The 55,783-nt window shown below is 74.0% G+C and carries 55 protein-coding genes, 1 pseudogene and 1 riboswitch (2 of these 57 cut by a window edge); of the genes and pseudogenes, 16 read left to right on the top strand and 40 right to left on the bottom strand.

What is annotated here, in order from left to right; all coding sequences use genetic code 11:
* Nucleotides 1-238: the 5' end (the start) of a tyrosine--tRNA ligase gene (gene tyrS, locus ML5_RS12515; protein WP_041784507.1), read on the bottom strand. 1,046 nt of this gene lie to the left of the window's left edge; the window shows 238 of its 1,284 coding nt (coding positions 1-238); the start codon lies at nt 236-238; its stop codon lies beyond the left edge, outside the window.
* A gap of 107 nt (nt 239-345) precedes the next feature.
* Between tyrS and ML5_RS12510 the strand changes: the two genes are divergently transcribed.
* From ML5_RS12510 to ML5_RS12495, 4 genes are all read left to right on the top strand, one after another.
* Nucleotides 346-729, top strand: coding sequence for a PaaI family thioesterase (locus ML5_RS12510; RefSeq protein WP_201766739.1), 384 nt, complete (start codon nt 346-348; stop codon nt 727-729).
* A gap of 86 nt (nt 730-815) precedes the next feature.
* Complete coding sequence (locus ML5_RS12505; protein WP_013474932.1) at nt 816-2,042, top strand: NRAMP family divalent metal transporter; 1,227 nt, start codon at nt 816-818, stop codon at nt 2,040-2,042.
* Nucleotides 2,039-2,419 carry a hypothetical protein gene (locus ML5_RS12500; protein ID WP_013285570.1) on the top strand — a complete coding sequence of 127 codons (381 nt, stop codon included), beginning with the start codon at nt 2,039-2,041 and terminating at the stop codon, nt 2,417-2,419. The genes ML5_RS12505 and ML5_RS12500 overlap by 4 nt, the downstream gene beginning before the upstream one ends.
* Nucleotides 2,406-2,723: a hypothetical protein gene (locus ML5_RS12495; protein ID WP_013285569.1), complete on the top strand. Its 318-nt coding sequence runs from the start codon at nt 2,406-2,408 to the stop codon at nt 2,721-2,723. Before ML5_RS12500 ends, ML5_RS12495 begins: the two co-directional genes overlap by 14 nt.
* A gap of 30 nt (nt 2,724-2,753) precedes the next feature.
* Here the strand turns inward: ML5_RS12495 and ML5_RS12490 are convergent, their stop codons facing one another.
* The 3 genes from ML5_RS12490 to ML5_RS12480 all read right to left on the bottom strand — a co-directional run bounded on the left by ML5_RS12490 (nt 2,754) and on the right by ML5_RS12480 (nt 5,404).
* On the bottom strand, nt 2,754-4,109 hold the full coding sequence (locus ML5_RS12490) for a hemolysin family protein (protein ID WP_013474931.1): 1,356 nt from the start codon (nt 4,107-4,109) through the stop codon (nt 2,754-2,756).
* Nucleotides 4,110-4,255: 146 nt separating this feature from the next.
* Complete coding sequence (locus tag ML5_RS12485; RefSeq protein WP_013474930.1) at nt 4,256-4,891, bottom strand: hypothetical protein; 636 nt, start codon at nt 4,889-4,891, stop codon at nt 4,256-4,258.
* Between the two features lie 9 nt (nt 4,892-4,900).
* Nucleotides 4,901-5,404, bottom strand: a complete 504-nt coding sequence (locus ML5_RS12480) for a GNAT family N-acetyltransferase (protein ID WP_041784177.1) — start codon at nt 5,402-5,404, stop codon at nt 4,901-4,903.
* 133 nt (nt 5,405-5,537) lie between these two features.
* Between ML5_RS12480 and ppdK the strand changes: the two genes are divergently transcribed.
* The 5 genes from ppdK to pflA all read left to right on the top strand — a co-directional run bounded on the left by ppdK (nt 5,538) and on the right by pflA (nt 12,924).
* Nucleotides 5,538-8,198, top strand: a complete 2,661-nt coding sequence (gene ppdK / locus ML5_RS12475; protein WP_013474928.1) for a pyruvate, phosphate dikinase — start codon at nt 5,538-5,540, stop codon at nt 8,196-8,198.
* A gap of 12 nt (nt 8,199-8,210) precedes the next feature.
* Nucleotides 8,211-8,654: a hypothetical protein gene (locus ML5_RS12470; protein ID WP_013474927.1), complete on the top strand. Its 444-nt coding sequence runs from the start codon at nt 8,211-8,213 to the stop codon at nt 8,652-8,654.
* A gap of 167 nt (nt 8,655-8,821) precedes the next feature.
* The gene (adhP, locus tag ML5_RS12465; RefSeq protein WP_013474926.1) at nt 8,822-9,832 is read left to right on the top strand and encodes an alcohol dehydrogenase AdhP; all 1,011 of its coding nucleotides are present in this window, start codon (nt 8,822-8,824) and stop codon (nt 9,830-9,832) included.
* A 66-nt stretch (nt 9,833-9,898) separates the two neighbouring features.
* A complete protein-coding gene (gene pflB, locus ML5_RS12460) occupies nt 9,899-12,142 on the top strand; it encodes a formate C-acetyltransferase (protein WP_013474925.1) in 2,244 nt (747 codons plus the stop codon).
* Nucleotides 12,139-12,924 carry a pyruvate formate-lyase-activating protein gene (gene pflA / locus ML5_RS12455; protein ID WP_013474924.1) on the top strand — a complete coding sequence of 262 codons (786 nt, stop codon included), beginning with the start codon at nt 12,139-12,141 and terminating at the stop codon, nt 12,922-12,924. Before pflB ends, pflA begins: the two co-directional genes overlap by 4 nt.
* 12 nt (nt 12,925-12,936) lie before the next feature.
* Here pflA and ML5_RS12450 read toward each other — a convergent pair whose 3' ends face one another.
* Complete coding sequence (locus ML5_RS12450; protein ID WP_013474923.1) at nt 12,937-13,407, bottom strand: cyclic nucleotide-binding domain-containing protein; 471 nt, start codon at nt 13,405-13,407, stop codon at nt 12,937-12,939.
* Nucleotides 13,408-13,565: 158 nt separating this feature from the next.
* Between ML5_RS12450 and ML5_RS12445 the strand changes: the two genes are divergently transcribed.
* Both ML5_RS12445 and ML5_RS12440 read left to right on the top strand, forming a co-directional pair.
* A complete protein-coding gene (locus tag ML5_RS12445) occupies nt 13,566-14,474 on the top strand; it encodes a universal stress protein (protein WP_013285559.1) in 909 nt (302 codons plus the stop codon).
* Between the two features lie 70 nt (nt 14,475-14,544).
* A complete protein-coding gene (locus ML5_RS12440) occupies nt 14,545-15,429 on the top strand; it encodes a universal stress protein (RefSeq protein ID WP_013474922.1) in 885 nt (294 codons plus the stop codon).
* A 169-nt stretch (nt 15,430-15,598) separates the two neighbouring features.
* Here ML5_RS12440 and ML5_RS12435 read toward each other — a convergent pair whose 3' ends face one another.
* Nucleotides 15,599-16,225 carry a CE1759 family FMN reductase gene (locus ML5_RS12435; RefSeq protein WP_013474921.1) on the bottom strand — a complete coding sequence of 209 codons (627 nt, stop codon included), beginning with the start codon at nt 16,223-16,225 and terminating at the stop codon, nt 15,599-15,601.
* Entirely contained in the window at nt 16,222-17,319 is a 1,098-nt protein-coding gene (locus tag ML5_RS12430; RefSeq protein ID WP_013474920.1) for an LLM class flavin-dependent oxidoreductase, read from the bottom strand. The genes ML5_RS12435 and ML5_RS12430 overlap by 4 nt, the downstream gene beginning before the upstream one ends.
* A gap of 139 nt (nt 17,320-17,458) precedes the next feature.
* Between ML5_RS12430 and ML5_RS12425 the strand changes: the two genes are divergently transcribed.
* The 3 genes from ML5_RS12425 to ML5_RS12415 all read left to right on the top strand — a co-directional run bounded on the left by ML5_RS12425 (nt 17,459) and on the right by ML5_RS12415 (nt 19,103).
* The gene (locus ML5_RS12425; protein ID WP_013474919.1) at nt 17,459-18,097 is read left to right on the top strand and encodes a DNA-3-methyladenine glycosylase; all 639 of its coding nucleotides are present in this window, start codon (nt 17,459-17,461) and stop codon (nt 18,095-18,097) included.
* Between the two features lie 154 nt (nt 18,098-18,251).
* On the top strand, nt 18,252-18,677 hold the full coding sequence (locus tag ML5_RS12420) for a hypothetical protein (protein ID WP_013285554.1): 426 nt from the start codon (nt 18,252-18,254) through the stop codon (nt 18,675-18,677).
* A 72-nt stretch (nt 18,678-18,749) separates the two neighbouring features.
* Entirely contained in the window at nt 18,750-19,103 is a 354-nt protein-coding gene (locus ML5_RS12415) for an MmcQ/YjbR family DNA-binding protein (protein ID WP_013285553.1), read from the top strand.
* A 294-nt stretch (nt 19,104-19,397) separates the two neighbouring features.
* On the opposite strand, the gene argH is transcribed toward ML5_RS12415, so the two are convergent.
* The 25 genes and pseudogenes from argH to rpe all read right to left on the bottom strand — a co-directional run bounded on the left by argH (nt 19,398) and on the right by rpe (nt 43,079).
* A complete protein-coding gene (argH, locus tag ML5_RS12410; RefSeq protein WP_030271078.1) occupies nt 19,398-20,861 on the bottom strand; it encodes an argininosuccinate lyase in 1,464 nt (487 codons plus the stop codon).
* 14 nt (nt 20,862-20,875) lie between these two features.
* Nucleotides 20,876-22,081 carry an argininosuccinate synthase gene (locus ML5_RS12405; protein WP_013474918.1) on the bottom strand — a complete coding sequence of 402 codons (1,206 nt, stop codon included), beginning with the start codon at nt 22,079-22,081 and terminating at the stop codon, nt 20,876-20,878.
* Nucleotides 22,078-22,590: an arginine repressor gene (locus ML5_RS12400; RefSeq protein ID WP_013474917.1), complete on the bottom strand. Its 513-nt coding sequence runs from the start codon at nt 22,588-22,590 to the stop codon at nt 22,078-22,080. The genes ML5_RS12405 and ML5_RS12400 overlap by 4 nt, the downstream gene beginning before the upstream one ends.
* A complete protein-coding gene (gene argF / locus ML5_RS12395) occupies nt 22,587-23,513 on the bottom strand; it encodes an ornithine carbamoyltransferase (RefSeq protein WP_013474916.1) in 927 nt (308 codons plus the stop codon). Before argF ends, ML5_RS12400 begins: the two co-directional genes overlap by 4 nt.
* Entirely contained in the window at nt 23,510-24,709 is a 1,200-nt protein-coding gene (locus ML5_RS12390; RefSeq protein ID WP_013285548.1) for an acetylornithine transaminase, read from the bottom strand. The genes argF and ML5_RS12390 overlap by 4 nt, the downstream gene beginning before the upstream one ends.
* A complete protein-coding gene (gene argB, locus ML5_RS12385; RefSeq protein ID WP_013285547.1) occupies nt 24,706-25,593 on the bottom strand; it encodes an acetylglutamate kinase in 888 nt (295 codons plus the stop codon). Before argB ends, ML5_RS12390 begins: the two co-directional genes overlap by 4 nt.
* On the bottom strand, nt 25,590-26,762 hold the full coding sequence (gene argJ, locus ML5_RS12380) for a bifunctional glutamate N-acetyltransferase/amino-acid acetyltransferase ArgJ (RefSeq protein ID WP_013285546.1): 1,173 nt from the start codon (nt 26,760-26,762) through the stop codon (nt 25,590-25,592). The genes argB and argJ overlap by 4 nt, the downstream gene beginning before the upstream one ends.
* Complete coding sequence (gene argC, locus ML5_RS12375) at nt 26,759-27,760, bottom strand: N-acetyl-gamma-glutamyl-phosphate reductase (protein WP_013474915.1); 1,002 nt, start codon at nt 27,758-27,760, stop codon at nt 26,759-26,761. The genes argJ and argC overlap by 4 nt, the downstream gene beginning before the upstream one ends.
* A 172-nt stretch (nt 27,761-27,932) precedes the next feature.
* Nucleotides 27,933-30,479 (bottom strand): phenylalanine--tRNA ligase subunit beta, encoded by a 2,547-nt coding sequence (gene pheT / locus ML5_RS12370; protein WP_013474914.1) that lies wholly within the window; start codon nt 30,477-30,479, stop codon nt 27,933-27,935.
* A 26-nt stretch (nt 30,480-30,505) separates the two neighbouring features.
* On the bottom strand, nt 30,506-31,567 hold the full coding sequence (gene pheS / locus ML5_RS12365) for a phenylalanine--tRNA ligase subunit alpha (RefSeq protein WP_013474913.1): 1,062 nt from the start codon (nt 31,565-31,567) through the stop codon (nt 30,506-30,508).
* A gap of 168 nt (nt 31,568-31,735) precedes the next feature.
* Entirely contained in the window at nt 31,736-32,620 is an 885-nt protein-coding gene (locus tag ML5_RS12360) for an RNA methyltransferase (RefSeq protein ID WP_013474912.1), read from the bottom strand.
* A gap of 32 nt (nt 32,621-32,652) precedes the next feature.
* The gene (rplT, locus tag ML5_RS12355) at nt 32,653-33,045 is read right to left on the bottom strand and encodes a 50S ribosomal protein L20 (RefSeq protein WP_013285541.1); all 393 of its coding nucleotides are present in this window, start codon (nt 33,043-33,045) and stop codon (nt 32,653-32,655) included.
* Nucleotides 33,046-33,077: 32 nt separating this feature from the next.
* Complete coding sequence (gene rpmI / locus ML5_RS12350) at nt 33,078-33,272, bottom strand: 50S ribosomal protein L35 (protein WP_007075851.1); 195 nt, start codon at nt 33,270-33,272, stop codon at nt 33,078-33,080.
* Nucleotides 33,273-33,291: 19 nt separating this feature from the next.
* Complete coding sequence (gene infC, locus ML5_RS12345) at nt 33,292-33,939, bottom strand: translation initiation factor IF-3 (protein ID WP_013285540.1); 648 nt, start codon at nt 33,937-33,939, stop codon at nt 33,292-33,294.
* Between the two features lie 325 nt (nt 33,940-34,264).
* Nucleotides 34,265-34,738 (bottom strand): PH domain-containing protein, encoded by a 474-nt coding sequence (locus ML5_RS12340; RefSeq protein ID WP_030271068.1) that lies wholly within the window; start codon nt 34,736-34,738, stop codon nt 34,265-34,267.
* Complete coding sequence (locus ML5_RS12335; RefSeq protein WP_013474911.1) at nt 34,735-35,697, bottom strand: DMT family transporter; 963 nt, start codon at nt 35,695-35,697, stop codon at nt 34,735-34,737. Before ML5_RS12335 ends, ML5_RS12340 begins: the two co-directional genes overlap by 4 nt.
* On the bottom strand, nt 35,694-36,539 hold the full coding sequence (hisG, locus tag ML5_RS12330; RefSeq protein WP_013285537.1) for an ATP phosphoribosyltransferase: 846 nt from the start codon (nt 36,537-36,539) through the stop codon (nt 35,694-35,696). The genes ML5_RS12335 and hisG overlap by 4 nt, the downstream gene beginning before the upstream one ends.
* 43 nt (nt 36,540-36,582) lie before the next feature.
* Nucleotides 36,583-36,864 (bottom strand): phosphoribosyl-ATP diphosphatase, encoded by a 282-nt coding sequence (locus ML5_RS12325; protein ID WP_198039659.1) that lies wholly within the window; start codon nt 36,862-36,864, stop codon nt 36,583-36,585.
* 26 nt (nt 36,865-36,890) lie between these two features.
* Entirely contained in the window at nt 36,891-37,388 is a 498-nt protein-coding gene (gene ribH, locus ML5_RS12320) for a 6,7-dimethyl-8-ribityllumazine synthase (RefSeq protein ID WP_013474910.1), read from the bottom strand.
* 4 nt (nt 37,389-37,392) lie between these two features.
* Entirely contained in the window at nt 37,393-38,658 is a 1,266-nt protein-coding gene (locus ML5_RS12315) for a bifunctional 3,4-dihydroxy-2-butanone-4-phosphate synthase/GTP cyclohydrolase II (RefSeq protein WP_013285534.1), read from the bottom strand.
* Nucleotides 38,655-39,350, bottom strand: coding sequence for a nicotinamide riboside transporter PnuC (gene pnuC, locus ML5_RS12310; RefSeq protein WP_013474909.1), 696 nt, complete (start codon nt 39,348-39,350; stop codon nt 38,655-38,657). The genes ML5_RS12315 and pnuC overlap by 4 nt, the downstream gene beginning before the upstream one ends.
* Nucleotides 39,340-39,961: pseudogene (locus tag ML5_RS12305) on the bottom strand (riboflavin synthase); the annotation flags it as partial. The pseudogene ML5_RS12305 and the gene pnuC, both read right to left, overlap by 11 nt.
* Before the next feature lies 1 nt (nt 39,962).
* Nucleotides 39,963-41,024 (bottom strand): bifunctional diaminohydroxyphosphoribosylaminopyrimidine deaminase/5-amino-6-(5-phosphoribosylamino)uracil reductase RibD, encoded by a 1,062-nt coding sequence (gene ribD / locus ML5_RS12300; RefSeq protein ID WP_013474908.1) that lies wholly within the window; start codon nt 41,022-41,024, stop codon nt 39,963-39,965.
* A gap of 170 nt (nt 41,025-41,194) precedes the next feature.
* A riboswitch (FMN riboswitch) is annotated at nt 41,195-41,367 on the bottom strand.
* Nucleotides 41,368-41,440: 73 nt separating this feature from the next.
* A complete protein-coding gene (locus ML5_RS12295) occupies nt 41,441-42,397 on the bottom strand; it encodes a response regulator (RefSeq protein WP_013285530.1) in 957 nt (318 codons plus the stop codon).
* 1 nt (nt 42,398) lies between these two features.
* Entirely contained in the window at nt 42,399-43,079 is a 681-nt protein-coding gene (gene rpe / locus ML5_RS12290; protein WP_013285529.1) for a ribulose-phosphate 3-epimerase, read from the bottom strand.
* 261 nt (nt 43,080-43,340) lie between these two features.
* Here rpe and ML5_RS12285 point away from each other — a divergent pair, with 261 nt between their 5' ends.
* Nucleotides 43,341-44,228: a septum formation family protein gene (locus ML5_RS12285; RefSeq protein ID WP_013285528.1), complete on the top strand. Its 888-nt coding sequence runs from the start codon at nt 43,341-43,343 to the stop codon at nt 44,226-44,228.
* A 77-nt stretch (nt 44,229-44,305) separates the two neighbouring features.
* Complete coding sequence (locus ML5_RS12280) at nt 44,306-45,196, top strand: septum formation family protein (RefSeq protein ID WP_013474907.1); 891 nt, start codon at nt 44,306-44,308, stop codon at nt 45,194-45,196.
* 43 nt (nt 45,197-45,239) lie between these two features.
* On the opposite strand, the gene ML5_RS12275 is transcribed toward ML5_RS12280, so the two are convergent.
* The 8 genes from ML5_RS12275 to metK form a co-directional block, all read right to left on the bottom strand.
* Entirely contained in the window at nt 45,240-46,988 is a 1,749-nt protein-coding gene (locus ML5_RS12275) for a M28 family peptidase (RefSeq protein WP_013474906.1), read from the bottom strand.
* A gap of 236 nt (nt 46,989-47,224) precedes the next feature.
* Nucleotides 47,225-48,850 carry an RsmB/NOP family class I SAM-dependent RNA methyltransferase gene (locus ML5_RS12270; protein WP_013474905.1) on the bottom strand — a complete coding sequence of 542 codons (1,626 nt, stop codon included), beginning with the start codon at nt 48,848-48,850 and terminating at the stop codon, nt 47,225-47,227.
* Nucleotides 48,847-49,773, bottom strand: coding sequence for a methionyl-tRNA formyltransferase (gene fmt, locus ML5_RS12265; protein WP_013285524.1), 927 nt, complete (start codon nt 49,771-49,773; stop codon nt 48,847-48,849). Before fmt ends, ML5_RS12270 begins: the two co-directional genes overlap by 4 nt.
* Nucleotides 49,774-49,778: 5 nt before the next feature.
* Complete coding sequence (gene def / locus ML5_RS12260; RefSeq protein ID WP_013285523.1) at nt 49,779-50,339, bottom strand: peptide deformylase; 561 nt, start codon at nt 50,337-50,339, stop codon at nt 49,779-49,781.
* Between the two features lie 42 nt (nt 50,340-50,381).
* Nucleotides 50,382-51,644: a cytochrome P450 gene (locus ML5_RS12255; RefSeq protein WP_041784176.1), complete on the bottom strand. Its 1,263-nt coding sequence runs from the start codon at nt 51,642-51,644 to the stop codon at nt 50,382-50,384.
* 94 nt (nt 51,645-51,738) lie between these two features.
* A complete protein-coding gene (locus tag ML5_RS12250) occupies nt 51,739-52,719 on the bottom strand; it encodes an AAA family ATPase (RefSeq protein ID WP_013285521.1) in 981 nt (326 codons plus the stop codon).
* Between the two features lie 229 nt (nt 52,720-52,948).
* Nucleotides 52,949-54,988: a primosomal protein N' gene (locus tag ML5_RS12245; RefSeq protein WP_013474903.1), complete on the bottom strand. Its 2,040-nt coding sequence runs from the start codon at nt 54,986-54,988 to the stop codon at nt 52,949-52,951.
* A 59-nt stretch (nt 54,989-55,047) separates the two neighbouring features.
* A protein-coding gene (metK, locus tag ML5_RS12240) for a methionine adenosyltransferase (protein ID WP_030271053.1) crosses the window boundary here: on the bottom strand, nt 55,048-55,783 show its 3' portion. 470 nt of this gene lie beyond the right edge of the window; only the last 736 of its 1,206 coding nucleotides appear in the window; its start codon lies off the right edge, out of view — the gene reads right to left on this strand; it ends in the stop codon at nt 55,048-55,050.

Below are 55,783 nucleotides of genomic sequence, written 5' to 3'. Positions count from 1 at the left end.
CGACGAGCAGCAGCGGACGGTGCCCGCCCTGCTGGAGCCGGCGGGCCATGACGACCTGCATCAGGTTGCCGATGTGCAGGCTCGGCGCGGTGGGGTCGAAGCCCACGTAGAAGGTGGTGCTCCCGCCGTCGAGCAGCTCGCGCAGTTCGTCGAGGCCGGTCGAGTCCTGGATCAGGCCCCGCCACAGCAGGTCGTCGGTCAGGGAGTCCCGCCCCTGCGGGAGGTTGCTGTCGGTCACGGTCACCGATTCTCCCCCATCACCGGGCCCGGCCCGTACCGGGTTTGCCGAGGTGCGGCCGACTAGGCTGGCGGCGCCGTCGAACGCGAGGAGGAACCGCGGTGGACATGCCGAACATGACCGGTGGCTTCGTGGCCCTGCTGGGCCTGACGTTCGACGAGGTCAGCGGGGACCGGGTGGTGATCCGCTGGAAGGTGCGCCCGGAGCTGCACCAGCCGTACGGGATCCAGCACGGCGGCGTCTACTGCTCGGTGGTGGAGACGGCGGCGAGCATCGGCGGCGCACTCTGGCTGGGCGACAAGGGCAACGTGGTCGGGGTGTCGAACCAGACCGACTTCCTGCGCGCGGTGCGCGACGGCGAGCTGACGGCTGTCGGCACGCCGGTGCACCGGGGCCGCAGCCAGCAGCTCTGGCTCGTGGAGATCACCGACGCCGACGGCCGGCTGGTGGCGCGCGGTCAGGTACGGCTGCAGAACCTCACCGCCGCCTGACATCCGCGGGCTCGCCGATTCAGCCCGAAAAGGGGCACTGACGCCGATATCGTCGCCTCGGTGAGGACATCCGCTCCCGATCCGACGTGAGGAAGCTGTTCGCCGCCACGCTCGGCGTGCTGTCGGCGGTCGGCGGCTTCGTCGACATCGGTGACCTGGTGGCGGCCAGTCAGGCCGGCGCGCTGTTCGGCATGGCCCACACCTGGGTGCTGCTGGTCGGGGTGGTCGGCATCTGCGCGTACGCGGAGATGGCCGGCCGGATCGCGGCGGTGAGCGGACGGGCGGTGTTCGACCTGGTCCGGGAGCGTCTCGGGCCGCGCGTGGCGCTGCTCAACCTGGTCGCGTCGTGGCTGGTCACTGTGGTCACGCTCGCCGCGGAGCTGGGCGGGGTGGCGCTGGCGCTGCAACTGGCGACCCGGCTGAGCCACCTGTTCTGGGTGCCGCTCGCGGCGCTGGCCGTCTGGCTGGTGCTGTGGCGGCTGCGGTTCGAGCTGATGGAGCGGATCTTCGGCCTGGCCGGGCTGACCCTGCTGGTGTTCGCTGTCGCGCTGGTGGCGCTGCCGACCGACTGGCCGGCACTCGGGCAAGGCGTGTGGCAGGTCAGCGCGTCCGGGCACGGCTGGCCGCTGTACTGGTTCGTGGCTGTGGCGTTGTTCGCCTCGACTGTGAGCCCGTACGAGGTGTTCTTCTTCTCCTCCGGCGGCGTCGAGGAGCGGTGGGGCACGGCGGACCTGGCGCGGGCCCGCTCGAACGTGCTGATCGGTTTCCCGGTGGGCGGGTTCCTGGCGTTGTCGCTGGTCGCCGTGGCGACGGTGGCCTACCACCCGTCCGAGGCGTCGTTGGGCACGCTCGACGAGGTGGCGCGGCCGGTGGCGACGGCGCTCGGCGGCGCCGGCCTGGCCGCCGCGGTGCTGGCGTTCTTCGCGGTGACGTTCGGCGCGGCGCTGGAGACCGGGCTGTCGGCGGCGTACGCGGCGGCGCAGTACTTCGGGTGGCAGTGGGGCAAGCGGGTCCGCCCCCGGGAGGCGGCCCGGTTCCACAGCGTGCTGCTCGTCGGTCTGCTGCTCGGTGTGGTGATCCTGATGACGACTGTGGACCCGGTGCGGCTGACCGAGTACATGCTGGTGCTGAGCGCGGTGGTGCTGCCGCTGACGTACCTGCCGATCCTGGTCGTGGCCAACGACCGCGGGTATCTCGGCGACCGGGTCAACGGGCGGTGGCTGAACCTGCTCGGCGCGGTGTTCCTGCTGCTCATCGTCGCGGCCTCGGTGGCGGCGATCCCACTGGCGATCATGACGGGGATGGGGCCATGAGGGTTCAGCTCGCCAGGCGGCTGCTCGACCGGCAGATCGTCGACGTGGACGGGTTGCTGGTCGGGCGCGTCGACGACATCGCGTTCGCTGTCGACGACGAGGGCTACCCGTACGTGGACAGCCTGCTCACCGGGCAGGGCGCGCTCGGCGAGCGGATCGGCGGGCGGGTCGGGCGGCTGCTGGTGGCGGTGGCGGACCGGTTCACCGACGACCCGCCGGTGCCGCCGTTGCGCGTACCGCTGTCCCAGGTCGCCCGGGTGGACAGTGCGGTGCGGCTGCGCTGCCCGGCGACGGACCTGCCGCCGTCACCAGTGGAGGCGTGGCTGCGCCGGCACCTGATCGAGCGCATTCCGGGGTCCGGTCGTGCGAGCGGGTGAGCTGCTCGGCCGCACCGCGTACGACCTGCACGGGCGGCGGCTGGGCCGGGTGGTGGACGTGGTGGTGCGCGGCGGGTGGCCGCCGGACCGGCTGCGGATCACCGACGTGATCGTCGCCGGGCACTGGTGGACCCGGGTGATCAGCCGGCTGATCGGCCCCGAGCTGCACCCGTCCGGGCCGTGGCTGCTGCGGGTGATCGCCCGGTTGGTCGGGCGGAGCACCCGCCAGCTGCCCGCCGACGCGGTGCAGCTGCTTCCGCCGGTGCCCGGCTTCCCGTTCGGCCCGCCGGCCGGGCACCGCTGAGCCGGGCGCCGGGGGACCGGCCGGGGCCGGTCAGCGGCGTGCCTCGTCGAGTTCGGGGGCGTCGGCCGGGCCGGCGGCGCCGTCGGTGGTGTCGCCGTCCGGGGAGCCGTCGTGGCGGCCGCGGCGGCGGACGTGCACCTCGGTGATGGCCCGCTGGTCGACGTCGGCCACCGACAGCTCCCAGCCGTCCACGGTCACCTGCTCCCCCGCCACCGTCGGGATGTGCCCGAGGCAGATCAGCACCAGCCCGGCGACAGTGGTGTAGTCGCCCGCCGGCCGGTTCGGCAGCTCCACGCCGAGGTCGGTCAGGTCGTGCACCGGGAACGTGCCGGGCAGCACCAGCGTGCCGTCGGCCTCGGTGCGCACGGCGCGCAGGTCCCGGTCGGTCTCGTCGTAGATCTCGCCGACGATCTCCTCCAGGATGTCCTCCAGCGTCACGATCCCGTCGACCGCGCCGCGCTCGTCGACCACGAGCGCGATGTGCTGGCGCTCGGCCTTGAACTGGCGCAGCGCGTCGACCACGGGCAGCGAGTCGGGCAGCAGCATCGGCGGTCGGGCGATCTCGTCGACCGGCCGGTCGTCGGAGACGCCGACCAGGTCCCGCAGGTGGATCACGCCCACCGCCTCGTCCAGGCCGCCGTGGCGGACCACCGGCGCCCGGGAGTGGCCGGTCGCCGCCAGGACGAGCCGCGCGGCCTCCGCGGTGGTGCCGCTGTCGAGCGTGAAGACCTGCAACCGGGGTACGAGCACCGCCCGCAACTGCCGGTCGGCGATCTCCACCGCGCCGGCGATGATCGTGCGCTGTTCCTTGGTGAAGCCGTGGTTGCCGGCCACGATGTCGCGCAGCTCGTCCGGGCCGATCTCGTCCGGCTCGGCCTTCGGGTCCAGGCCGAACAGGCGTACCACCAGGTCGGTGGTCGCGCCCAGCAGCCAGACGGCGGGCCGGGTGATGCTGGACAGCACGTCCAGCGGACGGGCCACCAGCAGCGCCCACCGCTCGGCCGACTGCATGGCGATCCGCTTCGGGGCCAGCTCACCGAAGACGAGAGTGACGAACGTGAGCACCAGCGTGACCGCGACGATGGCGACGGTCTCGGCGGCGTTGCCGAAGACGCCCAACAGCGGGACGAGCGGCCGGGCCAGGGACACCGCGGCGGCGGCGGAGGCCAGGAACCCGGCGAGTGTGATGCCGATCTGGATCGTGGCCAGGAACCGGTTCGGGTCCTTCGCGAGACGGGCGAGGGTCCGTCCGCCGCGGCTGCTGCGCTCCAGCCGCTGCACCTGGCTGTCGCGCAGGGAGACCAGGGCCATCTCGCTGCCGGCGAACACCGCGTTGAGGATCACCAGCACACCGACCAGGGCAAGCTGGCTCCAGTAGCTCTGCACGACCGGTTATCTCCCTCGGCCCGATCCGGGTCGGCCGATGGCCGACTCGCCGGCCGGTAGATCCGGTCGGCGTGGCCCTCTGTTGCCCCGCGGGCCCGCGCCTGAATCCTGTGTGATCACTGAGCGTCGGGCGGCGGGTGCCGAGTTCACCCGCTCGTGGCGGGGGCCGGCAGGTCGAGCACGTACGCGCCGCCCTCGGGGCGGAACCCGAGCCGGTGGTAGTAGGGGGCGATCATGCCGGGCGGGCTGACCACCCGGCGGAAGCCCCGGTCGGTGAACAGCCGGCTGCGCCGGTAGACGAACTCCCCCGGCGTGAAGTCGCGGAACGGCGGTGTCACGTAGTCCAGGTCGATCTGGGCCACGCCGCCCGGTTCGGCGTGCGAGAGCATCACGCCGACCACCTCGTCGGCGCGTACCACGAGGAACGCCGAGCGGTCGGCGGCGGCCGGATCCCAGTGGAAGCCCGGGTTGAACCGGGCGATGTCGGCGGCGTGCACCCGCAGCGTGTGCGCCAGGAACGCGTCGCCGGTGCCCACCTCGACCACCTGGTAGGTCTGCTCGTCGTGCCGGGTGGCCAGCAGCTTGCGCAGGTACCAGACGTTGATCACGGCGAGCACCACGTTCAGCCCGACCATCGGCCAGACCTGCACGGCGGTGTTGTAGCCGATCAGGATGAGGCAGCCGACCAGGTTGAGCGCGCGCAGCCGCAGGATCCGGGTCTGCAGCAGGGACCAGACCAGCAGCGCGGAGCCGGCCCAGCCGACGAGTTCCAGCCAGTTCACTCGGGGAGACTAGCGGTTTGCCTGGTCAGACCCCTCGGCGGGCAGCTCCAGGACGTACTCCTCGACCTCGGTGCCGCGGCCCGCGGCGTACCCGGAGTCCTCGCCGATCACGACGAAGCCGCACTTGCGCAGCACCGCGAGCGAGGCGGCGTTGTCCTTCGCGGCGCGAGCGTGCAGCGGCCGGTGCGGCACCTCGCGCAGCAGCGCGCGCAGCGCGGCGGTGGCGTGGCCCCGCCCCCAGTGCGCCGCGTCGATCCAGTAGCTGACCTCGGTCTGCTCGCCGACCGGGAACGCGGCCACCCGCCCGACCAGCCGGCCGCCGACGACGACGGCGCGGTTCACGATCCGCTCGTCGGCGCGGATGCGCGCCCAGTGCGCGTCGAACGCGGCCCGGTCGGACGGGTCCTTCGGGCCGAACGCGGCCATCCAGTTCGCCTGCGGGTCCTGCTCGTGGGCGAAGAAGGCGGGCAGGTCGTCGTCGCGCACCGGGCGGAGCAGCACCTCGTTGGTCACGGCCGGAACGATACGGGCACCCCCCGACACTCTCGGGACCTCCGGCCCGGTGTGTGTCCCGTCCGGCCCTGCCGCGCCGCCGCCCGGCCCGGCTACCAAGGAGGTGGAACGACTCAGCCGAGGAGGCCGGACCATGTCGAAGTACGTCTACGACTTCATCGAGGGTGACCGCAGCCGGGCCGACCTGCTCGGCGGCAAGGGCGCGAACCTCGCCGAGATGACCCGGCTCGGGTTGCCGGTGCCGCCCGGGTTCACAGTCACCACCGACGCGTGCCGGGCGTACCTGGCCACCGGTGCGCCGCCGGACGGCCTGTACGAGGAGATCAACGCGCATCTGCGGGAGGTCGAGGCGCGGCTGGACCGGTGGCTGGGCGACCCACGTGACCCGCTGCTGCTGGCGGTGCGCTCCGGCGGGCGGTACTCGATGCCGGGGATGATGGAGACGATCCTCGACATCGGGCTCAACGACACCACCGTGGCCGGGCTGGCCGCCCGCACCGGCGACGAGCGGTTCGCCTGGGACTCGTACCGGCGGCTGATCCAGATGTTCGGCCGGACCGTGCACGGCATCCCGGCCGAGGAGTTCGAGCACGAGCTGGCCGCGCTGCGGGCCACCGCCGGGCCGGGCGGGCCGGGCGCCGACCAGTTGCGCGACCTGGTCGAGACGTACAAGAAGATCTTCACCCGGCACGTCGGGCACGACTTCCCGCAGGCCCCGCACGAGCAGCTGTTCCTGGCCGTGCGCGCGGTGTTCGAGTCCTGGCACTCGGAGCGGGCCCGGATCTACCGGCGGCAGGAACGTATCCCGGACGACCTGGGCACCGCCGTCAACGTGATGGCGATGGTGTTCGGCAACCTCGGCCCGGACTCCGGCACCGGTGTGGCGTTCACCCGCGACCCGGCCACCGGCGCCCCCGGCGTGTACGGCGACTACCTGACCGACGCGCAGGGCGAGGACGTGGTGGCGGGCATCCGCAACACGGTGCCGCTGACCGAGCTGGAGCGGCTGGACCCGGCGAGCTTCCACCGGCTGCGGGAGATCATGGCGACGCTGGAGCGGCACTACCGCGACCTGTGCGACGTCGAGTTCACCATCGAGCGCGGCCGGCTGTGGATGCTCCAGACCCGGGTCGGCAAGCGCACCGCGGCGGCGGCGTTCGTGATCGCCGCGCAACTGGCCGAGGAGGGCCTGATCACGGCCGACGAGGCGCTGACCCGGGTCAGCGGGGCGCAGCTCGCCCAGCTGATGTTCCCGGCCTTCGACGCCGCCGGCGCGCCCGAGCCGCTCGCGGTCGGCGTCGGCGCCTCGCCCGGCGCCGCGGTCGGGCGGGTGGTGTTCGACTCCGCCGCCGCGGCGGCGGCCGACGGACCGGTGATCCTGGTCCGGCCGGAGACCAACCCGGACGACCTGCCCGGCATGATCGCCGCGGCCGGGGTGCTCACCTCGCGCGGTGGGAAGACCTCGCACGCCGCGGTGGTGGCGCGGGGCATGGGCCGGACCTGCGTGTGCGGCGCGGAGGCGCTGCGCATCGACGTCGAGCGCGGCGAGTTCGCCGTGGGCGAGCAGGTGGTGCGCGCCGGCGACCTGATCTCGATCGACGGGACCAGCGGGCGGATCTGGCTCGGCGAGGTGCCGGTGCAGCCGTCCCCGGTGGCCCGGTACCTGACCGGTGAGCTGCGGCCGGAGGCCGACCCGCTGGTCGCCGCCGTGCACCGGCTGCTCGGGCACGCCGACGCGGTCCGCACGCTCGGCGTCCGCGCCAACGCGGACACCCCGGACGACGCCCGCCGGGCCCGCGAGCTGGGCGCCGCCGGGATCGGGCTGTGCCGCACCGAGCACATGTTCCTCGGCGAGCGCCGGGAACTGGTCGAGCGGTTGATCCTGGCCGACGGCCCGGCCGAGGTCGGCGCCGCGCTGGACGAGCTGCTGCCGTTGCAGCGGGCCGACTTCCTCGGACTGCTCACCGCGATGGACGGGCTGCCGGTGACCGTACGGCTGCTCGACCCGCCGCTGCACGAGTTCCTGCCTCCGCTCGCCGAGCTGACCGCCCGGGTGGCGGGCGCGCAGGCGCGCGGCGAGGAACCGGGCCACGACGGCGTGCTGCTGGCGGCGGTGCGGCGCATGCACGAGACGAACCCGATGCTGGGGCTCCGGGGCGTACGGCTCGGACTGGTGGTGCCGGGCCTGTTCGCGATGCAGGTGCGGGCGCTGGCCGAGGCGGCCGCGCAGCGGGTCCGGGCCGGCGGTGACCCGCGCCCGGAGATCATGGTGCCGCTTGTCGGTGACGTGCGGGAACTCGCCGCGGTGGCGGACGAGGCACGGCGGGTGCTGGCCGAGGTGCCTGACGCACCGGACATCCCGGTCGGCACCATGATCGAGACGCCCCGGGCGGCGCTGACCGCCGGGGACATCGCCGCCGAGGCGCACTTCTTCTCCTTCGGCACCAACGACCTGACGCAGATGACCTGGGCGTTCTCCCGGGACGACGTGGAGGGCGCGTTCTTCTCCACGTACCTGGAACGGGGGATCTTCCCGGTGTCGCCGTTCGAGAGCATCGACGCCACCGGCGTGGGCCGGCTGGTCCGCCTCGCCGTCGCCGAGGGGCGGGCGGCCCGGGCGGACCTGACCGTCGGCGTCTGCGGTGAGCACGGCGGCGATCCGGACTCGATCGGGTTCTTCGCCGACGCCGGGCTCGACTACGTCTCCTGCTCGCCGTACCGGGTGCCGGTGGCGCGGCTGGCCGCCGGCCGGGCCGCCGTCGAGGCCCGCACCGAGAAGTCCGACTCCCGCTAGGAGGGCAGCACCATGACCGCCATCTTCAACCCGACCGGACCGGCTGTCACGCCGCTCCCCCGGCCCGCGCCGCCGCAGGCCGCGACTCCCGCGCCCGCCCCGGCCGGGCCGGTCGGCCCGGTGCTGGAGCTGCCCGGGGACGCCGCGCTGGTGCCGGTGAACCGCGACGGCCGCCCGGTCGGCGTCTTCGTCGCGGCCGGCGGCCGGGTCCGCTACCGGCGCGTGGTCGAACCCGACCAGTTGGTCGCCGCCGCCACCGGCGCGTTCGCGGTGGCCGCGCTCACCGCCGCCGTGGCGGTGTGGTCGCGGCGCCGCCCGCCGTCGGTCGGCACCGTCACCATGGGTCCGGGCGGATGGGTCAGCCTGCGCGGCGTGCCGGCGCCGCGGCTGCGCCCGGACCACAGGCCCTGGTGGGCGCGCCTGCTGCGGGCCCGCCGCCTGGTCGTCGACCGCTGAACACCCCAGGGATACGGCCGCCGGTACGTCACCGGCGGCCGTACCGCCGTTCCCCCGCGCGCCCGCGAGGAGGGCCGTTGGTCCCGGGTCACCGCGGTCCTGCGCCCCTGCCCGGACGCTCCCGGGTGGACGACGCTGAGGGGGAGAACGAGAGAGGGAGGCCCCCGATGCGCGCCAGTGTCGTCACCGCGTTCGACCGTCCGATGGAGATCACCGAGCGTCCCGTGCCGGAGGTCGGCCCGGGCGAGATCCTGGTCCGCATCGAAGCCAGCGGACTCTGCCACACCGACATCCACGCCGCCCGCGGCGAGTGGCCGGTGAAGCCCACTCCGCCGTTCGTCCCCGGACACGAGGGCGTCGGCCTGGTCGAGCAGGTCGGCCCCGGCGTCACCGAGCACGCCGTCGGCGACCGCGTCGCGCTGCCCTGGCTCGGCTGGGCCTGCGGCACCTGCAAGTACTGCGTGACCGGCTGGGAGACGCTGTGCGAGTCGCAGCGCAACACCGGCTACAGCATCGACGGCGCGCACGCCGAGTACGCGGTCGCCGCCGCCCGGTACGCGGTGCGCGTGCCCGACGGCGTGGACCCGTTCGAGGCCGCGCCGCTGACCTGCGCGGGCGTCACCACGTACAAGGCCGTCAAGGTCGCCGGGGTGCGGCCGGGCGAGCGGGTCGCGATCTTCGGCATCGGCGGCCTGGGGCACCTCGCCCAGCAGTACGCCCAGATCTTCGGCGCCGAGACGATCGCGGTGGACGTGACCACCGAGAAGCTGGAACTGGCCACCTCGCTCGGCGCCGCGCACACGGTCGACGCCGCCACCACCGACCCGGTCGAGCGGATCACCGCGCTGGGCGGCGTGGACGTGGCGATCGTGCTCGCCGCGAGCCCTCGGGTCATCGAGCAGGCGCACCGCTCGCTGCGCCGCGGCGGCCGGCTGGTGCTGGTGTCGCTGCCCGCCGACAACGCGATCACCCTGCCCGTCTTCGAGACGGTACTCAAGGGCATCACGGTGCTCGGCTCGATCGTCGGCACCCGCGCCGACCTGGCCGAGGTCTTCGCGCTGCACGCCGCCGGCCGCACCCGGGTCGTCTACGAGACCCGCAAGCTGGACGACATCAACGACGCGGTGGACGACGTCCTCGCCGGCCGGGTCGCCGCCCGGCTCGTGCTCCAGCCCTGACCCCCGTCCCCGGTCCCCGCACCCGGCGGGGACCGGGCCACCGCCGACGCCCGGAGAGGGACCGACATGACCGCCACCGAACCCCTGGCCCCCTGGCGCGGATTCCACGCCGGAGCATGGCAGGAGACAGTCGACGTGGCCGACTTCGTCCGCCGCAACCACGAGCCGTACACCGGGGACGCGTCGTTCCTCACCGGGCCGACGCCGCGCACGCTCGCGGTGTGGGACCGGCTGCGGGAGATGTTCGGCGAGGAGCGGCGGCGCGGCGTGTACGACGTCGACGCGGCCACCCCGTCGACCATCACCTCGCACGCACCGGGCTACATCGACCGGGAGCGGGAGCTGATCGTCGGGTTGCAGACCGACGCGCCGCTGCGGCGGGCGATCATGCCGGCCGGCGGGCTGCGGATGGTGGAGACGGCGCTGCGGGCGTACGGACGCGAACCGGACCCGCGGGTGCACGAGATCTTCACCCGGTACCGCCGCACGCACAACGACGCGGTCTTCGACGCGTACCCGGCGAACGTGCTGGCCGCGCGGCGCTCGCACGTGATCACCGGGCTGCCCGACGCGTACGGGCGCGGGCGGATCATCGGCGACTACCGCCGGGTGGCGCTGTACGGCGTGGACCGGCTGGTCGAGGAGCGCCGCGCGCTCAAGGCGGCGCTGGACGACCGGCGCAGCACCGACGACGTGATCCGCGACCGGGAGGAACTGGCCGAGCAGATCCGCGCGCTCGGTGAGCTGAAGGAGATGGCCGCCTCGTACGGCTTCGACATCTCCCGCCCGGCCGCCACCGGCGCGCAGGCGATCCAGTGGCTCTACTTCGCCTACCTGGCCGCCACGAAGGAGCAGAACGGCGCCGCGATGTCGCTCGGCCGCACCGCCGGGTTCGTCGACGCGTACCTGCGGCGGGACATCGCCGAGGGGCGGCTCGACGAGAGCGGCGCGCAGGAGCTGATCGATGACTTCGTGATCAAGCTGCGGATCATCCGCTTCCTGCGCACCCCCGAGTACGACCAGCTGTTCTCCGGCGACCCGACCTGGGTCACCGAGTCGCTCGGCGGGATGGGCGCGGACGGCCGGCCGCTGGTCACCCGCACCGCGTTCCGCTATCTCCAGACGCTCTACAACCTCGGCCCGGCGCCCGAGCCGAACCTGACTGTGCTCTGGTCGCCGCGGCTGCCCGAGGGGTTCAAGCGGTTCTGCGCCCAGGTGTCGCTGGACACCAGCGCCATCCAGTACGAGAACGACGAGCTGATCCGCCCGGCGTACGACGACGACACCGCGATCGCCTGCTGCGTGTCGGCCATGCGGGTCGGCCGGGACATGCAGTTCTTCGGCGCCCGGGCGAACCTGGCGAAGGCGCTGCTGTACGCGATCAACGGCGGCCGGGACGAGCTGACCGGCACGCAGGTGGCCCCGCCGGCCGCGCCGGTCGGCGGCGAGACGCTCGACTACGACGAGGTGCTGGCCGCGTACGACCGGACACTGGACTGGCTGGCGCAGACGTACGTGGACGCGCTGAACGTGATCCACCACCAGCACGACAGGTACGCGTACGAGCGGCTGGAGATGGCGCTGCACGACCACCCGGTGCGCCGGTTCATGGCCACCGGCATCGCCGGCCTGTCGGTCGCCGTGGACAGCCTGTCGGCCATCCGGTACGGCCGGGTGAAGGTGCTGCGCGACGCCACCGGCCTGGCCGTCGACTTCGCCGTCGAGGGCGAGTTCCCGACGTACGGCAACGACGACGACCGGGCCGACGAGATCGCGGTGTGGCTGGTCGAGACGTTCGCGGAGAAGCTGCGCCGGCAGCGCACGTACCGCGACGCGGAGCTGACCATGTCGGTGCTCACCATCACCTCGAACGTGGTGTACGGCAAGCACACCGGCAACACGCCGGACGGCCGGCGCGCCGGTGAGCCGTTCGCGCCGGGGGCGAACCCGATGAACGGGCGGGACACGCACGGTCTGGTCGCCTCGGCGCTGTCGGTGGCGAAGCTGCCGTACGACGCGGCCCGCGACGGCATCTCGCTGACCGGCACCGTGACGCCGGACGGCCTGGGTCACACCCGCGACGAGCGGATCGCGAACCTGGCCGGTGTGCTCGACGGCTACGCCGACGCCGGCGGGTTCCACCTCAACGTCAACGTGCTGGACCGGGCCACGCTGCTGGACGCGATGGCGCACCCGGAGCGGTACCCGCAGCTCACCGTCCGGGTGTCCGGGTACGCGGTGAACTTCGTCCGGCTCACGCCGGAGCAGCAGCGCGACGTGGTGTCGCGGACCTTCCACGGGTCGCTGTGAACGGCCGCCCGCCCGCGCCGCCGGAGGTGACTCCGGCGGCACCGGGTGCCGTCACCGGCGCGGTGCACTCGTGGGACACCTCGGTCGGGGTGGACGGGCCGGGCACCCGGTTCGTGGTCTTCCTGGCCGGCTGCCCGCTGCGCTGCCGCTACTGCCACAGCCCGGACACCTGGTACGGCCGCAGCGGTCGCCGCCGCACGGTGGACGAGATGGTCACGCTCGCCACCCGGTACCGCCGCTTCATCCAGGTGGCGGGTGGTGGCGTCACGGTCAGCGGCGGGGAGCCGCTGCTGCAACCGGCGTTCACCCGGGAACTGCTACGCCGCTGCCACGACGACCTCGGCCTGCACACCGCGCTCGACACGTCCGGCTTCCTCGGCGTCCGCGCCGACGACGCGCTGCTGGACGCCACCGACCTGGTGCTGCTCGACGTGAAGGCGGGCAACCCGCAGACGTACCGCCGGGTCACCGGCACCGGCCGGCTCGCGCCGACGCTGCGGTTCGCGCAACGGCTCGCCGACCGGGGTACGCCCATCTGGATCCGGTACGTGCTGGTGCCCGGGCTGACCGACGCGGTCGACGAGGTGGAGCGGGTGGCCGACGTGGCCGCCGGGCTGGCGACGGTGCAGCGCGTCGAGGTGCTGCCGTTCCACCGGCTCGGCGCCCACAAGTACGCCGAGCTGGGCCTGACGTTCCCGCTGGCGGACACCGAGCCGCCCGATGCCGGCCTGCTGACCCGGGTACGCGGCCAGTTCGCCGCCCGCGGTCTCACCGTCACCTGACGGCGCGCCGGTTCAGCTCGCCGCGGCTGTCGGGTAGCCGTACAGGTCGAGCAGCCGGACCCGGGACGCCTGGAGGCGGTCCACCACCACGCTCATGAACCGGGTGGTGAGCTGACGGCCGAGCGTGTCGTCGGACTCCATCAGCCGGCGTACCCCGTCGGCGTCGAGTTCGACGGCGGTGCTGCGCTGGGTGGCGACCGCGCCGAACTGCCAGCGGTACGGCGGGAACAGCCAGGACCAGCCGAGCACGCCGCCCGGCCCGATCGTCTCGATGCCCACGTCACCGCGGCCCGGCACCGGGAAGTCCAGCGCCACCTGGCCGCCGCGGACCAGCCAGAACCGGTCGGCCGGCTGGCCGGTGCGGAACAGCCGGTGCCCGGGGTGCCAGACCACCGGGCGGGCGTAACCGGTGAGCCGGGGCAGCCACTCGTCGGGCAGCCCGGCCAGGAAGGGGTGGACGCGGAGCATCTCCAGCGGGGTCATCGCGCCTCCAGGGTCGACAGGAGGGGAGCACTGGTCCCATTCCACCCCGCCGCCGGCCCGACCGGTAGGGGCCGATGGTCCCGGACGTGCCGGGCGGATCGACTCTGCCCAGGTGGGGGCCGTCGGCGCAGGCTGAGGGGGAACCGAAGGAGGACGTGATGACCGACAGAACCGGTGCCCCCGTCGTGGTGGGCGTGGACGGCTCCCCGTCCGCGCTGGACGCGGTACGGCTGGCCGCACGCGAGGCGGTGCTGCGGCACCGGCCGCTGCGGGTGGTGAACGCCTTCCTGTGGCCCCTGGTCGGCACGCCGCTGGGCATGGTCGCCCCGGTGCTGCCCGACATCGAGCTGCGCCAGGAGGCCGAGAAGCTGGTCGAGGAGGCGGTGGACGAGGCCCGCAAGGTCGACGCGGAGCTGGCGGTGACCGGCGCGGTCGTCGACGGCGGTCCGGTGGCGGTGCTGCTGCGGGAGAGCCGCGACGCCGCGCTGCTCGTGCTGGGTCACCGGGGACTGGGCGGCTTCGCCGAGCTGCTCGTCGGCTCCGCCGCGGTGCAGCTCTCCGCCCGCGCGGACTGCCCGGTGCTCGTGGCCCGGGGTGAGGCCCGCGCCGACGGCCCGGTGGTGGTCGGCGTGGACGGCTCCGCGCTGTCGAACGAGGCGGTCGGGTTCGCGTTCGCCGAGGCCGCGGCGCGCGGCGCCGAGCTGGTCGTGGTGCACACCTGGCTGTACCCGCAGCCGGTGACCTACCGGGAGGCGTTCGGCGACGTCGTGCCGCTGGCGTACGACCCGCAGGAGCTGCGCGCCGACGAGCAGCGGGTGCTGGCCGAGGCGATCGCCGGCTGGGCCGAGCGGTACCCGGAGGTCACGGTACGGCCGAAGCTGGTCGCCGCCGCCACCCCGTCCCGGGTGCTCGTCGAGGAGTCCGTCGGCGCGCAGCTGACGGTGGTCGGCGCGCACGGGCGCGGTAGCCTCGGTGCGCTGCTGCTCGGCTCGGTCAGCCACGCCGTGCTGCACCACTGCCACAGCCCGCTCGCCGTCGTCCGGCACCGGGGCGACCGGACCCACTGAGCCGGTTCCCCGGCCCGGGCGGGGCCGGCAGCGCCACAATGGCCTGAGCCGACCGGAGGGAAAGCACCAGATGAACCGACCCGTCGTGGCGGGAGTGGACGGATCGCCGTCCAGCCTGGCCGCCGCCGACCTGGCCGCCGCGACCGCCGTCGCCCGTTCCCGGCCGCTGCTGCTCGTGCACGGCTACCTGCACCCGATGGGGTACGGCGTGCCGCTCAACCCGTACGACCTGGGGGTGCCGGCGCCCACCGCGGAGTCGGAGAAGATGCTGGAGTCGGTCGCCGCCGACCTGGCCGAGCGGCACCCGGGCCTGCGGGTGCAGGTACGCCAGGTCGCCGGCGGCCCGGGCGCCACGATGGTCGAGGAGTCCCGCCGCGCCGAACTGGTCGTGGTGGGCAGCCGGGGCGTGGGCGGCTTCGCCGGCCTGCTGCTCGGCTCGGTCAGCGGGCAGCTCGCGCAGCACGGGCACTGCCCGGTGCTGATCGTCCGCCCGGAGGAGCAGCCGATCCCGGTGGACGGTCCGGTGCTGGTCGGCGTGGACGGTTCCGACTCGGCCGCGTACGCGATCGAGCTGGCGGCGGACGAGGCCGACCGGCGCGACGCGGAGCTGGTGCTGATGCACGTCCGGTCGCCGGAACGCGGCGCAGTCGCGCCGGAGGTCGCGGCGGAGGCGTCCACCGCGGCGCGGGCCGAGGCGGCCGGGCTGCTGGCCGAGGCCGCGGCCCGGGTCCGGGCGGCGCACCCGGACCTGCGCGTGGCGGAACGGGCCGTGACCGCCGCCTCGCCGGAGACCGCGCTCCGGAAGGCCAGCGGTGAGGCGTCGCTCGTGGTGGTCGGTTCCCGGGGCCGGGGCGGCTTCGCCGGGCTGCTGCTCGGCTCGGTCAGCCAGGCGCTGGTGCAGCACTCCCACTGCCCGGTGCTCGTCGCCCACCGGCCGGAGCCGGCCGAGGACTGACGCGCCGCGCGGCTGGCCGGCCCGCTCCGGTCCGCCCGGCCAGAGAGATGTCCTGCAAGCGTTATGACTGAGAGGCATATTTATGCCTCTCAGTCATAACGAGCTCTCCGGCGTGGTTCTCCGGCGACGGCCACTGCCGGCAGCTGTCGTCCGCGCCGACCTCCAGGCGTCAGGAAGGGTCGCGGCCGGCGAGCAGGTCGGCGAAGTCGGTGGTGAGCGCGAACGGGTCGGCCGCGCCGGTCGCGGGCGGGCGGCGGTCCACCTGCTCGGCCAGCTCGGCTCCGGCCCGGCGGATCCGGGACCGCAGCGCGCTGTCGCCGTCGTCGCCGGCCCAGTCCTCCGGTGCGGCGAAGACCGCTGTGGGCAGTGTCGCCGCCCGCAGGTACGTGAACATCGGCCGGACCGCGTGCTCCAGCGCCAGCGAGTGCCGGGCGGTGCCGCCGGTCGCCCCGAGCAGCACCGGCTTGCCGGCGAGCGCGTCCCGGTCGACCACGTCGAAGAACGACTTGAACAGCCCGTTGTACGACGCGTTGAAGATCGGCGTCACCGCGATCAGCCCGTCGGCGGCCGCCACCTCGTCGAGCGTCCGCCGCAGCGCGGCCGGGGCGAAGCCGGTGAGCAGGTGGTTCACCACGTCGTGGGCGTGCTCGCGCAGCTCGACCACGCGCAGTTCCACAGTGGCGCCGCGGCCGGCCAGCTCGTCGCGGGCGGCCGCGGCGAGCTGGTCGGCGAGCAGGCGGGTCGACGACGGCTGGCCGAGACCGGCCGAGACGACCGCGAGGGTACGGCTGGTCATCGCTGCTCCCCGGCCGGGGCGGCGTCGCGGGCGGCCAGCAGACTCGCGTGGGTGGGCGCCTCGGGCACGTGCGCGGGACGCAGCGAGTCGAACTCCTTGCGCAGCACCGGCACCACCTCCTCGCCCAGCAGGTCGAGCTGCTCCAGCACCGTCTTCAGCGGCAGCCCGGCGTGGTCGATCAGGAACAGCTGCCGCTGGTAGTCGCCGACGTACTCGCGGAAGCCCAGCGTGCGGTCGATGACCTGCTGCGGGCTGCCCACGGTCAGCGGCGTCTCGCGGGTGAACTCCTCCAGCGACGGCCCGTGCCCGTAGACCGGGGCGTTGTCGAAGTAGGGGCGGAACTCGCGTACCGCGTCCTGGGAGTTGCGGCGCATGAACACCTGCCCGCCGAGGCCGACGACGGCCTGGTCCGGCGAGCCGTGGCCGTAGTGCGCGTACCGCTCCCGGTAGAGGCCGACCATCCGCTGGGTGTGCTCCTTGGGCCAGAAGATGTGGTTGGCGAAGAAGCCGTCGCCGTAGTACGCGGCCTGCTCGGCGATCTCCGGGCTGCGGATGGAGCCGTGCCAGACGAACGGCGGTACGCCGTCGAGCGGGCGCGGGGTCGAGGTGAACGACTGCAGCGGCGTACGGAACCGGCCCTTCCAGTCGACCACGTCCTCGCGCCACAGCCGGTGCAGCAGGTCGTAGTTCTCGATGGCCAGCGGGATGCCGTTGCGGATGTCCTGCCCGAACCACGGGTAGACCGGGCCGGTGTTGCCGCGGCCCATCATCAGGTCCACCCGGCCGTCGGCAAGGTGCTGGAGCATCGCATAGTCCTCGGCGATCTTCACCGGGTCGTTCGTGGTGATCAGCGTGGTCGAGGTGGACAGCAGCAGCCGTTCGGTGCGCGCGGCGATCCAGCCGAGCATGGTGGTCGGCGACGACGGCACGAACGGCGGGTTGTGGTGCTCGCCGGTGGCGAAGACGTCGAGGCCGACCTCTTCGGCCTTGAGCGCGATGGCGGTCATGGCCTTGATCCGCTCACGCTCGGACGGCATCCGCCCGTTCGTGGGGTCGACGGTGACGTCACCGACGGTGAAGACTCCGAACTGCATGACCAGCTCCTCGCGTGGGGTCCGGACCGGTCGGCCCGGGATCGCTCCTCACAACATATTTGACGAGTCAACTATTCCGGTGGCCGCCCACCCCCGCGTGGCCCGGATCACGCGCCGCCCACCGACTACCCTTGCCGCGATGACGTACCCCTGGCTCGACGCACCCGCCGCGCAGGTCGCCGACACCGCGCGGACGCTGCTCGGCTGGACCGTGTCGTCCGGCGGCGTCACCGTCCGGCTCACCGAGGTCGAGGCGTACGCGGGCACCGGCGAGGACGCGGCGTCGCACGCCCACCGCGGGCCGACGCCGCGCAACAGGGTCATGTTCGGGCCCGCCGGGCACGTCTACGTGTACTTCGTGTTCGGCATGCACTGGTGCGCGAACATCGTCTGCGGTCGCGACGGCGAGGCGGCGGCGGTGCTGTTGCGCGCGGGCGAGGTGGTCGACGGCATCGAGACCGCTCGCGAGCGCCGGCCGCGCGCCGCCGACCGGGAGCTGGCCCGCGGGCCGGCCCGGCTGGTCACCGCGCTCGGGCTCGGGCGGGAGGCGAACGGCACCTCGGCGATCGACGGCAGCGGCCCGCTGCTGCTGACGCCACCGGCGAGCCCCGTCGACCCGGCGCGGATCGTCTCCGGGCCACGCGTCGGGGTCGCCGCCGCGCACGACCTGCCGTGGCGGTTCTGGCTGGCGGACGAGCCCAGCGTCAGCGTCTACCGGCGGCACACGCCGCGCCGCCGGCCCGCTCCGGCCGCCCCGGTGCGGAACTCACCGGCCTGAATCGGCCGTTCCGGGCAACCCGGAACACCCCGCGGCGCGTCTGTCGTGCATGACGCGCCGTCTTCTCACCACGCCCCGGAGGCACGGCGTTGTGCACGAATGACTTTCAACAGGGTGTTGACAACAGGTCATTCTTGGGTGTGGGATGGACGGCATGGTCACCGTGGACAACGACCCGTTCACCGCTCCGGATGCTGCCCAGGCCCGGGCGCACCGCAACTACGCGGCGCTGCTGCGGATCGCCGAGCGGCACGCCGGCACCAACTCCCGCCGCCGGCGCTACGCCCACCCGGACGTGCCCGACGCCTACGAGGCGGCCACGCTGGTGATGGCGCTGGCCGGGGGCGCCGAGCTGGACGAGGGTGAGGAGCCCGTCGACCAGGCCGACCTGATGGCCGCGCTGACGCTGATCCCGCACGTGCGGGCCGAGGTGGACGCGCTGGAGGCCGGCCTGTTGCAGGTGGCCCGCGGGCGGGGCATGACCTGGCAGGCGATCGCCTTCGGGCTGGGGCTGGGCAGCGCCCAGGCGGCCCGGCAGCGCTACGAGCGGCTCACCGTCCGCACCGGCACCGGCGACTGACCGGCCGCCCGGCAGCGCGGGCTGTCACAGCGGCGGGCGAGACTGTGCCGGACGACGGCACGGGAGGACGCGATGACGCGCGAGGAGATGCTGGCCTACTGCCTGGCCAAGCCGGGAGCCTGGCTCGACCGGCCGTGGGAGGGCGACGAGGTGGTGAAGGTGGGCAGCCGCATCTTCGCGTTCCTCGGCTCCCCCGACGGTGAGGCCCGTCTCGGGGTGAAGTGCGGGGCGTCCCGGGAGGTGGCCGACGAGTGGCTGCACCGGTTCCCGGCCGACGCACGCCCCTCCCCCTACATCGGCCGGTCGGGCTGGAACACGCTGCGGCTCTCCGGCGGCATCCCGGACGACGAGCTGATCGAGGCGGCCGACGGTTCGTACGACGCGGTGGTGGCCAAGCTCCCGAAACGCGAGCGCCCCACCGGCTGACCGGAGAATGCGGACAGAGCACCGAACAGCGCTGGATCGGACGGTGCACCGAGCGGCGGAGTCCGAAGTCCGAGACCGCAGCCCGAGGTCCCGCAAGGCAGGATCCGCATTCCACAAGGCAGGACCGCTGTAGATCTTGGAAGCTTAGCGCCCCTATGGGGGCCATTTCGTACCAAGATCTCGGCGCGGGGCGCGGGGCGCGGGGCGGGGCGCGGGCGCCGCGCCGGGCGCCCGGCGTGGGGCGTGCGGCTGGTCCGGGACGGGGCGAGCCCTGCCCCGGACCAGCCGCGCAGGTCAGCGGGGTACGACCCGCTCGGCGGCCCACTCCCGCCAGCCGGTCAGCTTGTCCGCCGCGGCGGCGAGCTGGTCGGCGACCGGGCCGGGGCCGGTGGATCCGGGCGTGATGCGGGCGGCCAGCGCCGAGCGCACCGAGAGCACGTCGCGCACCGACGGGTCCAGGTGCTCGCTGACCGCGGCCAGGTCGGCGTCGGACACCTCGTCGAGCGCGCAGTCGCGGGCCGCGCAGAGCGCCACCAGCTTGCCGGTGATCTCGTGCGCGTCGCGGAACGGCACGTTGCGCCGGACCAGCCAGTCGGCGACCTCGGTGGCGAGCGAGAAACCCGACGGGGCGCTCGCGACCAGCCGGTCCACCCGGACCGTCATCGTGGAGATCATCCCGGCGAGCGCGGGTAGCAGCAGCTCCAACGTGTCGACCGCGTCGAACGCCGGCTCCTTGTCCTCCTGCATGTCCCGGTCGTACGTCATGGGCAGGCCCTTGAGCATGGTGAGCACGCTCATCAGGCCGCCGACCAGGCGGCCGGACTTGCCCCGGGCCAGCTCGGCGATGTCCGCGTTCTTCTTCTGCGGCATGATCGACGAGCCGGTGGCGAAGGCGTCGTCCAGCTCGACCCAGCCGAACTCCTGCGAGGTCCAGAGCACCACCTCCTCGCCGAGGCGGGACAGGTGCACGCCGATCATCGCGGTGACGAACAGGAACTCGGCCACGAAGTCGCGGTCGGCGACCGCGTCCATCGAGTTGGCGAACGAGGTGCGGAAACCCAGCTCCTTCGCGACCGCCACCGGGTCCAGCGGCAGTCCCGAGCCGGCCAGCGCGCCCGCGCCGAGCGGGCTGATCGCGGTCCGCTCGTCCCAGTCGCGCATCCGTTCCAGGTCGCGCAGCAGCGGCTGCACGTGGGCCAGCAGCCAGTGCCCGAACGTCACCGGCTGGGCGTGCTGCAGGTGCGTCATGCCCGGCGCGGCGGTGTCCACGTGCCGTTCCGCCTGCTCGACGAGGGCCTCGGCCAGCTCGACCAGCCGGGCCGCCACGCCGCGGGCGTGGTCGCGCAGGTAGAGCCGCAGGTCGGTGGCGACCTGGTCGTTGCGGGACCGGCCGGCGCGCAGCTTGCCGCCGAGGCTGCCGAGCCGTTCCAGCAGGCCGCGTTCCAGCGCGGTGTGCACGTCCTCGTCGTCGACGGTCGGGCGGAACGCGCCGGAGGCGCAGGCCGCCTCCAGGTCGTCCAGCGCCGCCAGCATCCGGCCCAGTTCGTCCGGGTCGAGCAGGCCGGCGCCGGCGAGGACCCGGGCGTGCGCGCGGGAACCGGCGATGTCGTACGGGGCGAGGCGCCAGTCGAACTGGACGCTCACCGACAGCCGCGCGAGCGCCTCGGCGGGCCCGCCGGCGAACCGGCCGCCCCAGAGGCTCGTCCGGTTGGCGGGGGCGCTGTTCTCGGTCAGGCTCTTGTCGTCCACCCCACCCATTGTGGTGCCCCCCATCAGGCCCCTCCCATCCGGGCGTCCCGTTGCGCGGCCATCGTGCTGGGCAGTCCCCACAGTCGTACGAATCCCTTCGCCAGCGACTGGTCGAACGTGTCGCCGGTGTCGTAGGTGGCAAGGCCGAAGTCGTAGAGGCTCGCCTCGGAGCGCCGGCCGGTGACGACCGCCCGGCCGCCGTGCAGCCGCAGCCGTACCTCGCCGGTGACGTGCCGCTGCGCGTCGTGGATGAACGCGTCCAGCGACCGCTTCAGCGGCGAGAACCAGAGCCCGTCGTAGACCAGCTCACCCCAGCGCTGGTCGACGCCGCGCTTGAACCGGGCCAGGTCCCGCTCGACTGTGACCGCCTCCAGCTCCTGGTGGGCGGTGATCAGGGCGAGCGCGCCGGGTGCCTCGTACACCTCGCGGCTCTTGATGCCGACCAGCCGGTCCTCGACCATGTCGAGCCGGCCCACGCCGTGCGCCCCGGCCCGCCGGTTCAGCTCCCGGATCGCCTGGTACGGGGTGACCGTCTCGCCGTCGATCGCGACCGGGACGCCGTCGTCGAACGTGATCACCACGTCGTCCGGGTCGCGTTCCGACGCCGGGTCCTCGGTGTACGCGTAGAGGTCCTCGACCGGGGCGTTCCAGATGTCCTCCAGGAAGCCGGTCTCCACGGCCCGGCCCCACAGGTTCTGGTCGATCGAGTACGGCGACTTCGCCGACACGTCGATCGGCAGCCCCTTCTCCTCGGCGTACGCGATCGCCTTGTCCCGGGTCCAGGCGAAGTCCCGGGCCGGCGCGACGACCTTCAGGTCGGGCGCGAGGGCGGCCAGGCCGACCTCGAACCGGACCTGGTCGTTGCCCTTGCCGGTGCAGCCGTGCGACACGATCGTGCCGCCGTGGGCGCGCGCCGCCGCGACCAGGTGCTTGACGATCAGCGGCCGGGACAGCGCGGACACCAGCGGGTAGCGGTCCATGTAGAGGGCGTTGGCCCGGATCGCCGGCAGGCAGTAGTCGGCGGCGAACTCGTCGCGGGCGTCGACCACCTCGGACTCGACGGCGCCGCAGTCGAGCGCGCGCTGCCGGATCACTGCCATGTCCTCGCCGCCCTGACCGACGTCGACGGCGACCGCGATCACCTCCGCGCCGGTCCGCTCGGCCAGGTACGGGATGGCGACCGAGGTGTCCAGGCCCCCGGAGTACGCGAGCACGACCCGCTCGGTCACGAGGTGCCCCCTTCGGCTGTGTCGTCGCGGCGAGCCCACGCGGCGAGCCGCTCACCCAGCGCGGCGCCGCCGTCGGCCTCGCGGGCCACGACGAGGATGGTGTCGTCACCGGCGATGGTGCCGACGATCTCGGACAGGCCGGCCCGGTCCAGTGCGCTGGCGAGGTACTGGGCGGCGCCCGGCGGGGTGCGCAGCACCGCGATGTTGCCGCTGGAGTCGACGCCGTTCAGCAGTTCACGCAGCAGCCGGACCAGCCGGGCCGGCGCACCCTCGGCGTCGCGCAGCGGCCGGTGCCCGTCCTCCGGGATCAGGTAGACGCCCCGCCCGTCGCCGCCCCGCGCGGTCACCGCTCCCAGTTCCTTCAGGTCCCGCGACAGGGTGGCCTGGGTGACCTGGATGCCGTCCCCGGCGAGCAGGTCGGCCAGCTCGGTCTGCGAGTGGATGGGGGTGTCGCGGATCAGCTCGACGATGCGGGCGTGCCGCGCGGCGCGGGTCAGCGGAGCGGTCATGCGGATTCCTCCAGGAGAAACGTCAGCAGCGCCTTCTGGGCGTGCAGCCGATTCTCCGCCTGGTCGAACACCGCGCTGTGCGGGCCGTCGAGCGCCTCGTCGGTGATCTCCTCGCCCCGGTGGGCGGGCAGGCAGTGCAGCACGATCACGTCGGCGTCGGCGTGGCCGAGCAGCGCGGCGTTGACCTGGTACGGCAGGAACGGGGTGATCCGGTCCAGCCCGTCGTCCTCCTGCCCCATCGACGTCCAGGTGTCGGTGGCGACGACGTGCGCGCCGCGTACCGCCTCGACCGGGTCGGTGAACAGCTGCACCGACCCGCCGGTGGTGGCGGCGATCTTCTCGGCGCGGGCCACGATCTCCGGGTCCGGCTGGAACCCGTCCGGGCCGGCGATCCGCACGTGCATCCCGGCGGTCGTCCCGGCCAGCAGGTACGAGTGCGCCATGTTGTTCGCCGCGTCGCCCACGTACGTCACGATCCGCCCGGCGGTGCCGCCGAAACGCTCCCGCACGGTGAGCAGGTCGGCCAGCAGCTGGCAGGGGTGGTACGTGTCGGTGAGCGCGTTCACGACGGGCACCGTCGCGTGCTCGGCGACCTCGGCGATCCGGTCGTCGCCGTGGGTACGCAGCACGATCGCGGCGACGTAGCGGGACAGCACCCGGCCGGCGTCGGCCAGCGTCTCGCCCCGGCCGAAGTGGGTGACCTGGGTGTCCACCACGAGCGGGTGCCCGCCCAGCTCGGCGATGCCCACGTCGAACGAGATCCGGGTGCGCAGGCTCTGCTTGTCGAACAGCACCGCCACCGACTTCGGCCCGGTCAGGGGCTGGTGCGCGTACCGGTCGGCCTTCATGCGGGCGGCGAGGTCGAGCACGGCGGCCTGCTCGGCGGGCGTGAGGTCGTCGTCGCGCAGGAAGTGGCGGATCATGCGGGAGCCTCCGTCGGGGTCGTGGCGTCGGGCGCGGCGGCGGACAGCGCGGCCGGCAGCGCGGCGAGGAACGCGTCGGCCTGGGCCGCGGTGAGGATCAGCGGCGGGGCGAGCCGGACCACGTCCGGCTGCACCGGGTTGACCAGGAAGCCCGCCTCGCGCAGCGCGGCCGCGGCGGCGGCGGAGACCGGCTGGTCGAGCACGATGCCGAGCAGCAGGCCGGAGCCGCGTACCTCACGGACCAGCGGGTGCCCGAGCGCCTCGACGCCCCGGCGCAGCCGCTCGCCGATCCGCTTGACGTGGTCGAGCAGGCCCTCGTGCGCGATCGTGGAGACGACAGCGAGCGCGGCGGCGCAACTGATCGGGTTGCCGCCGAACGTGGTGCCGTGCGAGCCGGGGGTGAGCAGGTCTGCGGCCCGGCCGAAGGCCAGGCAGGCGCCCAGCGGCAGCCCGCCGCCGAGGCCCTTGGCGAGCGTGACGACGTCCGGCTCGACGCCCTCGGCCTGGTGGGCGAACCAGTGGCCGGTCCGGCCGACGCCGGTCTGCACCTCGTCGAGCACCAGCAGCGCGCCGTGCGCGGCGGTGATCCGCCGGGCCGCGGCCAGGTAGCCGGGCGGCGGGACGACCACGCCGTTCTCGCCCTGGATCGGCTCGATGATCAGCATGGCGGTGTCGTCGGTGACCGCCTCGGCCAGCGCGTCGGCGTCGCCGAACGGCACGTGGGTCACGTCGCCGGGCAGCGGGCGGAACGGGTCGGCCTTCGCGGGCTGCCCTGTGAGCGCCAGCGCGCCCATGGTCCGGCCGTGGAACCCACCGTGGGTGGCGACCACGTGCCGGCGGCCGGTGAGCCGGGACAGCTTGAACGCGGCCTCGTTGGCCTCCGCGCCGGAGTTGGCGAAGAACACCCGGCCCGGGCGGCCGGCCAGCGCGAGCAGCAGCTCGGCCAGCGCCACCGGCGGCTCGGCGACGAACAGGTTCGACACGTGCCCGAGCGTCGCGACCTGCTTGCTGACGGCGGCGACCACCGCCGGGTGGGCGTGGCCGAGCGCGTTGACGGCGATGCCGCCGAGCAGGTCGACGTACTCCCGGCCGGTCTCGTCGACCACGACGGCGCCGGAGCCGGAGACGAGCGCCAGCGGCGGCGTGCCGTAGTTGTCCATCATGGTGGCGTTCCACCGCTGCACCAGCGTGCTCATGACTCGATCACCATCGTTCCGAAGCCCTCCGACGTGAACACTTCCAGCAGCGTGGAGTGGGCGACCCGGCCGTCGACGACGTGCGCGGCGGGTACTCCCCCGCGCACCGCCCGCAGGCAGGCCTCCATCTTCGGGACCATGCCCGACTCCAGGGACGGCAGCAGCTTCGCCAGGTCGTCCGCGGTGATCTCGCTGATCAGGCTGGACGTGTCGGGCCAGTCGGCGTACAGGCCGGGCACGTCGGTCAGCACGACCAGCTTGCGGGCGTCCAGCGCCACCGCCAGCGCGGCGGCGGCGGTGTCCGCGTTGAGGTTGTGCAGCACCCCGTCGGCGTCCGGCGCGACTGTCGAGATGACCGGGATCCGGCCGGCCTCGATCAGGTCGGTGACCGCCGAGACGTTCACCGACTCCACGTCGCCGACCTGGCCCACGTCGACCGCTTCGCCGTCCACGTACGCGGGGCGGCGCACCGCGGTGAACAGCCCGGCGTCCTCACCGGAGAGGCCGACCGCGTACGGGCCGTGCGCGTTGATCAGCCCGACCAGTTCCCGGCCGACCTGACCGACCAGGACCATCCGGACCACGTCCATCGCCTCCGGGGTGGTGACCCGCAGGCCGCCCCGGAACTCGCTGGCGATGCCGAGGCGGCCGAGCATGGCGGAGATCTGCGGGCCGCCGCCGTGCACCACGACCGGCTTCAGGCCGGCGTAGCGCAGGAACACCATGTCGGCGGCGAACGCCCGCTGGAGTTCGGGGTCGACCATGGCGTTGCCGCCGTACTTGACCACGACCGTGGCGCCGGAGAAACGGGCCAGCCAGGGCAGCGCCTCGATCAGCGTGGCGGCCTTGGCCTGGGCCCGGGTGAGGTCAGCGGAGAGGTTCATGTGGAGTAGGCCGAGTTCTCGTGGACGTACGCATGGGACAGGTCGTTGGTCCAGATGGTGGCGGTGTCGGCGCCGGCGTGCAGGTCGATCCGGACCGTGACGCCGCGGCCGGTGAGGTCCACCTTGGCGCGGTCCTCGGCGGCGGCGCCGCCCCGGCACACCCAGATGCCGTTGACCGCGACGTCCACGCCGTCCGGCTCGAACACGGCGGCCGTGGTGCCGACCGCGGCGAGGATCCGGCCCCAGTTCGGGTCGTTGCCGAACAGCGCGGTCTTCACCAGGTTGTTGCGGGCCACCGTGCGGCCCACCTCGACCGCGTCGTCCTCGCTCGCCGCGCCGACCACCTCGATCGCGACCTCCTTCGTCGCGCCCTCCGCGTCGGCCAGGAGCTGCTGGGCCAGGTCGTGGCAGGCGGCGGTGACCGCGGCGGTCAGCTCCTCGGCGGTCGGCTCGATGCCGGAGGCGCCGCTGGCCAGCAGCAGCACCGTGTCGTTGGTGGACATGCAGCCGTCGGAGTCGATCCGGTCGAACGTGATCCGGGTGGCGGCGCGCAGTGCGGCGTCCAGGGCGTCCGGCCCGGCCACCGCGTCGGTGGTGAGCACGCAGAGCATGGTGGCCATGGCCGGGGCGAGCATGCCCGCGCCCTTCGCCATGCCGCCGACGGTCCAGCCCGTACCCTGCGCCACAGTCGTCTTGGGCCGGGTGTCGGTGGTCATGATCGCCTCGGCGGCCGCCGGGCCGCCGTCGCGGGACAGGCCGCGCACCGCCTCGCGTACGCCGGGAAGCAGTTTGTCCATCGGCAGCCGCTCGCCGATCAGGCCGGTCGAGCAGACCGCGACCTCGCCCGCGCCGACGATCAGCCGCGCGTTCGCCGCGGTGATCGCGGCGGCGGTGTGCTCGGCGGTGGCGTGGGTGTCCTGGAAGCCGGCCGGGCCGGTGCAGGCGTTCGCACCGCCGGAGTTGAGCACCACGGCGCGCACGACGCCGCCGTGCACGACCTGCTGGCTCCACAGCACCGGCGCGGCCTTGACCCGGTTGGCGGTGAACACACCGGCCACACCGGCGTCCGGGCCGTCGTTGATCACGAGGGCGACGTCGGCGGCGCCGGAGGACTTCAGTCCGGCCGCGACACCTGCGGCGCGGAACCCACGGGGGACGGTGACGCTCACGGGGCCACTCCAAACACGGACAGACCGGTGGTCTCGGGGAGACCCACCATCAGATTGGCGTTCTGCACGGCCTGGCCGGCCGCGCCCTTGCCCAGGTTGTCGATCGCGCTGACCACGATCACCCGGCCCGAGTCGACGTCCACAGTCGCCTGGAGGTGGCAGGAGTTCGACCCGGCGGTGGCCGCGGTGTGCGGCCACGATCCCTCGGGCAGCACGTGCACGAACGGCGCGTCGGCGTAGGCGGCGGCCAGCACCGCGCGCGGGTCGGCGTCGCCGGTGGGCACCGCGGTGACGGTGGCCAGGATGCCCCGGGGCATCGGCGCCAGCACCGGGGTGAAGGACAGGCCGGTCGCGCCGGTGGCCTGCTTGATCTCCGGCACGTGCTGGTGCGCGCCCACCTTGTAGGGGGTCAGGTCGCCCATCACCTCGCTGCCGAGCAGGTGCGCCTTGGCGGCCCGGCCCGCGCCGGAGGTGCCGGAGGCGGCGACCACCACCACGTCGTCGGGGCGTACCGCGCCTGCGGCGATCAGCGGCGCCAGCGCCAGCGTGGTCGCCACGGCGTAGCAGCCGGTGCTGGCGACCCGCGTCGCGGCGGCGATCTCGGCCCGCTGGCCGGGCAGCTCGGGCAGCCCGTAGGTCCAGGCACCGGCGTGCTCGCCGCCGTAGTAGCGGGACCAGGCGCCGGCGTCGCGCAGCCGGTGGTCAGCGCCGAGGTCGACCACCTTGACCGGGTCGGGCAGCGCCGCGGCGAGCGCCGCGGACTGCCCGTGCGGCAGGGCCAGGAAGACCAGGTCCGCGTCGGCGAGGGTCGCCGGTTCGGTCGCGGCGAACACCAGGTCGAGGCCCGCGAGGTGCGGGTGTACGGCGGTGACTGGCTGACCGGCCTGGCTGTGCGCGGTGGCGGCGATCAGCTCGAACTCGGGGTGACCGGCGAGCAGGCGCAGCAGTTCGCCCCCGGCGTATCCACTCGCCCCGGCCACGGCAACCCGAATGCCCATACCCACCTCCGCATGACTATGCAGAGAAGAGTACCGGTCGGGGCAGCGCCACCGCAAGGTCATACGGCGCGTTGCATAGCCATGAGATGACGTTCACCAGCGGCTCGCGTGAGCCGGCGTGTTAAGAGGGGCCCCCTCCTCTACCGGAGGCGTTAAGAGGGGGCCCCTCCTTTCATGCGCCGCGCAGGGTGGCGCCGAAACGCTCGGCGGCTACCGCCACCGCCGCGTCGCGCGCGGCCACCGCCTCCTCGCCCGCGAGGGTCCGGTCCGGGGCGCGGAACGTCAGCTTGTACGCCAGCGACTTACGTCCCTCGCCGAGCTGCTCGGAGGTGTAGACGTCGAACAGGCGGACGTCCTCCAGCAGCGCGCCCGCGCCCTCGACCAGCGCCGCCCGCACCTCGGCCGCCGGCACCGCGTCGTCCACCACCAGCGCCACGTCGATCAGGGCCGGCGGGAACGTGGAGATGGTCGGCCCGGCCGCCAGCGGGGCGGCGGGCAGCGCGTCCAGGTCCAGTTCCATGGCGCTGGTACGCCGGGGCAGCTCCAGCGCGGCCAGCACGGCCGGGTGCAGCTCACCGGCGTGGCCGACGACCACGTCGTCCACCACCAGTTCGGCGCAGCGGCCCGGGTGCCAGGGCGCCCGCTCCCCGGCCCGTACCGTCACCCGGTCGGCGGGGATCCCGGCGGCGTCGAGCACCGCCCGGCCCGCCTCGACGGCGTCCGCCCAGCCGGCCGTGCGGCCCGCGCCCCACCAGCCGGCCGGTTCGATCTCGCCGGTGAGCGCCACCGCGACGTGCCGGGGCTGGGCGGGAACGACCGCGTCGGCGGCGGCGAACTCCTCGTCGGTGGGCCGCCGGTCCACGCCCATCGCGGGCGGGGTGCCGGCACCGGGACGCGGGTGGAAGACCGTGCCGATCTCGTAGATCGCCACGTCCCGCTGGCCCCGGCCGACGTTGCGCTTGACGATGCCGAGCAGCGGGCCGAGCAGCGTGGTGCGCAGCAGCGGCTCCTCCTCCGACAGCGGGTTCGCCAGCCGTACCGCGGGGCGGCGCGGGTCGTCGGCGGGCAGGCCGAGCTGGTCGACCAGTTCCGGCGCGACGAACGGCTGCGCCAGCACCTCGACGTAGCCGCGCTCGGCGAGCGAGCGGGCGACGGCCCGGCGACGCTGCTGCTGCCAGGTCAGGCCCCGGCCGGGCGGCGCGGTGGGCAGCACCGACGGCACGCGGTCGTAGCCGTCGAGGCGTACCACCTCCTCCACCAGGTCGGCCGGGTCGGTCAGGTCGGGCCGCCAGCTCGGCGGCGTCACGGTCAGCACCTCACCCTCGCCGGAGCCGACCCCGGCCGTGCCCGGGTCCTCGGCGAGCCGGTCCGCGCCGCGCGTGACTGTGCAACCGACCTGTTCCAGCAGCTCCACCACGCGGTCCGGCGAGTAGGACACGCCGACCCGCCGCGACGGCAGGTCCACCGGCAGCGTCACCGGCGTACGCGGCGCGACGTGGTCGATGTCGAGCACCTCGTCGCCGGCCGTGCCGCCGGCGAGGTCGGTGAGCAGCCGGACCGCCTTGTCCAGCGCGACGAGCGGCAGCGCCGGGTCCACGCCCCGCTCCCAGCGCTTCGCGGCCTCGCTGAACAGCTTGTGCCGCCGCGCGGTACGGCCGACGGTGGCCGGATCCCAGTGCGCCGCCTCGAACAGCACGTTCGTGGTGGAGGCGAGCACCTCGCTGGTCTCGCCGCCCATCACCGCGGCCAGCGAGATCGGACCGGTCTCGTCGCAGATGACCAGGTCCTCGGCGGACAGCGTGCGGTTCACCCCGTCCAGCGTGGTCAGCTTCTCCCCCACCTCGGCGCGGCGCACCACGAGCGTGCCGGCGATCCGGTCCGCGTCGAAGGCGTGCATCGGCTGGCCGAGTTCGAGCATCAGGTAGTTGGTGATGTCGACGGCGAGCGAGATGCTGCGCACCCCGGCCACCGTGAGCCGCTGCCGCATCCAGCCGGGCGTCTCGACCGTCGGGTCGACGCCGCGCACCATCCGCGCCGCGAACCGGTCGCAGCCGACCGGGTCACGGACCTCGACCGGGTACGCGGGCTCGGCGGTCGCGCCGGGCGCGGGCGCGTCGGCCGGGTCGCGGAACGGCACGCCGAGCGCGTGCGACAGCTCCCGGGCGATGCCGCGCACGCTCAGCGCGTACCCGCGATCCGGGGTGATCTCCATCTCGACCACGACGTCGTCCAGGCCGACGACGGGCCGGGCGTCGTCGCCGGGCTGGGCCTTGACGTCCTCGGGCAGCACGACGATGCCCGAGTGGTCGTCGCCGAGCCCCAGCTCCTGCGCCGAGCAGATCATGCCGTGGGAGTTGCGCCCGTACGTCTTGCGCGCGCCGATCGCGAACCCGCCGGGCAGCACGCCGCCGGGGAGGATCACCACGACCTTGTCGCCCACGGCGAAGTTGCGCGCCCCGCAGACGATCTCCTGCGGCTCACCGGTGCCGTTCGCGGCGCCGACGTCGACCCGGCAGAAGCGGATCGGCTTCTTGAAGCCGGTCAGCTCCTCGATCTCCAGGACCTCGCCGACGACCAGCGGGCCGGTGACCGACTCGCGCAGGTCCACCACGGACTCGACCTCGATGCCGAGGTCGACCAGCGCCTGCTCCAGGTCGCCGGTGGGCAGGTCGGCCGGCAGGTCCACGTACTCCCGCAGCCAACTGACAGAGACTCGCATGACTGTTAAACCACCGTTCCCGTAGCTCAGGCGCCGAACGCGCGGGTGAACCGCACGTCGCCCTCGGCCATGTCCCGCATGTCACTGACGCCGTGCCGGACCATCACGGTCCGGTCGATGCCCATGCCGAACGCGAATCCGGAGTAGACCTCCGGGTCGATGCCGCAGGCGCGCAGCACCCGCGGGTTGACCATGCCGCAGCCGCCCCACTCGACCCACTGCGGACCGTCCCGGTGCTCCGGGAACCAGACGTCGAACTCCGCCGACGGCTCGGTGAACGGGAAGTAGTGCGGCCGCCAGCGTGTCTTCGCACCCTCGCCGAACATGGCCCGGGCGAAGTGGTCGAGCGTGCCGCGCAGGTGCGCCATGGTGATGCCCTTGTCCACCACGAGGCCTTCGACCTGGTGGAACACCGGCGCGTGGGTGGCGTCCAGCTCGTCGGTGCGGTAGACGCGGCCGGGCACGACCACGTAGATCGGCGGCTTGCGGCTGAGCATGGTGCGCGCCTGCACCGGCGACGTGTGGGTGCGAAGAACAAGGCCCGAGCCTTCGGGTGCGATGTGGAACGTGTCCATCAGGCCGCGCGCCGGGTGGTCGGCCGGGATGTTCAGCGCGTCGAAGTTGGTCCACTCCAGCTCGACCTCGGGGCCCTCGGCCACCTCGTACCCCATGCCGATGAACAGGTCGCTGATCTGCTCCATCAGCACGCTCAGCGGGTGGCGGGCTCCGCGCGGCCGGCGGTCGTACGGCAGGGTCACGTCGACCCGCTCCTCGACCAGTACCCGCGCGGCCCGTTCCCGGTCCAGGATCTCCTGCCGGGCGGCGTACGCGGACTCGATGGCCCGGCGGGCCTCGTTGACCCGCTTGCCGGCGTCGGCCTTCGCGGCCGGCGGCAGCGCGCCGATCTCCCGGCGGGCCAGCGACACCGGGGACCGGTCACCGAGGTGCGCGGGGCGCAGCGCGGTGAGCGCGTCCGGGTCGGCGGCCTCGGCGAACGCCTTCTCGGCGTCTGCCACGGCCCCGGCCAGGGCGTCCGGGTCGAGCAGGGCGACCTGCTTCGGGTCGTACGGATCGTTGCGGTAGCTCATGGTGAACGGGCACTCCCTCACGGCGGCGCCGACCCTCGCGGGTGGCTAGGCGAGTCTACGGACGCGCGGCTTCGCCGCAGCCCGCCGGTGGGGAGTCGTGCAGGGGGAAGGGTCAGGCCCGCCGCCCGCCGACACCGGCGGGCTGGCTAAACGAACGCCGTGGCGCGTTCATGACGAGGCGGACTCCCCTGCTGTGTCGTGCGTGGCCCTGGGGGCACGCTGTGCTCTGGCGGAAGAATACAGGCACACGGCCGCCGCCGCAGCCAGGTTCAGGCTCTCCGCGCGCCCGTGCAGCGGCACCCGGACCCGGGCGTCGGCGGCGCCGGTCAGCTCGTCGGGCAGGCCGTGCGCCTCCGAGCCGAACAGCCACGCGGTGGGGGCGGCCAGCCGGCCCGCGTCGGCGAGGTCGTCCAGGTCGCTGTCGCCGTACCCGGTGGTGGCCAGGATCTCCAGGCCGGCGGCCCGCAGCGCCTCGACGGCGGCGAGCGGGTCGGCGGCGCGCACCACGTCGACGTGGAAGAGGCTGCCGGCGGAGGCCCGCACGCACTTGCCGTTGTAAGGGTCGACCGCCTCGCCCGCGAAGATCACAGCGCCCGCGCCCGCCGCGTCGGCGGTGCGCAGCACGGTGCCGGCGTTGCCCGGGTCACGGATCCCGACGAGCACCGCGACCAGGCGCGGCCCGCGCGCCACTGCCTGCTCCAGGGGTACGTCGAGGTGCCGGCACACCGCCACCAGGCCCTGCGGCGCGACGGTCTCGGTGAGCGCCGCGAGCGCGTCGTCGGTCACCTCGGAGACCGGCACGTCGGCGCGGGCGGCGGCGGCCGCGAGGTCGGCGTACCTGTCGAGCGCCGCCGGGGTGCCGAACAGCTCGACCACGGTGCCGGCGCGCGCGAGCGCCTCACGGACCGCCTGCGGCCCTTCGGCCAGGAACCGGCCGGCCTGGTCGCGGTCGCGCCGGCGCTGCAACCGGCGGGCGGCAACGACCCTCGGGGTACGCGGGGTGAACGGTCCGGGAACGGCGTCGAGGCGCCTCCCCTGCGACTGTGACTGCATGGGAGACGCCTCGATCTGCCGCACGGGGTGGGTCAGGCGGCCTGAGCCGCGGCGCCACCGGTGCCCTCGGCCGCCACGGCGGCGCGGGCCAGCTCGACGATCGCCGCGAACGCGGCGGCGTCGTTGACGGCCATGTCGGCCAGGATCTTCCGGTCGACCTCGATGCCGGCCAGGCGCAGGCCCTGGATCAGGCGGTTGTAGGTCAGGCCGTTGGCCCGGGCGCCGGCGTTGATCCGCTGGATCCAGAGCTGCCGGAAGTCGCCCTTGCGGTCGCGACGGTCCCGGTAGGAGTACTGCATCGAGTGCAGCACCTGCTCCTTGGCCTTGCGGTACAGCCGGGAGCGCTGACCGCGGTAACCGCTCGCGGTCTCCAGCAGGGTACGACGCTTCTTCTGGGCGTTCACAGCCCGCTTGACGCGTGCCATCTCAACTCCTTCTTCGGTTCAGGTGGCTCGCGTCAGCGGCCGAGCAGCTTCTTGATGCGCTTGGTGTCGGCCTTGGCCAGCTCGACGGTGCCGGTCAGCCGACGGGTCTGGGTGCTGGGCTTCTTCTCCAGGTTGTGGCGAAGGCCGGCCTGCTGGGCAACGATCTTGCCCTTGCCGGTCACCTTGACCCGCTTGCCCATACCCGTGTGGCTCTTCATCTTCGGCATTGGAACGTCTTCTCCCCTGTTACTGGCCGCTGGTCTCAGCGGTCGTGCCGGTCTCACCGGCTGCTGCGGTCTCGCCGGCCGCCGGGGTCTCGCCGGCCGGAGCGGCCGGTTCCTCCGCTGCCCGGTCGCGCGGTCCACCGCGGGACGCCGTGGCGGCGACCGCGGAGGCCTTGACGGCCCGGTGCGGAGCGAGAACCATGATCATGTTTCGGCCGTCCTGCTTCGGCGCGGCCTCGACGTATCCAAGGTCCGTGATCTCGGACTCGAGCCGGCGCAGGAGCCGGTAGCCCAGCTCCGGGCGGCTCTGCTCCCGACCGCGGAACATGATCGTCACCTTGACCTTGTCGCCGGCCTTGAGGAACCGCACCACGTGACCCTTCTTGGTCTCGTAGTCGTGCGGGTCGATCTTCGGCCGGAGCTTCATCTCCTTGATGACGGTCTGCTGCTGGTTACGCCGCGCTTCGCGCGCCTTCAGTGCGCTCTCGTACTTGAACTTGCCGAAGTCCATGAGCTTGCACACCGGCGGGCGCGCCATCGGCGCAACCTCGACCAGGTCCAGGTCGACGTCCGCGGCCAGCTGCAGGGCGCGCTCCAGCGGGACGATGCCCACCTGCTCACCCTCAGGGCCGACCAGTCGGACCTCACGTGCCCGGATCTGCTCGTTCACGCGTGGTTCGACGCTGATGGGGCCTCCTCGAGTCGAGTCTCCTACGGTGCCGACTCCGTGGGCTCCCGGGTGGGAGCCGACCCGGAAAGCAGAAGGCCCCGGCGTATGCCAGGGCCCACTCGACCGGTCGGCACGATCACAGGATCGCGCATCCGGCGTCGGGACGTGCCCGAAACCGGGGACCGGACCCGGCCACCGTGGCGGCGACTCGGGTGGGAGCGGGCGCTCCGCTTCTCGACCGCCCGCGCGTCAGGAACGGGGGCAGTCTGGTCGACTCCGCAACACTACACCCTCGGCCCAGGCCAGCCCAAACCGGGCTCGCTGGTCAGCGGGGTGCCGACTGGCCGGCGGACAGCGCCGCCAGGTGCGCCTGGTGCAGGCGGCGCAACGCGCGGACCGCCTCGACCGCGCTCTCCTTGTCGGCGGCCTGCAAGGCGACCATCGGCAGCAGGTCGTCGTCGTGCAGCTCCAGGCTGGCCCACGGGGCGCCCCTGTCGAACCGGACACCGCGGACGACCTCCCACGGCAGCTCGTACGAGCTGAACACGTTGCGCACCCGGACGCCCCTGGCGTCGGCGATCACGCGAGGGCGGGTGAACAGCAGGAAGCCGAGCGCGCCGAAGACACCCAGGCCGATCATGGCGAACTGGTCGCCGCGCTGGAACGTGCCGTAGCCGTTGCCGGTGGCGCCGGTCAGCGACGTCGCGACGAGGCTGAACACCACGATCAGCGTGACGGCCGACACCCAGCAGACGACCCGGACGCGGCGGGGTCGCACGGTCACCACGGAATCGCTCACCCGACCAGTCTGCCATCCGGTTCGGGCGCGCCTTCGGCCGCCACACGGTCCGGGCCACGCCGGCGCAGGCTGGTGACCACCACGGCGAGCAGCGTGAGCAGGGCGCCGGCCAGCACCGGCAGCCGGACACCGGGGCCGCCGGGCAGCACCAGGTCCAGCAGCAGCGCGCCACCGAGCTGCCCGGCCACCAGCGCCAGGCCGGTACGCAGCACCCCGGCGGCGCGTACCCCGACCAGCAGCGAGAGCACGATGCCGACGCCGAGCAGGCCGCCGACGTAGAGCCACCACTGGGCAGGCCAGCGGGGCTGGCTCGCGAGCGCTCCGGTCAGCGCCGCGACCGCGCCGATCAGCACTGTGCTGACCGCGAAGTTGACAGCGAGGCCGGCGGCCGGGCCGACCGAGGCGGCGACCCGGCCGTTGAGCGCGGACTGCCCCGCCACCGCCAGCCCGCCCAGGACGCAGAGCAGCACCAGCCCGACCGCCAGGTCACCGACCGGGCGGCCGAGCTGGGCGAGGGCCACCGCGCCGACGCCGAGCACCGCGCCGCCGACCCGGGGCACTGTGAGCGGCATCCGCCCGGTCGCGGCCAGCCCGGCCCGGTCCACCGCGAGGCCGCCGAGGCTGCCGCCTGCCACCTGGGCGATCGTGAACACCGCCACCCCGAGCACCGGCACCACCACCGGGGCGACCAGCACGATCACCGCGCCGCCCACCCCGCCGAGGTACGCCCACCACGGCAGCCCGGAGCGGCGCAGCCCGGCCAGCCCGGCGCGCATCGACGGCAGCGCCACGATCCCGGCCAGCACCAGCAGGCAGCCGCCGAGGTTGTTGACGACCGCGCCGAGGACCGGGGCACCGGTCCGCTCCCCCATCTCGGCGTTGACCGCGCCCTGGGCGGCCGAGGCCACGCCGCCGGCCACGACCACCGCGAGCGCGGCCGGGAGCGGCAGCGGTCTCACAGCCGGCAGGCGTGGATGTTGGTGACGAGGATCGCGCGGGCGCCCAGCTCGTACAGCTCGTCCATGATCCGGTGGACGTCGTCGCGGAGCACCATCGCCTGCACCGCGACCCAGCCCTCCCGGTGCAGCGGCGACACGGTGGGCGACTCGATGCCGGGGGTCAGCGAGCTGGCCCGGTCGAGCAGGCCGGCCGGGACGTCGTAGGCGAGCATCACGTACCGGCGGGCGACGAGCACGCCGTGCAGCCGGCGCTGCAACTGCTCCTGCTGCGCGCCGCCGGGAGCACCGGCGCGGCGGACCAGCACCGCCGAGGAGCGCAGCAGCGGCTCACCGAATACCACCAGGCCGGCCTGGCGCAGCGTCGCGCCGGTCTCCACCACGTCGGCGACCACGTCGGCCACGCCGAGGCGGATGGCGTTCTCCACCGCGCCGTCCAGGCGGATCACGTCGGCCTTGACGCCCAGCTCGGCCAGGTGCCGCTCGACCAGACCCGGGTACGCGGTGGCGATGCGGTGCCCGCCGAGCTGCTGGACGGAGGCGACGTCGTCGGGACGGGCGGCGAACCGGAAGGTGGCCCGCCCGAAGTTGAGGTCGACGATCTCCTCGGCCGGCGCGCCGGAGTCGATCAGCAGGTCGCGGCCGGTGATGCCGACGTCCAGGTCACCGGAGCCGACGTAGGTGGCGATGTCCTTGGGGCGCAGGTAGAAGAACTCGATGTCGTTGGCCTCGTCCCGGCAGACGAGGTCCTTCGGGTCGGTGCGCTGGCGGTAGCCCGCCTCGCGCAGCATCCCGGCGGCCGACTCGGCCAGGGCGCCCTTGTTGGGTACTGCGACACGCAGCATGGGAGTGCTCCTTCGTTCGATCGGATGATCAGCGGACGGGCACTCAGAGATGTCGGTAGACGTCCTTCAGTTCCAGGCCGGTGGCGAGCATCAGCACCTGCGCCTGGTAGAGCAGCTGGGAGATCTCCTCGGCGGCCCGCTCCGGGCCCTCGTGCTCGGCGGCCATCCACGACTCGGCCGCCTCCTCGACGACCTTCTTGCCGATGAAGTGCACGCCCTTGGCGAGCGCCTCGACGGTGCCCGAGCCCGGGGTGCCGGCGGCGGCCTTGGCCTGCAGCTCGGCGAACAACTCCTCGAACGTCTTCACGGAAGGCGATTCTTCCAGCCGCTCCTGGTGACGGGCCGGGTGGGTCAGGCGAAGCCGACCCGCTGGGCGGACTGGGCGTCGAGGGCGCGGACGGCCAGGGCGGCGTCCAGCGCGGCCACGGTCGCCGACCAGCCCTTGTCCTCGGCCGAGCCGGGCAGCCCGGCCCGGTCGCGGGCCTGCTCGACGGTGTCCACCGTGAGGACCCCGTGCGCCACCGGCTTGCCCTCGTCCAGCGCCACCCGGGTCAGCCCCTCGGTGACCGACTTGCAGACGTAGTCGAAGTGCGCCGTCGCGCCGCGTACCACCACGCCGAGCGCGACGACCACGTCGAAGCGGCGGGCCATCGCCTGGGCCACCACCGGCAGCTCCACCGAGCCGGCCACCCGGGCCACCACGGCGCGCGCCCCGCACGCCTGCGCGGCGGCCACCGCACGCTCGGTCATGTGGTCGGTCAGGTCGCCGTGCCACCGGGCGGCCACCACGCCCACAGTCATCCCGGCGGCGTCCACCGCGGTCACGCCCGGCTCACCGAAACCCGCCATCGCCCTACGCTCCGATCTCGTCACCGGCGACCGGGCGGCCCATCGGCGCCTCGGTCACCTCGTCCAGTCCGTCCAGCAGGTGGCCCATCCGGTCCCGCTTGGTGCGCAGGTAGCGCACGTTCTCCGGGTTGGAGCGCACCGGCAGCCCCTCCCGGCCGGTCACGGTGAGGCCGTACCCCTCCAGCCCGGCCCGCTTGGCCGGGTTGTTGGTCAGCAGCCGCATCGACCGGACGCCCAGGTCGTAGAGGATCTGCGCGCCGGTGCCGTAGTCGCGGGCGTCGGCCGGCAGGCCCAGGTCGAGGTTCGCGTCCACGGTGTCGCGGCCCTGGTCCTGGAGCTGGTACGCCTGCAGCTTGTGCAGCAGGCCGATGCCCCGGCCCTCGTGCCCGCGCACGTAGAGGACCACGCCGCGGCCCTCCTGCGCGACCCGGGCCAGCGCGGCCTGCAACTGCGGCCCGCAGTCGCAGCGCAGCGAGCCGAACACGTCGCCGGTGAGACACTCGGAGTGCACCCGCACCAGCACGTCCCGCCCGTCGCCGAGGTCACCCATGACCAGCGCGACGTGCTCGGCCGGGTCGTGCTCGGCGCGGTAGCCGAGCGCCTTGAACACGCCGTACGGGGTGGGCATCCGGGCCTCGGCGGCCAGCTCGACCTGCTTCTCGGTACGCCGCCGGTGTGCGATCAGGTCCGCGATGGTGACGAGCGTCAGCCCGTGCTCGGCGCAGAACTTCTCCATGTCCGGCAGGCGCATCATGGTGCCGTCGTCGTTCACCAGCTCGCAGAGCACCCCGGCCGGGCGCAGCCCGGCCATCCGGGTCAGGTCCACCGCCGCCTCGGTGTGCCCGGGACGGCGCAGCACCCCGCCGGCGCGGGCGCGCAGCGGCACCACGTGGCCGGGCCGGGCCAGGTCGGTCGGGCCGGTGGCGGCGTCGGCGAGCAGCCGGATGGTGTGCGACCGGTCGGCGGCCGAGATGCCGGTGCTGACGCCCTCCCGGGCGTCCACAGTCACCGTGTACGCGGTGCCGCGCCGGTCCTGGTTGGTGTGGTGCATCGGCGGCAGGTCGAGCCGGTCGCACTCGTCCTCGGTCAGCGGCACGCAGATGTAGCCGGAGGTGTACCGGACCATGAACGCGACCAGCTCCGGGGTGGCCAGCTCGGCCGCGAAGATCAGGTCGCCCTCGTTCTCGCGGTCCTCGTCGTCGACCACGACCACCGGACGCCCGGCGGCGATGTCCGCCACCGCCTGCTCGATCGAACCGAACGTGCTCATGCCACGGCCTCCGAGTACGTCGCCGGGATCGGGGCGGGCGCGGTCGCGACGGCCCGGGAGGTGCGCCACCAGCTGTACAGGCCGGCGGCGCAGAACGCGCCGTAGACCAGGTACATGGCGGCCGACGGGTAGAAGCCGCCGCGCAGCAGCAGCGGTACGCCGACCGCGTCGACGGCGATCCAGATCAGCCAGAACTCGACCCAGCCGCGGGCCATGCCGTACGTGGCGAGCAGGCTGCCGACCAGGATCCAGGCGTCCGGCAGCGGCCCCCACGAGCCGAGCGCGGCGAGCACCGGGTACGCGGCGGCGGTGCCGACGGCGGCGGCCACGAGCAGGCCGAGCCGCTCCGGCCAGGTGGCCCAGCGCGGCACCACGGCCGGCTCGTCCCCGCCACCGGCACGCCGGTTGCGCGACCAGCGCCACCAGCCGTACACGCTGACGGCGAAGAAGAAGATCTGCCGGCCGGCCTGGCCGTAGAGGTCGTGCGCCTGCGGGGTGACGAAGACACCGCCGAGGAACACGGTGAACAGCAGCGCGTTGCCGATCATGCCGACCGGCCAGGCCCAGACCACTCGGCGCAGCCCGAGCAGCGCCGAGCCGAGCCCGAAGACGTTGCCGACGATCTCCCGGACCAGCACCGGCGAGCCGGCCACCTGCACCTGGGCGTCGAGCAGCCAGCCGAGCGGGCCCATCACCGGGCACCCCCCGCGCCGCGGTCGCCGAGCAGCCGCTCGACGTACTTGGCCAGCACGTCGACCTCCAGGTTGACCGGGTCGCCGATCCGCTTCGTGCCGAGCACGGTGAGTTTCAGCGTGGTGGGGATCAGCCCGACCGAGAACCAGTCGTCGCCCGCCTCGGCGACTGTGAGCGACACGCCGTCGACGGTGATCGAGCCCTTCTCCACCACGTACCGGGCGAGCCCGGCGGGCAGCCGGAACCGCACGGTCTCCCACTGCGCGGCGGGCTCCCGGGCGACGATCTCGCCGACGCCGTCGACGTGGCCCTGCACCAGGTGCCCGCCGAGGCGGCTGTTCAGCGCGGCGGCCCGTTCCAGGTTGACCGGGTCGCCGGGGCGCAGCGCGCCGAGCGCGGTACGGCGCAGCGTCTCGCCCATCACGTCGGCGGTGAACACGCCGCCGTCGACGTCGACCACTGTGAGGCAGACGCCGTTGACGGCGATCGAGTCGCCGTGCCGGGCGTCCGAGGTGACGAGCGGGCCGCGGATGGCGACCAGCGCGGAGTCGTCGCCGGTCTCGGTGCTCCGGACGATCTCGCCCAGTTCCTCGACGATGCCGGTGAACATGTCAGCCCTCCCTCTTCCGGGGCAGCGCGGTGATCCGCAGGTCGGGACCGACCCGCGTAACGTCGGTGATCTCCAGATCGATGGCGTCGGCGATGGTGCTCACGCCCGCGTCGAGCAGCGCGGTCGGGCCGGCGCCGAGCAGCTTCGGCGCGACGTACCCGACGATCCTGTCGACCAGGCCGGCGGCGAGGAACGCGCCGGCCAGCGTCGGCCCGCCCTCCAGCAGCGCGGCCCGCACGCCCCGGTGGTGCAGCTCCGCGAGCAGCGCCGGCAGGTCGACCCGGCCGTCCGGCCCGGCGCCGACCTCCGCGGCGGTGGCGATCCACGTGCGGGCGGCGCCGTCGCGGACCCGGGCGTCGGCCGGGGTACGCCCCGAGCTGTCCACCACCACCCGCAGCGGCTGCCGGATGGCCATGGTGCCGTCGCGCAGGTTGCGGGCGGTCAGCCGGGGGTCGTCGGTGAGCACGGTGCCCACCCCGGCGAGCACCGCGTCGACGGTGCCGCGCAGCGCGTGCACGTCGATCCGGGCCGCCTCGGAGGTGATCCACATGCTGGTGCCGTCGGCGGCGGCGGAACGCCCGTCGAGCGTGGCCGCGTACTTCCAGATCACGTACGGCCAGCCGCGGCGCATCGAGGTGAGCCAGGCGACGTTGCCGGCCTCGGCCTCCTGCGCGCGTACCCCCAGGGCGACCTGGACCCCCGCGGCGCGCAGCGTGGCGGCGCCGCCGGAGGCGACCGGGTTGGGGTCGGGCACGGCGATCACCACGCGGGACACCCCGGCGGCGATGAGCGCGTGGCTGCACGGGCCGGTGCGGCCGGTGTGGTCGCAGGGTTCCAGGGTGACCACCGCGGTGCCGCCGCGGGCCCGCGTGCCGGCCTGGGCCAGCGCGACGATCTCCGCGTGCGGGCCGCCGGCGTACGCGTGGAAGCCCTCGCCGACGACCTCGCCGTCGGTGTCGAGCAGCACGCAGCCGACCACCGGGTTGGGGCTCGTGGCGCCGAGGCCCCGCGCGGCCAGTTCGATGGCACGACGCATCGCCTCGTCGACGGAGACGCTCGCCATGGCCGCCTGTCCTCCCGCTCGCCGGTCGCGCGCGGGCGGGGTTCGGGAGGAACGGCCACGAAAGCCGCGGACACGCGGCGGCGGAGAACCCGGGGACGGCGACGCCGACCCCGGGGAGCCCGCGCGGCGGCTGAGGGTGCTCAGCGGCCGGCAGGGGCCTCCCCCGTTCCGCGCGCTGTCTCCCATCCGGACTTTCTGGGGGCGGACGAGCCGCACCCCAACCGTCGGCCCCGGATTCTCACCAGGTCCACCGTCCGGCCGAAGCCGTCCGGGTCGCGGGCTTACCACGGTCGGACCGTGGATCACCGCCGGTTCGGAATTTCACCGAGCCCCGCCAGCGCGTGGTGGGTATAGGGGAAGTCTTACACGTTCCGCCCGGGCGCGCGCCACAGAGGCGAGCTACCTCACAGGACCGGTCAGGTGACGCCGCGCCGGCGGTCCACCGCCACGTACGAGCCGGGCTGGCTCTTGGCCACCGTCTTCATCTCCGAGGCCACCGCGATCGCCTCCAGCGGGTCGGTGAACCGCTTGCCGGAATCGGACAGCGACACGCCGATGGAGAGCGTGACGAGCGCGGCGCGGCGGATGTTGCCGCGCCGGTCCTTCAGCTCGACGAAGCCGCGTTCCCGGTCCGTGGCGTCGTAGAGCGCGTCGGCGGCCTTCTCGAAGTCGACGACGGCCCGGCTGGTCAGCGGCCGGACCTGGCTGGGCGCGCAGACGATGACGAAGTCGTCGCCGCCGACGTGGCCGAGGAACGCCGGCGGCAGCCCGATCGACACCACCGCCCGGTGCAGGCTGCGGGCCAGCGCCGAGATGAACTCGTCGCCGCGCACGAAGCCGTACCGGTCGTTGACGCTCTTGAACCGGTCGATGTCGATGTAGCCGACGGCGTAGTCGACGCCGTTGCGTACCCGGTCGCTGATCTCGCGCCGGATCCGGCTGTTGCCGGGCAGCCCGGTCAGCGGCGAGACCTCCCGGAACTCCTTGTTGCGCCGCAGCGTGGAGTTGACCCGGGCCACCAGTTCCAGCGTGTCGAACGGCTTGACCAGGTAGTCGTCCGCGCCGACGCTGAGCCCGTTGACCTTGTCCTGGGTCATCCCCTTGGCGGTCAGCATGATCACCGGCAGGGCCGAGGTCATCGGGTCGGCGCGCAGCCGCCGGGTCAGCTCCAGCCCGTCGATGCGCGGCATCATCAGGTCGACGACTGCGAGGTCGGGCCGCTGCCGTTCGATGACCTCCAGCGCCTCCTGGCCGTCGGCGGCGTGCAGCACCTCGAAGCCGTGCAGGCGCAGGTTGAACTCGACGAAGCGGGCGATGTCCTCGTCGTCGTCGACGACGAGGATCACGTCGGGTCGCTCGCCGGCCGGGTCCATCTCAGGCCCCGGTCATCGCGCGTTCCGCCAGGCCCCGCAGGCGGCGTACCGCCTCCGCGGGATCGTCGGCGCCGTAGACGGCGGTGCCCGCGACGAACGCGTCGGCGCCGGCCGCGGCGGCCTGCTCGATGGTGTCCGCGGCGATGCCGCCGTCGACCTCGATGCGCAGCTCCAGGTGCCCGCTGTCGACGTGCCGGCGGGCCGCGCGCACCTTGTCCAGCAGTTGCGGCAGGAAACGCTGACCGCCGAAGCCGGCCTTGATCGTCATGATCAGCAGCGTGTCGAAGCTCGGCAGCAGTTCGAGGTAGGGCTCGATCGGGGTGTCCCGGTCGATCGCCAGCCCGGCCTTCGCCCCGGCCGAGCGCAGGTCCTTGGCCAGCGCCACCGGGTCGTCGCACGCCTCGGCGTGGAACGTGACGTTGTACGCCCCGGCGTCGGCGTACCCGGGCGCCCAGCGGCGCGGGTCGGTGATCATCAGGTGCACGTCGAACGGGATCCCGGTGACGGCGCGCAGGCTCTGCACCACCGGCAGCCCGATGGTCAGGTTGGGTACGAAGTGGTTGTCCATGACGTCGACGTGCAGCCAGTCGGCGGCGGGCTCCACGGCACGGACCTCGTCGGCGAGGCGGGCGAAATCGGCGGCCAGGATGCTGGGCGCGACGATCGGCGGCGGTACGGTCACGGGGCCAGTGTACGAACGCGGTGATCCGGAGGTAGCGGCACGGCTCCCGGAGCGACCAGCGGTGATCCTTCCGTCACCCGTGGTGCACCATCCGGCCGTCCGGAGAAAAATTCGGCACGAATAGTCGCCGGTGACTGGCCGATCGATTGAAAGATGACGAAACTCCTACAGGGACGGTCACGTATGCTGCACGCCCGGGCGCGGGGGACGCCGGTCGGGCCTATGACGACCGGCTGTCATCTCTCCCGGAAGGGGCGGACGATGCGACGGTGGCTCCACGTGCTCGCGCTGGCCGGCGCCGCGACTGCGGTGCTCGCGGGTTGCGCTCAGGTGCATCGGGCCGACGGCGACCTGATCGACGACTGGGCGGCGCTGCCGGTGCCGCAACTGTTCGTCCCGGCGACCGAGGCGTGCCTGCCCCGGCTGAGCACAGTGGTGGCGGCCGCCACGTACGAGACGGTGAACTGCGCGGGCAGCCACCTGGCCGAGACCGTGCACGTCGGCCGGTTCAGCGGGCCGGCGGCGCAGGGCGTACGCCCCGAACCGGGCTCACCGGCGCTGCGGACCGCGCGCGCCGAGTGCGACCAGCGGGCCCGGGAGATGATCGGCGGGGACTGGCGCGCCGCCCGGCTCACGTTGAACATCGCGCTGCCCACCGTCACCGCCTGGACGTCCGGCGCCCGCTGGTTCCGCTGCGACCTGGCCGAGACCGACAGCATCGACAACACCCGCCCGGTCAACCGGGTCGGCAGCCTGCGGGGCGCGCTGGTCGGCGACAACCCGCTGGTGCACAGGTGCTTCGACCCGAAGCTGATCGGCCAGAACCTCAACTACATGGCCCCGGTGCTGTGCACCGAACCGCACCGGGCGGAGTTCGTCGGCGTGTACGAGGAACGCGACATGAGCTGGGCGGAGTTCACCCGGGGCGCGCCCGCCACGCACCGGCGCTGCATGACGCTCATCGCCGCGTTCGCCGAGGTGCCGGACAACGCCGAGCTGCCGTACCGGGCCGGGTCCATCTTCTACCCGCCGTCGCAGCGGGAGTGGGAGGAGGGCGACCGGGGCGTGCGCTGTTTCCTGTGGAGTGACGACCGCAAGCTGAACCGCTCGGTGCGCGGCGCCGGACCCGAGGGACTCCCGGTCACCTGAGCGGCTGCCGTATGCTGCACCGCCGAGGCGTACCGGTCGACCGGGCGGCGCCGGATGCGCGGGGGAGGTCGGTCGGGATGCGGCGATGGCGGGTGGCGGTCACAGTGGGCGCGGCGCTGGCGCTGGCGCTCGGCGGCTGTGCCGCGCCGGCCGGAGTGGACCGGGACCTGGTCGACGACTGGCCCGCGTTCGCCGCGCCGGTCGGTTTCGTGCCGCAGAGCGGGGCCTGTCATCCCACTGTCGCCGACGTCGGCTACCTCAGCGGCTACCAGCCGGTCGACTGCGCCACCCCGCACCGCACCGAGACGCTGCACGTGGGCACGATGACCGGCGCGGAGGCGGAGCGTTCCGCACCGCCGCGGACCGGCTCGGCCGGCGTGCGCGCCGCGCACGCCGACTGCGCCCGGCAGGTCACCCGGGCCGTCGGCGGGGACTGGCGCGGCGGGCGGCTACGCCTGGCGGTGGTCTTCCCCTCGGCGCTCGCGTGGTCCGGCGGGGCCCGCTGGTACCGCTGCGACGTCGCCGAGATCACCGATCTGGACGAGGGTGCCGTGGCCCAGCGCACCGGCAGTCTGCGGGGTGCGTTGAAGCCCGGCTCGAAGCTCGCGCTCGGCTGCTTCAACCCGAAGCTGAGCAAGGACGAGGTGCAGTCGATGCGGCCGGTGGCCTGCACCAGCAAGCACCACGCCGAGTTCGTCGGCGTCTACCAGGCGCCGGACATCAGCTACGCCGAGTTCGAACGCACGCCGCTGCGCACGCACAAGGCCTGCCGCGGCCTGATCGCCAAGTACGCCGGGCTGCCGAACGACGGCAACATGCAGTACCGGGCCGGCACCATCATCTACCACCCGTTCGAGGAGCAGTGGCGCGACGGTGACCGGGGCGTGCAGTGCTTCCTGTGGGTCTCCGAACGTTCGCTGACCCGGACGGTCAAGGGCGCGGGCGCGAAGGCGCTGCCGATCACGTGAGACCCGGGCGGGGCGGGCCGGCGCCCACCCCGCCCGGGACCGCTCAGCCGACCTGCAGCGTCACGTCGTCCACGACGAAGCTGGTCTGCAACGAGGAGTCCTCGACCCCGGTCCACTTCAGCGTGACCGTCTGACCGGCGTACGCGGCCAGGTTGAAGGTGCGCTGGGTGTAGCCGGTGGCCTTGTTCAGGTTCGAGTACGTGGCCAGCGTCGCCGAACCGACCTGCACTGTGAGCTTGTCGTACGCGGTCGAGGTGGTCGTCTCGGCCGAGTCGATGTGCAGCCAGAACGAGAACGTGTAGCTGCTGCACCCGGACGGCAGCGTGACCGACTGGGACAGCGTGTCGGTGCGCGAGGAGCCGTACCCGTTCATCCACGCCTTGTACGACCCGGTGCGGGCCGCCTGGCTGGAGCTGTTGGTGATCACGCCGGAGCTGGCCGTCCACGGCGTGGTGCCGGACTCGAAGCTGCTGTTGCCGATGAGCTGGCCGCCGGTGCAGCCGCCGCTGCCGCCGGTCACGGTGATCGTGTAGCTGGCGGTGCGGGTGGCCGAGCCGGTGCCGGTCACGGTGAGCGTGAACGTGCCGGTGGTGGCCGTCGACGAGGCGGTGACGGTCATGGTGGCCGAGCCGCCCGAGGTGACCGAGGACGGGCTGAAGCTCACCGAGACGCCGCTCGGAGCGCCGCTGGCGGACAGCGCCACGGTCTGCGCGCTGCCGGCGGTGGTGGCGGTGCTGACCGTGGCGGTGGTGGAGCCGCCCCGGGCGACGCTGCCGGAGGTGGGGCTCACCGAGACGGAGAAGTCGTTGGACGGCGTGCCGCCGCCGACGGCGAGCTGCCAGATCGCGTACGCCACACCGTCAGCGGCCCGGTTGAGGATGGTCGTGTTGATGTTGCTGGTGTTGTCGCAGGAGCGGTGGTAGCACCCGTCGTACGCCGCACCGGCGGTGCCGCCCCACTTGCTGGCCTGCGCCGAGCTCTTGGTGTAGCTGGCGCCCGCCGCGTAGCCGGAGGTCTGGATGCCGGCGTTGGCGAACGAGTAGTCGTCCGAGCGGCCCTGGCCCTCGGTGTTCTCCTCCGGCGAGATGCCGAACGAGTCCCAGTACGCCTTCAGCGGCGCGGCGGTGGCCGAGGTGATCCGGTTGATGAAGTAGCCGCCGTTGGGCGAGCCCACCATGTCGAAGTTGTAGTAGCCCTTGATGTAGCCGCGCTGGGTGGAGCTGAGCTGGTTGACGTAGTGCTTGGAGCCCTGGAGGCCCTGCTCCTCGCCGTTCCACCAGGCGAACCGGACCCGCTTGGTCATGGTCGGGTTCTGCGCGGCCAGCACCAGCGCGTTCTCCAGCAGCACCGACGAGCCGGAGGCGTTGTCGTTGATGCCGGGGCCCGCGGAGACGCCGTCCAGGTGGGCGCCGAACATGACGACCTGGTCGGAGGGGCCCTGCGGCCAATCGGCGATCAGGTTGTTGCCGGGGTAGGTGCAGGTGGAGCAGTTCTGCTCGGTGACCGTGTAGCCGGCGGCCTGGAGCTTGCCCTTGACGTAGTTGACCGACGCCGTGTAGCCGGCCGAGCCGGAGCGCCGGTTGCCGCCGTTGCTGGTGGCGATGGAGTTGAACTGGGTGAGGTGGGCCTGGATGTTGCTCAGGGAGACGTCCGGGGCGGCGAGGGCGGCGACGGCCGGAGCGGGGGCGGCGGCCGGAGCGGGCGCGGCGGAGGCGGTGCCGGCCAGGCTCGCCGTCGTCAGGGTGGCGACGAGGGCGAGCGCGAGGCTCGTGGTCGGCGTTCTGCGTCTCATGGAGACTCCTCGTGGGGGTTCGGCGGGCGGGGGTGCCGGGACCGGTGGTCGAAACAGTTACATGCATCGATCAAACAGTCAACGGGCTGTCACATCCCACCGGCCCCCTCTCCCCACCGGGATGCCGCACACGCTCCATCCCTCCCCATTTCTCCGCATGACGATCAAGGAGTTCGTGTCCGGGCACGGCGGCCCAGGCGACACGAACTCCTTGATCGACTGCGAGGAGAGGTGGGTCAGACCCGGCGGAGGACCGCCAGGAACATGGCGTCGGTGCCGTGGCGGTGCGGCCAGAGCTGCACAGTGGGGCCGTCACCCAGGCCCGGCATGCCGGCCGGCAGCAACGGCCGCGCGTCGACGAAGTCGACGTCGAAGCCGCACCGCCGGGCCGCCTCGGTCACCGTCACGTGCGTCTCCACCACGTGCGGCGAGCACGTCACGTACGCGACCAGGCCGCCCGGCCGGGCCGCCCGCAGCCCGGCGGTGAGCAGTTCCCGCTGCAACCGGGTCAGCGGCGGCAGGTCCGACGGCTGGCGGCGCCACCGCGACTCCGGGCGACGACGCAGCGCGCCCAGCCCGGTGCACGGCGCGTCCACGAGCACCCGGTCGAAGTGCTCCTCCGGCAGCTTCGGGTCGCTGCCCACTGTGCGCCCGTCCGTGTGCACCACAGTCACCGGCAGCCCGCGGGTGGCCTGGGCGACCAGCCGGGCCCGGTGCTCGGCCACCTCGACAGCTGTCAGCCGGGCACCACGGGTCGCGGCGAGCGCGCCGAGCAGGCCCGACTTGCCGCCCGGACCGGCGCACAGGTCCAGCCACCGGCCGTCCGGGCCGTCCAGCGGTGCCGCCACCAGCGCGTCCGCCACCAACTGGGAACCCTCGTCCTGCACGTGCGCGCGGCCGTCGGTCACCGCCGGCAGGTCACCCGGCGCGCCGCCGGGCAGGTAGACCGCGTACGGCGAGAACGCGCCGGGCGCGCCGCCCACCTCGTCGGCGAGCGCCACCGGATCGGCCAGACCCGGCCGGGCGCACAGGTGCACCGGCGGGCGCTCGTTGTCCTCGATGAGCAGCCGGGTCGTCTCGCCCATGTCGCCGCCGAGTGCCTCGGCGAACGACCGCACGATCCACTGCGGATGGCTGTACGCGAGCGCGAGGTGCCCGATCGGGTCGGTCTCCGGCGCCGGGGCGAGCTTCGCCACCCAGGCGTCGGCGTCCCGGCTGGTGATCTCCCGCAGCACCGCGTTGGCGAACCCGGTGGCGCCCGGCCCCACAGACCGGACCAGGTCCACGGTGGAGGACACCGCGGCGTGCGCGGGCACCCGGGTGTGCAGGATCTGGTACGCCCCGAGCCGCAGCGCGTCGCGCACCGGCGGGTCGATGCGCTGCACGTCCCGCCCGGCCGCGTCGGTGACGATCGCGTCGAGCGTGCCGGTGTGCCGCAGCGTGCCGTAGGTCAGCTCGGTGGCGAACGCGGCGTCCCGGCCGGTCAGCCCGGCCTCGCGCAGCATCGCCGGGAGCACCAGGTTGGCGTACGCGTCGTCGCGGTGCACCGCCGCGATCGCCTCGTACGCGATCTGCCGGGGCAGGTCGACTGCCGGACGGGCCGGACGCCCGCCCCGCCGGTCCCCACCGAACCGGTCCCCGCCCCGCCGGTCGCCGCGCTCACGGTCACCGCCGAACCGGTCGCCGGCACGCCGGTCCGCGGCGGGCCGGTCGGAGCGCTGCCGGGCGCCACGCTCACGGTCACGGTCACCGAAACGGTCGTCACCCCGGCGCTCGAAGGCGGGCCGGTCGCCGTGCTCACGCGCGTACCCCCCGGGACGCTCGCCCTCGACGGGCCGGTCCGGGCGCTGCGGCCCCGTCACGCGAACACCTCGCCGGCGGTGACCCGGGCGCCGCGCGCCCAGTCGCCGGCGGGCATGGCCTTCTTGCCTGCGGCGCGCACCTCGCCGAGGCGCACCGGCGTGGTGGCGGTGCCGACGAGCACGCCGGACTTCTCCACGTGCAGCTCCCCCGGCTTCAGCTCCGGGCCGTCGGGCAGCGGGGTGACCGGGCCGAGCTTGACCCGGTCGTCGCGGAACGTGGTCCACGGGCCGGGCGCGGGCGTGCAGGCGCGGATGCGCCGGTCCACCGCGAACGCGGGGTCGCCCCAGCGGACGCGGGCGTCCTCCACTGTGAGCTTCGGGGCGAGTGAGACCCCGTCGGCCGGCTGCGGCACGGCCCGGGCGGTGCCGGCGCCGATCGCGTCGAGGACCGCGACCAGCAGCCCGGCGCCGGAGTGCGCGAGCCGTTCCAGCAGGTCACCGGAGGTGTCGGCGGGACGGATCTCGTCGGTGACGGTGCCGTACACCGGGCCGGTGTCCAGCCCTTCCTCCAGCTCGAAGACGCTGGCCCCGGTCAGCTCGTCGCCGTGCAGCACGGCGTGCTGCACCGGCGCGGCGCCGCGCCAGGCGGGCAGCAGGGAGAAGTGCAGGTTGATCCAGCCGTGCCGGGGGATCTCCAGCGCCACCGGCGGCACCAGCGCGCCGTAGGCGACCACCGGTACGCAGTCCGGCGCCAGCTCGCGCAGCCGGTCGAGGAACTCCGGCTCACGCGGACGGGCCGGGGTGAGCACCTCGACGCCGTGCGCGTCGGCCCACGCGCCGACCGGCGAGCGGACCAGTCCCCGGCCCCGCCCGGCCGGGGCGTCGGGGCGGGTGACCACGGCGAGCAGCTCGTGCCCGGAGGCGGCGATCGCGTCCAGGGCCGGTACGGCGACAGCCGGCGTGCCGGCGAAGATCAGGCGCATCCGGGTCACCGCCCCAGGCCGAACGGGTTGCCGGCGGCGTGCGGGCTGAGCTTGACCGTCGGCGGCGCGGCCTGGTCGTACCACTCGGCCTGGCGGATCGCCTTCATGGCCTCCTTGCGGCCGGCCGCGTCGAGCCGGTCGACGAAGAGCACCCCGTCGAGGTGGTCGGTCTCGTGCTGCACGCAGCGGGCCATCAGCCCGGTGCCGACGATCTGCAACGGGTCGCCGTAGCCGTTGAAGCCCTTGGCGATCACGTTCTGCCGTCGCTTGGTGTCGAAGTAGAGCCCGGGGATGGACAGGCAGCCCTCCGGGCCGTCCTGTTCCTCGGAGTCGGGGAACTCCAGCACCGGGTTGACCAGGTGGCCGAGGACGTCGTCGACGTCGAAGGTGAACACCCGCAGGCCCACCCCGAGCTGCGGCGCGGCCAGGCCGGCGCCGCTCTGCTCGCGCATCGTGTCGGTCAGGTCGGCGATCAGCTTGCGCAGCTCGGCGTCGAAGTCGACGACCGGGTCGGCCGGCGTGCGCAGCACCGGATCGCCGAACAGACGGATGGGCTGGACGGTCACTCGGCGTGGCTCCTTGTCTGGGTCGAACGATGCGCGTCCAGTCTACGGAGTCGGCCCGGCCGCCCCGGGTGGCGTACCGGGAACGGTGACCGGGGCCGCCTCCCGCCCCACGCTCACCGGCAGCGTGGCGTGACCACGCAGGGTGAGCCGGACCCGCCGCTCGGGCCGGCCCGCCACTGCCAGCCCGGGCAGCCGGCGCAGCAGCAGCGGGAACGCCACCTGCGCCTCCAGCCGGGCCAGCGCCGCGCCGAGGCAGTAGTGCGGCCCGGCGCCGAATGAGAGCGGCGCGATCTGCGCCCGCCACGGGTCGAAGCGGGCCGGATCGGGATAGCGGCGGGGATCACGGTTGGCCGCGCCGAGCAGCACGATGACCCAGCTCTCCGGCGGCAGGTCGACGTCGCCGTACCGGGACGGCGCGGTGCTCATCCGCGAGGTGAGCTGCACCGGTGAGTCGTAGCGCAGCAGCTCGTCGACGTACGCGGGGGCGAGGTCGGGCCGCTCGCGCAGCGCCGCCGCGGCGCGCGGATGCTCCAGCAGCGCCACCAGGCCGTTGCCGAGCAGGTTGGTGGTGGTCTCGAAGCCGGCCACCAGCAGCACGATCAGGTTGGCCAGCAGCTCGTCGCCGGAGAGCCGGTCGCCACCGTCGTGGGCCTGGACCAGCGCGGTGGTGAGGTCGTCGGCCGGGGCCCGGCGGCGGGCCGCCACCAGCTCGGTGAAGTAGTCCCGCAGCTCGGTCGCGCCCCGGTCGGCCACCGCCAGCTCGTCGGCTGTGATCTCCGGTTCGAGCACGCCGGTCAGGTCGGTGGCCCAGCGCCGGAACAGCGGCCGGTCCGCCGCCGGCACGCCGAGCAGCGCGCAGATCACGCCGACCGGCAGGGGGTACGCGAACGCGGCCATGAAGTCGACCGGCTCGTCGGCGGCGAGCATCGCGTCGACCAGCTCGTCGGCCTGCGCCCGCACCACGTCGCGCATCGCGGCGATCCGGCGCGGGGTGAACGCGCCGGCGGCCAGCCGCCGCATCCGGCTGTGGTCGGGCGGGTTGGTGCGCAGCATCGACCGGGAGATCGACAGCACGGCCGGGCTCTCCCGCCAGCCGGGCATGAACTGGTCGCGCAGCGCGTCGTCCATCACCCCGAACCGGGCGTCGCGCAGGATCGCGTCGGCCTCGGCGTAGCCGGTGACCACGTAGAAGACCGGCCCGGCCTGGACCACCGGGCCGTGCGCGCGCAGCCGCTCGTACGTCGGATAGGGGTCGAGACGACCCTCGGGGGACATCAGCAGCGCGAGCGCGTCGGTCGGATCCACGATTCCGCCTCCCCAGGCATCGGAGGCCTTCATCATGCTCCGGCCCGCCGGATCGGGTGAACCCGTGACGGCGAGGTGGCGGTGTCCCCGGCGGTCAGGCGCCGGCGCCCGGCTCCCCGGCGAGCACCGGGCCGCCGCCGAGCAGCGCGTGCTCCGGCAGCGGCAGCGTGATGCCGTGCGCGTCCTCCCAGTCGTGGATGAGCCCCGGGCGGGCCTGCGCGGTGAAGAAGTCGACGGCGCTGATCCCGCCGACCACCGGCTCGTCCACCTCGGCGACCAGCCGGGCCGGGACCATCGGCAGGCCGGCGCGCACCGCCGCGCTGAGCCGCCGGTGGCCGTCGACGACGAAGAAGTACTCGCCGGTGTAGCCGATGCTCAGCGGCTCCGGCTCCTCGTCGCGTCCGGCCGCCTCGGCGGCGGCGTCGGAGTCCCAGAGGCCGCGCAGCGTCGACACGTCCTCGGTGGGGTACACCCGGTTCGGGTCGAGCAGCAGCAGCGGCCGGCCGGCGCGCAGCACGTCCGCGCCGAGTCGGCCCTCGTAGACGTCGATGACGTGCTGGATGACCTGCTCCGGGTTGGCCCGGGTGGTGTCGCAGACCAGGTCGTAGTTGCGCAGGCGGGCCTTGTCGACGCCGTACCGGACGATGAACCGGCCGCGCTCGCTCTCGCTGCGCTCGCGCAGCTTGGCCCGCGCCTCCTCCAGCGAGGTGTAGCTCTCCGCCGGGCCGGACGGGCGGGCCAGCACGCGCCGGGCCGCCTCGGTCGGCTCGGTGATCATGTGCACCTTGAGCGCGTCGGTGAAGAAGTGCCAGGCCAGGCGGGAGTCCATGACCAGGGACTCACCGGAGGCAGCGATGTCGCGCTGGAGCTGGTCGACGTACCCGTCGACGGCCTGGTCCAGCTCGGCGTGCAGGTTGAGCTGGAGGGCGGTCATCTGCCGCTCCTGGGCCATCTGGCGGTAGAGGTCGCCGACGCTGACCCGGCGCAGCCCGAGCCGCTTGGCGATCTCGACCGAGACGGTGCTCTTGCCACTGCCGAGGTCACCGTTGAAGACGATCGACTGACGAACGGTCACGACTGGTCCACCCCTGCTCACCGGCTGACTGACGACATCGAATCCGTGTCGGCCCGACGTGCTCTGGCACCCGCCGCGCCGCGTCCCGCGCGGGAAAACCGCACGGCTGGGCATGACGGGCGATGCTATCACCGCCCGCTACTCGATTGCCGGACCAGGTGTGCGGCAAACCCCAGGTCACGACCGTGCGCGAGGGTCCGCGTGCGCACTGTCACGCGGACGCGTCCGATCAGAACAGGGTGAGCGGATCGACCTGGAGCCGTACCGGGTCGGCCGCCTTGCGGGCGCTGCGCTGCCCGGCGGCGGCGTGCAGCGCCTCGGCCATCGCGGCGGCCCGGGACCGGGGCACGCGTACCAGCATCCGCTCCCGGCCCTCGTCGGCCGGCACCGGGCCGAGCACCTCGGCGTCGCCCGGCAGCCGGGCGCCGGCGAGCAGGTCGGCCACCGCCTCGGCCGCGCCGGTGACGCTCGCCATCCGGACCGCCGGGGGGAAGCCCAGCTCGCGCCGCTCGGCCAGTTCCCGGGCCGCGAACCAGGCGGAGTCCCAGCGCAGCAGCGCCTGCACCGGGGCCAGCGCGCCGTCCGCGACCACCACCACCCGGCCACCTGCCGTACCGGGCCGGGCCAGCGCGGCGGCGGCCATCCAGCGCCGCAGCGCCTCCTCGCCGGCCCGCAGGTCGGCCCGGGTCAGCAGCGCCCACGAGTCGAGCAGCAGCACCGCGCCGTATCCGCCCTCGGCGACCGGCTCCGCGCCCGGGGTGGCGATCACCAGCCCAGCGCCGCCCGGCACCGTCGCCAGCACCTCCTCCCGCCCCGAGGTCCGCACCGGCACGCCGGGGAACGCCCGGCCCAGCTCCTCGGCGGTCCGCCGGGCACCGGTCACCGAGGCGCGCAGCCGCCGCCCGCCGCACTCCGGGCAGGCGTACGCGGCGGCCACCCGCCCGCACCAGCGGCAGGCGGGCGTGCCCTGCGCCGACGGCAGCGCGAGCGGCCCGGCGCAGTGCGGGCAGCGGGCCGGGGCGCGGCAGTCGGCACAGGCCACCGACGGCACGTAACCCCGGCGCGGCACCTGCACCAGCACCGGCAGGTCCGCGCGCAGCGCGTCCCGGGCGGTGGTCCAGGTCAGGCTCGGCAGCCGTGCCGAGGCCGCGCCGGGATCGCGGGCCAGTTGCGGGTCGTCGCCGGTGGGCGCCATGGACGGGGTACGCGCGCGCACCACCGCCCGGTCGGCCACCACCTCGCGCGCCCAGCCGGTCTCCACCAGCAACTGCGCCTCGGCGGTACGGGCGTAGCCGCCGACCACCGCGGCGATGTCGCCGAGCTGCGCCCGGGTGAGCAGCACGTCCCGGGCGTGCGGGTAGGGCGCCCGCGGTTCGGCGTGCAGGTCGTCGCCGTCGTCCCAGATCGCCACCAGGCCGAGCCGCCGAACCGGGGCGAACATCGCCGCCCGGGTGCCGATCACCACGTCCACCCCGCCCGTCCGGGCGGTGAGGAAGGCCCGGTAGCGGCGGGCCGGACCGTCGGCGGCGGCGAGCCGGACGTGGCGTCCCGCGCCGAGCACCGCGGTCAGGGCGGCGTCGAGCCGGTCCAGGTCACGGGCGTCGGCCACCACGACCACGGCACCACGGCCACCGGCCACCGTGGCGGCGACCGCGTCGGCGTACCGGTCGGCCCAGTCCTCCCCCGGCAACGCCGACCAGACCGCGCGGGCGGGCCGGCCGTCGGTGAGCGCGCGCAGCAGCGCCGGCCCGGCCGGGTAGTCCCGCCAGCCGCGCGGATCCACCTCCGCCCGGCCACCCGGCCGGGCCCCCGCGTCGGCGGCCTCGGACGGTACGCCCCCGGGCGGGGTGCCGTCGGCGGGGCTGCCGTCAGGTTCGGTGCCGTCGGTGGGGCTGCCGTCAGGTTCGGTGCCGTCGGGCGCGGGCTCGTCGGTGGGTGGCGTGTCCGTCGTGACGGCCTTCTCGGCGCGGGCGTGCCGGGGCGGCACCGCCAGCCGGAGCACGTCGGCGAGGCTGCCGGCGTACCTGTCGGCGACCGCGCGGGCCAGCCGGGCCACCTCCGGGGACAGCACCGGCACCGGGGAGACGACCTTCTCCAGGTACGCCAGCTTGGGGTGCTCGGACGACTCGGCGCGCTCCAGCAGCCAGCCGTCGACGAGCTGCCCGGCGAACCGCACCTTCACCCGCACCCCGGGCCGGGCGTCGGCGTCGAGCGCCTCCGGCACCAGGTAGTCGAAGGGACGGTCGAGGTGGGGCAGCGGCACGTCCACGCAGACGCGCGCGACCGGCGACCCCTGCGCGGGTCGCCGGTCGCGGCGCGTGGTGGCGGTCAGGCTCCCGCGGCCGACTTGAGGTCGGCGGCCCGGTCGGTGCCCTCCCAGGTCAGCTCCGGCAGCTCCCGGCCGAAGTGGCCGTACGCGGCGGTCTGCTGGTAGATCGGGCGCAGCAGGTGCAGGTCCCGGATGATGGCGGCCGGACGCAGGTCGAACACCTCGGCCACGGCCTTCTCGATCGAGGCGACCGGCACGGTCTCGGTGCCGAACGTCTCGATGAACAGGCTCACCGGGTGCGCCTTGCCGATCGCGTACGCGACCTGCGCCTCGCACCGCTCGGCCAGCCCGGCGGCCACAACGTTCTTGGCCACCCAGCGCATCGCGTACGCGGCCGACCGGTCGACCTTCGACGGGTCCTTGCCGGAGAACGCGCCGCCGCCGTGCCGGGCGTACCCGCCGTACGTGTCCACGATGATCTTCCGGCCGGTCAGGCCGGCGTCACCCATCGGGCCGCCGATCTCGAACCGCCCGGTCGGGTTGACCAGCAGCCGGTAGCCCTCGGTCTCCAGGCCGAGGCCCTCCAGCTCCGGGGCGATGACGTGGTCCCGGATGTCCGGGGTGAGCAGCGACTCCAGCGAGATGTCCGCCGCGTGCTGGCTGGACACGACGACGGTGTCGAGCCGGACCGGGCGCAGCCCGTCGTACTCGATGGTGACCTGCGTCTTGCCGTCCGGCCGCAGGTACGGGATCGTGCCGTCCTTGCGGACCGCGGCGAGCCGCCGGGCCAGCCGG

The organism is Micromonospora sp. L5 (assembly GCF_000177655.2).
GTDB lineage: Bacteria > Actinomycetota > Actinomycetes > Mycobacteriales > Micromonosporaceae > Micromonospora > Micromonospora aurantiaca.
This window is presented reverse-complemented; position numbering and strand designations above follow the sequence as displayed.

What these genes read in the sequence shown, in the direction of transcription:
- ML5_RS12510 (WP_201766739.1), top strand. Translation starts at nt 346, where the DNA reads ATGCCGAACATGACCGGTGGCTTCGTGGCCCTGCTGGGCCTGACGTTC.
- ML5_RS12500 (WP_013285570.1), top strand. Translation starts at nt 2,039, where the DNA reads ATGAGGGTTCAGCTCGCCAGGCGGCTGCTCGACCGGCAGATCGTCGAC.
- ppdK (WP_013474928.1), top strand. Translation starts at nt 5,538, where the DNA reads ATGTCGAAGTACGTCTACGACTTCATCGAGGGTGACCGCAGCCGGGCC.
- ML5_RS12470 (WP_013474927.1), top strand. Translation starts at nt 8,211, where the DNA reads ATGACCGCCATCTTCAACCCGACCGGACCGGCTGTCACGCCGCTCCCC.
- adhP (WP_013474926.1), top strand. Translation starts at nt 8,822, where the DNA reads ATGCGCGCCAGTGTCGTCACCGCGTTCGACCGTCCGATGGAGATCACC.
- pflB (WP_013474925.1), top strand. Translation starts at nt 9,899, where the DNA reads ATGACCGCCACCGAACCCCTGGCCCCCTGGCGCGGATTCCACGCCGGA.
- ML5_RS12450 (WP_013474923.1), bottom strand. Translation starts at nt 13,407, where the DNA reads ATGACCCCGCTGGAGATGCTCCGCGTCCACCCCTTCCTGGCCGGGCTG.
- ML5_RS12445 (WP_013285559.1), top strand. Translation starts at nt 13,566, where the DNA reads ATGACCGACAGAACCGGTGCCCCCGTCGTGGTGGGCGTGGACGGCTCC.
- ML5_RS12440 (WP_013474922.1), top strand. Translation starts at nt 14,545, where the DNA reads ATGAACCGACCCGTCGTGGCGGGAGTGGACGGATCGCCGTCCAGCCTG.
- ML5_RS12435 (WP_013474921.1), bottom strand. Translation starts at nt 16,225, where the DNA reads ATGACCAGCCGTACCCTCGCGGTCGTCTCGGCCGGTCTCGGCCAGCCG.
- ML5_RS12430 (WP_013474920.1), bottom strand. Translation starts at nt 17,319, where the DNA reads ATGCAGTTCGGAGTCTTCACCGTCGGTGACGTCACCGTCGACCCCACG.
- ML5_RS12425 (WP_013474919.1), top strand. Translation starts at nt 17,459, where the DNA reads ATGACGTACCCCTGGCTCGACGCACCCGCCGCGCAGGTCGCCGACACC.
- ML5_RS12420 (WP_013285554.1), top strand. Translation starts at nt 18,252, where the DNA reads ATGGTCACCGTGGACAACGACCCGTTCACCGCTCCGGATGCTGCCCAG.
- ML5_RS12415 (WP_013285553.1), top strand. Translation starts at nt 18,750, where the DNA reads ATGACGCGCGAGGAGATGCTGGCCTACTGCCTGGCCAAGCCGGGAGCC.
- argH (WP_030271078.1), bottom strand. Translation starts at nt 20,861, where the DNA reads ATGGGTGGGGTGGACGACAAGAGCCTGACCGAGAACAGCGCCCCCGCC.
- ML5_RS12400 (WP_013474917.1), bottom strand. Translation starts at nt 22,590, where the DNA reads ATGACCGCTCCGCTGACCCGCGCCGCGCGGCACGCCCGCATCGTCGAG.
- argF (WP_013474916.1), bottom strand. Translation starts at nt 23,513, where the DNA reads ATGATCCGCCACTTCCTGCGCGACGACGACCTCACGCCCGCCGAGCAG.
- ML5_RS12390 (WP_013285548.1), bottom strand. Translation starts at nt 24,709, where the DNA reads ATGAGCACGCTGGTGCAGCGGTGGAACGCCACCATGATGGACAACTAC.
- argB (WP_013285547.1), bottom strand. Translation starts at nt 25,593, where the DNA reads ATGAACCTCTCCGCTGACCTCACCCGGGCCCAGGCCAAGGCCGCCACG.
- argC (WP_013474915.1), bottom strand. Translation starts at nt 27,760, where the DNA reads ATGGGCATTCGGGTTGCCGTGGCCGGGGCGAGTGGATACGCCGGGGGC.
- pheT (WP_013474914.1), bottom strand. Translation starts at nt 30,479, where the DNA reads ATGCGAGTCTCTGTCAGTTGGCTGCGGGAGTACGTGGACCTGCCGGCC.
- pheS (WP_013474913.1), bottom strand. Translation starts at nt 31,567, where the DNA reads ATGAGCTACCGCAACGATCCGTACGACCCGAAGCAGGTCGCCCTGCTC.
- ML5_RS12360 (WP_013474912.1), bottom strand. Translation starts at nt 32,620, where the DNA reads ATGCAGTCACAGTCGCAGGGGAGGCGCCTCGACGCCGTTCCCGGACCG.
- rplT (WP_013285541.1), bottom strand. Translation starts at nt 33,045, where the DNA reads ATGGCACGCGTCAAGCGGGCTGTGAACGCCCAGAAGAAGCGTCGTACC.
- rpmI (WP_007075851.1), bottom strand. Translation starts at nt 33,272, where the DNA reads ATGCCGAAGATGAAGAGCCACACGGGTATGGGCAAGCGGGTCAAGGTG.
- hisG (WP_013285537.1), bottom strand. Translation starts at nt 36,539, where the DNA reads ATGCTGCGTGTCGCAGTACCCAACAAGGGCGCCCTGGCCGAGTCGGCC.
- ribH (WP_013474910.1), bottom strand. Translation starts at nt 37,388, where the DNA reads ATGGCGGGTTTCGGTGAGCCGGGCGTGACCGCGGTGGACGCCGCCGGG.
- ML5_RS12315 (WP_013285534.1), bottom strand. Translation starts at nt 38,658, where the DNA reads ATGAGCACGTTCGGTTCGATCGAGCAGGCGGTGGCGGACATCGCCGCC.
- pnuC (WP_013474909.1), bottom strand. Translation starts at nt 39,350, where the DNA reads ATGGGCCCGCTCGGCTGGCTGCTCGACGCCCAGGTGCAGGTGGCCGGC.
- ribD (WP_013474908.1), bottom strand. Translation starts at nt 41,024, where the DNA reads ATGGCGAGCGTCTCCGTCGACGAGGCGATGCGTCGTGCCATCGAACTG.
- ML5_RS12295 (WP_013285530.1), bottom strand. Translation starts at nt 42,397, where the DNA reads ATGGACCCGGCCGGCGAGCGACCCGACGTGATCCTCGTCGTCGACGAC.
- ML5_RS12285 (WP_013285528.1), top strand. Translation starts at nt 43,341, where the DNA reads ATGCGACGGTGGCTCCACGTGCTCGCGCTGGCCGGCGCCGCGACTGCG.
- ML5_RS12280 (WP_013474907.1), top strand. Translation starts at nt 44,306, where the DNA reads ATGCGGCGATGGCGGGTGGCGGTCACAGTGGGCGCGGCGCTGGCGCTG.
- ML5_RS12275 (WP_013474906.1), bottom strand. Translation starts at nt 46,988, where the DNA reads ATGAGACGCAGAACGCCGACCACGAGCCTCGCGCTCGCCCTCGTCGCC.
- fmt (WP_013285524.1), bottom strand. Translation starts at nt 49,773, where the DNA reads ATGCGCCTGATCTTCGCCGGCACGCCGGCTGTCGCCGTACCGGCCCTG.